Origin of the sequence: Desulfopila sp. IMCC35008, assembly GCF_010646885.2 — a bacterium.
Taxonomy (GTDB): domain Bacteria; phylum Desulfobacterota; class Desulfobulbia; order Desulfobulbales; family Desulfocapsaceae; genus Desulfopila.
The window spans coordinates 2108529-2166199 of sequence record NZ_CP050700.1 but is presented as its reverse complement, the minus strand read 5'-3'; the positions used below and the strand labels follow the sequence as shown (position 1 = coordinate 2166199).

The 57671-nt window shown below is 42.7% G+C and carries 41 protein-coding genes (1 of these 41 only partly in view); 19 read left to right on the top strand and 22 right to left on the bottom strand.

The window, feature by feature from the left end:
• From GA520_RS09525 to GA520_RS09465, 13 genes are all read right to left on the bottom strand, one after another.
• Nucleotides 1-4939: the 5' portion of a pilus assembly protein gene (locus tag GA520_RS09525; protein WP_163336830.1), read on the bottom strand. The gene continues 887 nt to the left of window position 1, outside the view; only the first 4939 of its 5826 coding nucleotides appear in the window; the start codon lies at nt 4937-4939; its stop codon lies beyond the left edge, outside the window.
• A 125-nt stretch (nt 4940-5064) separates the two neighbouring features.
• A complete protein-coding gene (locus tag GA520_RS09520; RefSeq protein ID WP_163336831.1) occupies nt 5065-5721 on the bottom strand; it encodes a PilX N-terminal domain-containing pilus assembly protein in 657 nt (218 codons plus the stop codon).
• Between the two features lie 12 nt (nt 5722-5733).
• Nucleotides 5734-6303 carry a prepilin-type N-terminal cleavage/methylation domain-containing protein gene (locus tag GA520_RS09515; protein WP_163336832.1) on the bottom strand — a complete coding sequence of 190 codons (570 nt, stop codon included), beginning with the start codon at nt 6301-6303 and terminating at the stop codon, nt 5734-5736.
• Nucleotide 6304: 1 nt separating this feature from the next.
• Complete coding sequence (locus GA520_RS09510) at nt 6305-6985, bottom strand: prepilin-type N-terminal cleavage/methylation domain-containing protein (protein WP_163336833.1); 681 nt, start codon at nt 6983-6985, stop codon at nt 6305-6307.
• The gene (locus GA520_RS09505) at nt 6982-7527 is read right to left on the bottom strand and encodes a GspH/FimT family protein (protein ID WP_163336834.1); all 546 of its coding nucleotides are present in this window, start codon (nt 7525-7527) and stop codon (nt 6982-6984) included. Before GA520_RS09505 ends, GA520_RS09510 begins: the two co-directional genes overlap by 4 nt.
• An 878-nt stretch (nt 7528-8405) precedes the next feature.
• Complete coding sequence (locus tag GA520_RS09500; RefSeq protein WP_163336835.1) at nt 8406-8837, bottom strand: hypothetical protein; 432 nt, start codon at nt 8835-8837, stop codon at nt 8406-8408.
• A 102-nt stretch (nt 8838-8939) separates the two neighbouring features.
• Nucleotides 8940-17156 (bottom strand): PilC/PilY family type IV pilus protein, encoded by an 8217-nt coding sequence (locus tag GA520_RS09495; RefSeq protein WP_163336836.1) that lies wholly within the window; start codon nt 17154-17156, stop codon nt 8940-8942.
• Between the two features lie 53 nt (nt 17157-17209).
• The gene (locus GA520_RS09490) at nt 17210-17740 is read right to left on the bottom strand and encodes a PilX N-terminal domain-containing pilus assembly protein (protein WP_163336837.1); all 531 of its coding nucleotides are present in this window, start codon (nt 17738-17740) and stop codon (nt 17210-17212) included.
• Nucleotides 17741-17781: 41 nt separating this feature from the next.
• Nucleotides 17782-18246: a prepilin-type N-terminal cleavage/methylation domain-containing protein gene (locus GA520_RS09485; protein ID WP_163336838.1), complete on the bottom strand. Its 465-nt coding sequence runs from the start codon at nt 18244-18246 to the stop codon at nt 17782-17784.
• Nucleotides 18246-18926 (bottom strand): PilW family protein, encoded by a 681-nt coding sequence (locus tag GA520_RS09480; RefSeq protein ID WP_163336839.1) that lies wholly within the window; start codon nt 18924-18926, stop codon nt 18246-18248. The genes GA520_RS09485 and GA520_RS09480 overlap by 1 nt, the downstream gene beginning before the upstream one ends.
• Entirely contained in the window at nt 18917-19468 is a 552-nt protein-coding gene (locus tag GA520_RS09475) for a GspH/FimT family pseudopilin (protein ID WP_163336840.1), read from the bottom strand. Before GA520_RS09475 ends, GA520_RS09480 begins: the two co-directional genes overlap by 10 nt.
• A 452-nt stretch (nt 19469-19920) precedes the next feature.
• Complete coding sequence (locus tag GA520_RS09470) at nt 19921-21294, bottom strand: sigma-54 dependent transcriptional regulator (RefSeq protein ID WP_163336841.1); 1374 nt, start codon at nt 21292-21294, stop codon at nt 19921-19923.
• Nucleotides 21295-21317: 23 nt separating this feature from the next.
• Nucleotides 21318-22832 (bottom strand): sensor histidine kinase, encoded by a 1515-nt coding sequence (locus tag GA520_RS09465; RefSeq protein ID WP_163336842.1) that lies wholly within the window; start codon nt 22830-22832, stop codon nt 21318-21320.
• A 293-nt stretch (nt 22833-23125) separates the two neighbouring features.
• Between GA520_RS09465 and GA520_RS09460 the strand changes: the two genes are divergently transcribed.
• From GA520_RS09460 to GA520_RS09395, 14 genes are all read left to right on the top strand, one after another.
• On the top strand, nt 23126-23578 hold the full coding sequence (locus tag GA520_RS09460; protein ID WP_304511319.1) for a type II secretion system protein: 453 nt from the start codon (nt 23126-23128) through the stop codon (nt 23576-23578).
• 298 nt (nt 23579-23876) lie between these two features.
• Nucleotides 23877-25382: a glycosyltransferase family 39 protein gene (locus GA520_RS09455; RefSeq protein ID WP_163336843.1), complete on the top strand. Its 1506-nt coding sequence runs from the start codon at nt 23877-23879 to the stop codon at nt 25380-25382.
• Between the two features lie 492 nt (nt 25383-25874).
• Nucleotides 25875-28487 (top strand): sulfatase-like hydrolase/transferase, encoded by a 2613-nt coding sequence (locus tag GA520_RS09450; RefSeq protein WP_163336844.1) that lies wholly within the window; start codon nt 25875-25877, stop codon nt 28485-28487.
• A gap of 224 nt (nt 28488-28711) precedes the next feature.
• On the top strand, nt 28712-29263 hold the full coding sequence (locus GA520_RS09445) for a winged helix-turn-helix domain-containing protein (RefSeq protein WP_163336845.1): 552 nt from the start codon (nt 28712-28714) through the stop codon (nt 29261-29263).
• Nucleotides 29253-30119: an ABC transporter permease gene (locus GA520_RS09440; RefSeq protein WP_163336846.1), complete on the top strand. Its 867-nt coding sequence runs from the start codon at nt 29253-29255 to the stop codon at nt 30117-30119. Before GA520_RS09445 ends, GA520_RS09440 begins: the two co-directional genes overlap by 11 nt.
• Nucleotides 30120-30124: 5 nt before the next feature.
• A complete protein-coding gene (locus GA520_RS09435) occupies nt 30125-31387 on the top strand; it encodes an ABC transporter ATP-binding protein (RefSeq protein WP_163336847.1) in 1263 nt (420 codons plus the stop codon).
• A 17-nt stretch (nt 31388-31404) separates the two neighbouring features.
• On the top strand, nt 31405-32574 hold the full coding sequence (locus tag GA520_RS09430) for a DegT/DnrJ/EryC1/StrS aminotransferase family protein (protein ID WP_304511318.1): 1170 nt from the start codon (nt 31405-31407) through the stop codon (nt 32572-32574).
• A 41-nt stretch (nt 32575-32615) separates the two neighbouring features.
• The gene (locus GA520_RS09425; protein ID WP_163336849.1) at nt 32616-33656 is read left to right on the top strand and encodes a hypothetical protein; all 1041 of its coding nucleotides are present in this window, start codon (nt 32616-32618) and stop codon (nt 33654-33656) included.
• Between the two features lie 7 nt (nt 33657-33663).
• Complete coding sequence (locus GA520_RS09420) at nt 33664-34479, top strand: bifunctional 2-polyprenyl-6-hydroxyphenol methylase/3-demethylubiquinol 3-O-methyltransferase UbiG (protein ID WP_163336850.1); 816 nt, start codon at nt 33664-33666, stop codon at nt 34477-34479.
• A gap of 109 nt (nt 34480-34588) precedes the next feature.
• Complete coding sequence (locus tag GA520_RS09415; protein WP_163336851.1) at nt 34589-35557, top strand: glycosyltransferase; 969 nt, start codon at nt 34589-34591, stop codon at nt 35555-35557.
• Between the two features lie 214 nt (nt 35558-35771).
• Complete coding sequence (locus tag GA520_RS09410; RefSeq protein ID WP_163336852.1) at nt 35772-36674, top strand: glycosyltransferase; 903 nt, start codon at nt 35772-35774, stop codon at nt 36672-36674.
• 2 nt (nt 36675-36676) lie between these two features.
• Nucleotides 36677-37693, top strand: a complete 1017-nt coding sequence (locus GA520_RS09405) for a glycosyltransferase (protein ID WP_163336853.1) — start codon at nt 36677-36679, stop codon at nt 37691-37693.
• A 304-nt stretch (nt 37694-37997) separates the two neighbouring features.
• Nucleotides 37998-38906 (top strand): glycosyltransferase family 2 protein, encoded by a 909-nt coding sequence (locus GA520_RS09400; RefSeq protein ID WP_163336854.1) that lies wholly within the window; start codon nt 37998-38000, stop codon nt 38904-38906.
• 85 nt (nt 38907-38991) lie between these two features.
• Entirely contained in the window at nt 38992-39756 is a 765-nt protein-coding gene (locus GA520_RS09395; RefSeq protein ID WP_163336855.1) for a class I SAM-dependent methyltransferase, read from the top strand.
• On the opposite strand, the gene GA520_RS09390 is transcribed toward GA520_RS09395, so the two are convergent.
• From GA520_RS09390 to cdaA, 7 genes are all read right to left on the bottom strand, one after another.
• Nucleotides 39743-40603 carry a glycosyltransferase family 2 protein gene (locus tag GA520_RS09390; RefSeq protein WP_163336856.1) on the bottom strand — a complete coding sequence of 287 codons (861 nt, stop codon included), beginning with the start codon at nt 40601-40603 and terminating at the stop codon, nt 39743-39745. The genes GA520_RS09395 and GA520_RS09390 overlap by 14 nt on opposite strands.
• A 22-nt stretch (nt 40604-40625) precedes the next feature.
• Nucleotides 40626-41675, bottom strand: a complete 1050-nt coding sequence (locus GA520_RS09385; protein ID WP_163336857.1) for a glycosyltransferase family 2 protein — start codon at nt 41673-41675, stop codon at nt 40626-40628.
• Nucleotides 41676-41694: 19 nt separating this feature from the next.
• Nucleotides 41695-42792 (bottom strand): glycosyltransferase family 4 protein, encoded by a 1098-nt coding sequence (locus tag GA520_RS09380; protein ID WP_163336858.1) that lies wholly within the window; start codon nt 42790-42792, stop codon nt 41695-41697.
• 104 nt (nt 42793-42896) lie between these two features.
• Nucleotides 42897-43763 carry a glycosyltransferase family 2 protein gene (locus GA520_RS09375; protein WP_163336859.1) on the bottom strand — a complete coding sequence of 289 codons (867 nt, stop codon included), beginning with the start codon at nt 43761-43763 and terminating at the stop codon, nt 42897-42899.
• A gap of 29 nt (nt 43764-43792) precedes the next feature.
• On the bottom strand, nt 43793-45145 hold the full coding sequence (gene glmM, locus GA520_RS09370) for a phosphoglucosamine mutase (RefSeq protein ID WP_163336860.1): 1353 nt from the start codon (nt 45143-45145) through the stop codon (nt 43793-43795).
• Between the two features lie 8 nt (nt 45146-45153).
• Nucleotides 45154-46341 carry a YbbR-like domain-containing protein gene (locus tag GA520_RS09365; protein ID WP_163336861.1) on the bottom strand — a complete coding sequence of 396 codons (1188 nt, stop codon included), beginning with the start codon at nt 46339-46341 and terminating at the stop codon, nt 45154-45156.
• Nucleotides 46314-47105, bottom strand: a complete 792-nt coding sequence (gene cdaA / locus GA520_RS09360) for a diadenylate cyclase CdaA (protein ID WP_163336862.1) — start codon at nt 47103-47105, stop codon at nt 46314-46316. Before cdaA ends, GA520_RS09365 begins: the two co-directional genes overlap by 28 nt.
• A gap of 449 nt (nt 47106-47554) precedes the next feature.
• Between cdaA and GA520_RS09355 the strand changes: the two genes are divergently transcribed.
• The 3 genes from GA520_RS09355 to GA520_RS27130 are packed head-to-tail and all read left to right on the top strand — an operon-like array spanning nt 47555 to nt 52195.
• The gene (locus GA520_RS09355) at nt 47555-51157 is read left to right on the top strand and encodes a DUF748 domain-containing protein (protein WP_163336863.1); all 3603 of its coding nucleotides are present in this window, start codon (nt 47555-47557) and stop codon (nt 51155-51157) included.
• A gap of 8 nt (nt 51158-51165) precedes the next feature.
• Nucleotides 51166-51756: a nitroreductase family protein gene (locus tag GA520_RS09350; protein ID WP_163336864.1), complete on the top strand. Its 591-nt coding sequence runs from the start codon at nt 51166-51168 to the stop codon at nt 51754-51756.
• 25 nt (nt 51757-51781) lie between these two features.
• On the top strand, nt 51782-52195 hold the full coding sequence (locus tag GA520_RS27130) for a PGPGW domain-containing protein (RefSeq protein ID WP_163336865.1): 414 nt from the start codon (nt 51782-51784) through the stop codon (nt 52193-52195).
• 3 nt (nt 52196-52198) lie between these two features.
• On the opposite strand, the gene GA520_RS09345 is transcribed toward GA520_RS27130, so the two are convergent.
• Complete coding sequence (locus tag GA520_RS09345) at nt 52199-53419, bottom strand: TIGR03790 family protein (RefSeq protein ID WP_163336866.1); 1221 nt, start codon at nt 53417-53419, stop codon at nt 52199-52201.
• The gene (locus tag GA520_RS09340; RefSeq protein WP_163336867.1) at nt 53419-54975 is read right to left on the bottom strand and encodes an MFS transporter; all 1557 of its coding nucleotides are present in this window, start codon (nt 54973-54975) and stop codon (nt 53419-53421) included. The genes GA520_RS09345 and GA520_RS09340 overlap by 1 nt, the downstream gene beginning before the upstream one ends.
• 294 nt (nt 54976-55269) lie before the next feature.
• Between GA520_RS09340 and cysS the strand changes: the two genes are divergently transcribed.
• Entirely contained in the window at nt 55270-56736 is a 1467-nt protein-coding gene (gene cysS / locus GA520_RS09335; RefSeq protein WP_163336868.1) for a cysteine--tRNA ligase, read from the top strand.
• A 48-nt stretch (nt 56737-56784) separates the two neighbouring features.
• Nucleotides 56785-57591, top strand: a complete 807-nt coding sequence (gene amrB / locus GA520_RS09330; RefSeq protein WP_163336869.1) for an AmmeMemoRadiSam system protein B — start codon at nt 56785-56787, stop codon at nt 57589-57591.
• Nucleotides 57592-57671: the final 80 nt, after the last annotated feature.

Here is a 57671-nt window from a genome sequence, read left to right as displayed (position 1 = left end):
CTAAAAGCAGACGCATCTCCCACTGATCAGGTGTAGTTATTGGCTGAACAATACTCTGGCCATACTTTGATATACCACCCAAACTATTAGTATATCTGGTCACAAGGCGATACAGTTTACCGCCACCTGCCCAAACATCATCCCCGAGAGTTGCATCAAACGTAAACCCGCCATCGACGGTACCAAAATAAACTGAATCAGAAAGATAATCTTCTGTGCTTGGATCAATATCGATATCTATCGTAATCAGATCTGAGATGAAATTGTTATCAGAATCGTTGGTGAATTCCAACGTCCCTGAAGCGTTGACCTGGTACTTTCCAAGCATAAAGACCCCGGTAGCATCGGTAGCTCCGATGCTGTAGCTCGCACTAGGCTCAGGTATCCTGAGTGGACTGGCATCTTTTTCGTGGACCAGTTTATTCAAATTGATAAACGCTAACTTGGCCGCCTGATCGCTGACACCTTTCATGGCGTCCGGTCCATGAGGCCCGGACCCAAGCATCAGGTACCACTGATTATCACTGCTGTTCACAGTCGCTTCAGCTTTCTTCATAACAACCATGGTTGATATAGTAGCGGAGTGTCCCATATCTGCAACAGTACCATCTTCTACTCTTGTCATTTCTCCGAGCAGATCCGGCTCATCTTCTGGATTTGTTATATCAAAGATGAAGTAGGAAGAGATAAATTCCCGGGAATCAGCAGCAATTCCTCCTTCCAAATCATTTGCAGCTACCGGCACACCGCCAAGTCGCATGCCTCCGACAAGTATGGTGCCCCAGCCATTGGGATGTATGCATTCGTCATCATCATCCGTCGAAATATTCGTGCACTGAGGCTCCTCATCAAAAATCTGAACATCGAATATCCTGGGGCGGAGATCCACATAGTATTTATGCCTGAATTTACCAACCTCTACCGGTGTTTTAGTCAGACTCTGAAGATGTGGAGTAATGTTGTAGGGAACGTAGGCCCATAGCTCAGCACCTAGTTCAGGATGTGCCGCGCTGCCTGCTTCACCTTTACCTATACAGGTATCTCCTTTTCCGGATACACAGAATTTCTTATATTCGGAATCGTAGAACCCCCCATTCACCGCATGCAACATACCATCGTTTGCACCAAAATAAATCATATGCCGACGATACTTCCATCTGTCGACAAACTCTGCATAATTGAAATCATTATAAAGCAGGTGATAGCCTTCAGATGGGGCTGTAACTGTCATAGGGGTTGAATGAATCACATCACCCAGTCGCCAGGTTTCGATACCGCTGGTACCTGGAATCTGACGACTTCGTAATGCTGGCTCCAAAGGTGCTGTTGTGCCATCATTGACAACTATATTCCAGTCATTGAGGCGATCATTACCTCTTATCCAACCAATAATATCCTTTACTTTAGCTAACTCCTCAGCTTCCGTTGTCCGGTCAACATTGAAATCCGTATAAATTGAAGAGCGGAAACCGGTATTAAGTGGATCTGTTTCAATTGTAGCGTTGGCATCACTCCAACTTACACCAGCGGTTTCCACTACAACGTCATCACTCTGGAAATTAAGCCACTCCCTGCTCTTGTCGAAAACGCCATCATTATCTAAGTCGTTCCAGGTATATATCCTTCGTTTACGCTCACCGGTTAATGGATAGCTGCCATTTGTACCAGTGTCAAGATCGTTCCTGGCAAGCCAGCGTCCCGTTGACCATATAAATGCCACATCCTCTAGATCTGCCTCATCTGTACAACTTCCACTATAAAGTGAAGTGTTATAACAAACCTTCGTTCTCAAAGCGACGTCATCATAAAAGACTACGACCCTTCGATCTCCATCTAGACTACCGTTACAGTTCTCATCCTCACCATCTTCAATAACTCCATCTCCATCAAGATCAGTATTAACTGACAAGGAGGGATTACAAGCCCCAACTTCACTTGGAGTGAGAACACCATCACCATTGAGGTCCTCTGTTTCCAGTTGACCAAATGGTGCAGCACTATCGTCAAATAGAAAACCATTACTGTCGATAAACAGACCCCTTACATCTCCAGCCCATTCAACCGTATATTGAACGCCACCATCTGTTTTCGTAAGTTCAGGCCAGAAGATAGCCTGGTAGACAGCACCTTCACCACCGCGTGATGAAGACACGACGGAAGCTGCAGAGCCAGCAGATGCCCGTTCGCGTAGTGTGCTGAACAGTGCCTCAAGATTTGCTTGAAGATCTTCAGGGTTTGACCCTTCAATTAATGAACTGCCCCCATTTGCAGCAGCGTCAGTCATAAATTCTTTTGGATTACACTCCCTGATCCCTGTGTTACTATCATCGTCACGCAAGGTACCTGTACTTACGATAAACGTCGTGATATTTCTCTTATCGTAATATTTTCCATCTTCCTCAAGCTGTTGGTAATCCGTATATATGTTCTGGACATTTTCATGCTGTCCGTAATATGTGAGGTCATCAAGATAGGTCGATCCATACAGAATAGCTGACCCGTCTGTGGCTTTGCACTCCGCATCAATATCTGAGGCTCCATCATTGTTGGCATCGCCGGTTAAAGCTCCAGTCACAAATTCGGCCACATCATCATGTACATCAGCAGTTGAAGATCCTTCAGTGATGATCAGCACGAAGTTATTCTGGCACCAATTTATTACCGGATCCTTACCAGTGGCAACCTGAAGTTCACTATCAACAGTAAAATCTTCAGTGTCACCATTAACGCATCGGTCGATTTTCTGTCCATAATATCCTAATGCCGTATAAAACGCTTCAGCCAGAGGTGTCCATGATATAGCCTGAATATCATTTATTGCCGCTACCATACTCTCGGCATGTGTTCCAGAACCACTCACAGATGTACCAAGTTCTATCGGTGCCAGTAACTGCGCCCCGTCCCGATTCCCGACATCCGGGCAGGCTTCATCAACCATATTATCAAAGGCTGTGCCTTCCAGACATTCCTGGGCTGCTCCGTTCTCATTAAAAGCCATAGCACCAATGCGCATTTCATCAGCATTGTTCTGCAATACTCCCTCACGACTATCGGTAACTAAAGGTCTTATATGCCCTTTCATCACGATAAGAGCATGATCCGTTGCAAACATCGACATTACACCGCTGTCTATCAACGATCCGACCATACCCAGAGTGTTTCCTGTGGAAACCGTCTCATCCGACGGATCTACTACCTGAGGTACAGTCAACCCTCCACAATAATCCCAGAGGGCTTCCTGCAGGCAGGGGTCTGCGTTCATATCACCATTAGCCCAATCTCCCGGGGCAATAACAGCACTGGTATCGCATGTGTAATCAATAACATCCAGGATGCCGTTGCAATTATCATCCTCATTTTGTTCAATAACTCCGTTCCCATCAATATCGGTATCGACAGCTATATCCGGATTACACGAAGCAAATTCACTGGGTTGAAGAATGCCGTCATTGTTTAGGTCCTCGTTTTCATCTATACCGTCATCCTGAAGTACCGCGACCCATTCCTTATTGCACATCCCAAGACTGTTGAGATTTCCGGTACACTCATATACCTCTCCATTAAAACAATCCTGTCCATCAGGTAAAACCGTTGCCTCAGTGCAGGTTGCAAATTCACAATAATCCGGCGCTACTCCCCCCTCCCAGCACCGTCCAGAATAATTGGGGAGGTCATAGTTGCCATCGCTGTCTGGGGTATCCGGGTATCCATAACAGACATAGCCGCTATCTTCCGGGTCTATTGTAGCAGGCGGCACCCCGCCGTCATAAATACCTTCACACGAGTTTGCTAACTCAATTGTATTACCAAAGTCCGTGGGATCATCATACTCCTTGGTAACCATCTCCCAGCATGAATGGACAGAATGGTTATAGGCTGCATTTGATTCAGCTAGAACATTGTTGGTCCCGTCATAATCAAGACAAATCCCAATGTTTTTCTTGGTTGTTCCCAACCCGTCATCATAGCCATTCATGACCGATTCAATTGCGTCCTGACATGCTTGTTCACGCTCTGAGCCTATAAAACCAGCATCGGAAATCCCGTTTATGACAATTCTCGTTGTGTCATCATCAATGCTTGTCTGATTCTCCTCTTTCGAGCCCTGTATACTGAAGGTAACAGTTTTCGTATCGCTTCCTGTTACAACCGGAAGCTCCTTGATAAAACTCCGTGAAGAACATCCACGATGCTCACCCACGAGAAAATCGTTGTCTACATCATATTTCCCGCCGGTAAGGACCTGTTTCTGAATATCAAATTTAGAAGCTGAAGCCCAGTTCAACAAGTTACCCTTGGCAACAAACGCAGTTACTCCAGATTCAACGGATACACCATCACCATTATCAGCGTTCACTATCTTGAAAAATAAGTCATCGTGACTGTATGCCACTCCAGATTCACCGGAGAAAGTTGTTGCTGCATCAGAAGAAGAAAGAATTGTCTCATTTTCGATAAAATATCCTTCTGAAACACCAGTCAGTATGTTGTAGTCTGTGATCTGCTCCCAGGTCACTGTATCATCCGCGATGCGATACCCACTAGAAGCGCTGCCATCTGTATCAGTAGCCTTATAATATACCCCCTCACTATATACAGTATCACCAATAGAATACGTATTCCCACTGCGCCATTGCTGCACACCATCTGTCCACACGTACCAGGCATCATCTTTAAACAGCCCTGCATAGATTTCTGTAGACGAATAACTATTGTCTACGCATTCCCCTGGAGTCTCGATATACGCCATATCAAGCATACTGGCAGAGTTATCTAACAATAGGAGGAGGTTGGATTTGGCTCCCATTGCCAGAAAAGGAGGTTCTGATACTCCTAGTGCATCTACATCAACAGCTGCATTTGATTGCAGAACCGCGTGCAACAGAAATGCTATTGAGAGGGCACTAATTTTAAGACAACTCGTTATCTTTCTATGCATATCTTACTCCCTTTTCATCTTGCAAAATCAATCCAACTCTATGCCAGTACAATATTGTACCTTTAGGTATTATAGTAATACTCCATTTAGACGTTGGTTTTGACATGGTTTTTCCCATATCCGTATCAAAGTTCATATCGACACTCATATGTTTCTGATCCGATAATGTGTCGCCAACCCAAAATCACAGTACTCTCGGCGTTATTCAACCCTTGCTGCCTGGCGACTATTTCATAATCCCTCTGTGTACCACCACCGGCTGCACCTTTTCCTTTTCCTTCATAACCGGCCGCCATCTGCAGTGAACCGCCCGGAAGCATTTTTGAGCCACCTCCTACCCAGATTGATGTTTCCTGAGAACCAGTGCCTATATTGGCAATGGGATAGTCGATATCCGGGTCACCGGATGTTACCTGACAGCTTGTATCCATTACAGGATAGTCTTTGTAATATAATGCCAGCCCCTTAGTGCCTCTAGGATAGACCCGTATGACCCCTTCCAGGTCCGCTACGGCAAGTGAATTTCCAGTATATGTATCAACCACATTCCCTGTCGAATCAAACCCGACAGGACAGTTTATATTTTCCTCAATTATGTTCGTCCCCAGGGTTGTTCCAGCCTCAGCCTGATATAGGGCTTTTCTCTGTACTCTATCGTTTTCCGCAATCGTATTTTCAAGAAACGATGTATTTGTTGCTGAAATTCCAATTATACTCAGGACGACAAGAACGAGCAGTGTCACAACCAGTACAAAACCATCATTATTTCCCATGGTTTTCATATTTTCCTCCAACTATTCTGCAGCAGGTTTCATTCCTTGCATATCTCGTCCGACTATATATTCATAATCGACGCCTTTGAGCCCACCAGGTCCACTCCTGACAACATACACAGCAACCTTCTTGGTATTTATCATTGGTTCATCGACTGCGACATTCCAATAGACTTGATACGTCCCGTCAACCACCATGCACCCGTCTGCCTTGTTCACACAACCTGCCACAGCATTGCCTAGTGGATCATTACCATCCTGGCAGCATTGATAATCACCTAAACCAAAATTTCCGCCATTATCATCAACCCCATTCCCCTCAGGCAGCGTACCATTATTCTCACTATCCTGACCAGTGCCGTCCCCATCAACATCTTCAAGCATGTCATCGTTAAATCTTGTAGCAAAAAAGTTTTCAACCTGATTGGCCCCGTTTATCGAAGCACTGCTCTTCACGTTAGCTATAGTGTTAACCTTCGCACCCGTAAATTGCATGGTGTAGAGAGAAATCACTCCAATAGTAAGAATCGCCATAGCAGTAAGCGCTTCTATCAGAGTGAAGCCTTGTTGGCTTTCAATTACTTTTCGCATATCATATCCCAACATTTCTGAGTTGAATATTGGCCATAACAAAGCGCCTCCTATATCTATCGTTATATGGACCCCATGTTGCTCCTGATGGTGTTGTATACGTCGATGTGTGTTGAAACTTCCTGTCCTGATCACCAGCCCGAGCAAGCATCGACACTTTTACAGATCGCGCGTTTTCAGGAACAAGGGTTGGATCCCCGTCCTTATCGAGATAAAGGAATTCAACAGCCTGAATATTTTCAGCAATAACCTGTGATGTAAGTGCACCTCCATCCCGAACCTCAACTGCAAAGTCGGTCGCTAAACCTGTAGAAAAATGAAAACGAAAGTGCTCCCCATCATCAGCGGTGTCTTCATCCTCATTGGCATCCAGAGTAAAACTCATTTGATCAAGAGAAAGATCATCATCTGATGTCGCAAGTAAACCTGCACCAGACTCACCTGTCGGGTCGTATCCAGCCATCCGGATCTCTCTTGCCATATAGTCCACTGCGGCTCTAAGGTTTTGCTGCATTTCTGCAATCTGGTCTTGACTCACATAAAGCCTCTGTTGTGTTGTATAAGCAGCAAACACTGCTGTAATAATAACCGAGGTTATAGCCAGACCAACCATCAATTCAACTAAAGTAAACCCATTTCTAGTGGTGAGGATGGTGTTATTTTGTCTATTCGAAATGATCATTTCCAATCCCCCCCTACCCTTCTTTTCAACTGAACAAGCCCGCTTGGCTGAGTGCTTACCATAAACTCTGTATTCAATTTATTTTTAAGCTCAACTGAACCTTTATTTCCAACGCCTCGTGAGTTGAAAATAACTGTATTGTTAGCGTATTGGTCATATGGGGCAATCCCGGGTTTATGGCTAATATCACCATTATATTCTGTGAGATTAACTGTTTTTTCTGTAAAATAATCCGCTGATGACACCCACGATGAGCAAACAGTATAACTCTTGCCATCGGAATCAAACTTGATCGCCCATTTGGTATTCTCCTTAATAGCCCCCATTCTCGCTTTCTGCATATTTGAGTACAGGTCCCGTGCGGCACTTTTAAGTCGTATATTTGGTAGGTTAGACAGGAGTGAAGGCACAGCGATTGCTGCTATAACACCAATAATTGCTATGATCACCACCAACTCAATAAGTGAAAAGCCCCCACTTCTTTTGTGAGTGTTCTTATCTGCAATAATCTGTACTTTTTTTTTGATTTCAGGTTCTATCATAAATTAGTGTCCATTATGTCTGGTAATTATTGCCTTGAATCCTGCTAGCATTTGCATCTCAAGAGTTAAATAAAGAATTTTTTCCATCCTTTCCATTATCTTCATAGATTTCTTAGAACGTCAAGCTCACCCACCACTATCTATTGACCCTTTTTCCCACATTTCCAAATTGACACTGATACTCGGGTTACAAAAAAAATTATGCCAAATACCTCATTTTCGGTTTCATCAGAGATGAAAAAACGTCATTAAAACGCTCTCAACTTCATAAAGAATGGAACCCTCTAAAATAATTAACGATCGCAGAACCGTTTCGTCACAAAATAAATGACCACCATGCATAATTCCTGTAGGACCTTATTTCACTACACTTTTCTTTGCAACATGCGGGCCTCTTTATCATTGTCGAAGTACTACACGTGATATTCAAGAGTTAACTTTCAGGATACAACGATGTAAGCGTGACATTTTTTGTCACTAGTCAATATTTGTATTAAATATTTTTACAAAACAGGATTGGAATGAAAAAACTCGAAATAAATTCGTCTCAGGTGGCTTTATGGACTGCAGGAGGACTGCATTGATAATGAGATGATCCCAAGATTCACTCGAGATCTCATCAGGAAAGATACATTCTCAGAGCTGAAAACGTAAAATGAAAAAACCCTGATAAAAGAACGGTAGCATCTGGTCTTTCATCAGGGTGTCAATAACCTAACTAGTTCCCATCCTAAAACTCAGCATTCTGTTCAATATCGAGGCGTGGCTAAATTATTTACCGCACGCATATGTACGATATTCGGAGGATAAATAATTTAGCCGGAACACTGAAATTGGGCAGAAGGGTAGTTTTAGGACGGGAACTAACTATAATTTAATCAGTAAACCCATACACCATCTTTTAGAGTCGGGCCGGAGTCATCCTTTTCACCATCCCCAGTACTACTCTTTTTGACTGACGCAGCAGGTTTCATATACATATCCTCTTCAGTTGGTTCAGCAAGAGATATGGTTGCGATGTCATTCTCCTTGAGGAGTTCAAACGTGACAAAAGAACCGTTTAGCAATTGACTCTTATTAGTGAAAAATCGTGTCTGCGAAGTAAACACATAATACGTATCATCAATAATGACTGACGAATCCTCTATAGCGTTTATCCAACCGCGTGGGGCGGTATAATCAGATTGTGATTCTTCATTCTGAACCGGATCTTCAGGCTCTTCACCAGAAACATTTATTGGTAACAACGTAACAAAGAGCAGCATTTGTACCAATAAGCCGAATTTGAAAAAATTCTTCACTCCATTCATTATAGTAATCCTCACCAATATTTCGCTATCCGCACCACATCTCTGATTGCCAGCTTTCATCAGTCAATATATATGGCGCCACTGGTCTTGTAGTAAATTGCACTACTGAATCTGCTGCCAGTAATACACACCTCTCTTTTCAGCTTTTTCCCTTACCGTCGTGATTTTACCTGTAGACGTACTCATAAGTTTAATCTCTGTCCCTGGGTTCAAAGGATCTTCGAGGATTGCCGGATTGAAAATCCTCCCTTCTTCCCCAACATCAGAAGGCGGTCCTTCATCACCTTCACCATTCTCGTAAATCATGACCATATCATCTTCATCGACATCACCGTCTCCATCTATATCATAAACAGCGTAATCCAAACGACCCCCGTCTTCGTAATCCCGCTCGTTCAGAAATGAATAGAGCCCGACGTCGCAAACGGAGCCCGTCACTCCAAAGGATATGAGAATGGCACGACCATCACGGATAAGTGCATCTGTTGTGACTCGTTCACCCAGTGCACGCTCTCCAGCTTCATCAATAATTCCATCATTGTCATTATCGACATTATCATTGGCGGTAATTTTGCCTGGGAGATCAAAATACCAACCAACGTTATTCTGGGGAACTTTATCTTTTGGATCTTTGGTACCATCATAATTAACGTCAATGGTTGAACCGACGGTCCAATCAGCACTATACTGAGTGACTATACGATAATAGTCATAGGTATCCAAAACTCCATTCTGGTTGACGTCCTCATCGACCAGATCGAAATCTCCATCACCGTTTTCGTCAGTTTCGTCCGGGTCTTTAACCTGATTATTATTTTTATCCTCGTTTACGTCTAGATTACCATCTCCATCAGCGTCTTCAGAAATTTCCTGCTCAACAAGCGCTTCCTGTCTCAGTAGTGTATTCAAGGGATTATCTGTCGCATCTCGATTAGGGGAATTGCTCACTGTGGTAGCAGTGAGGGCATCAATCTTGCCATTCCCGTTGAGATCTTCATCGATATCTAGGTTGCCATCTCCATCAATATCTTCCCCAACATCAAGAACTCCATTATTGTTCGCATCCTCATCAACATCGAGTCGGCCGTCTCTGTCTATATCTTCAAGAGAATCTATGCGCTCACCTAGATATCCTGCATCGTACTGATCAGGTGCCCAATCCCACAAGCCGTAGAAGGATTGTGTGTATGTAGAGGTCAGGTCAGGCTGACCAAGAAATTTACCGGTACCGAAGACCACGATATACCCATTATAACTTGGATGGTTCGAGACATCCGGTGCAGCTGTAATCGCCTGATTCTTAGCTGTCTTAAAAAGAGGTTTGGGGACAGCACCAGCCTTATTGCAATGAGTGCTTTGGTCCCCTCCATCGCAAAATGCTACCTGCCAGTCCTCATAGCATTTAACAGAGTTTGTGCACTTATCTGGATTACTCGTCTCAGTTTGGTCACCTCTCCCTGCAGTAAGGTCAAATTTCCACATGTTGCCGAGTAGGTCACCAGCATATACATAATCAACAGTCAGGTCGTTATCGACATCAATGGCCTTCGGCGTGGACATGCCGTTCGCAGGCCCTACCCCGGTGTCAAATTTCTTCAAGACATCACCGCTGACCGGGTCAAGAATATACAGTTGTGCCGTACCATCTTCACTTGCATACCCATTACCAAAAATCACGACATATCCTTCCAGTTCATGACTTGGGTTAATTTTAGAGTCGTTGGTCTTAAGGAGAAGTGCACCGCTGAATGAATACCCAATCCCTTTGTCAGAAATCGATTCTGTGATGGTTACGGAATTTCCATCACCACATGTATCAATAAGACTGCCATCTTCAACTTCTATCTCACCATCTGAATTTCTGGCGAGAATTCTAAATGTACCGTTATTAGTGTAATTCGTACAATCAGCACCTATTACGGTAATATAGCTGCCTGGCGCAAACGATGGCCCGGTGAATCCGTCCCCGCCATCGCGGATATAATCATTCCCGCCTCCAGGATTGCTAAATGAAATAGAGGTCTGATCCTTTATCAGAATAGCTGGTGGTGCCGGGTATTCCCACATCACGTTAGCTGCACTGAACCCAGCTGGATTCGTAACGTCAAGCGCGAAGTATCCTTTACCACCTTTGCCTAACCCACCAACAAGCATGGAGAGGTTGTCACTCACCTCCGTCACATATGGAGTGTTGTCGACGTAGAATTTATGGGTATACCCAGGATTCGCGAGTTCACGTAAATTTTGATAAACTAACCCTGGAATATAGGCGAAAATTTCCTCGCCGCCATTAGCATCGGTCGCATCGAACGCGTGAAGCATCCCGTCATTACCTCCAACGTAAAGCACTTCATCAAGATATTGCGCTTGAGAGTTAACGAAATCCCCGAGAGGTTCGACCCTTGTCCGAAAACCACCACTAACCTCATAACTACTATCACCCCGCAAGTAATCCAGTACATTATCATTTGTCCTGGTACCGTACGCAAAATAGGGGGTCATGAGTTTAACCTGCTCATCTGAAAGATTCCCGGCAGTTGTTGAAAACTCTGCTCCGGCTTCTGTGTCGGTATTAAAGGTAAAAAGTTTTCGGCTGGTGTAACTCATGTTCTGCATCTCGGCAGATGCAGACCAGACACTTGTATCAAAAATACCATTGTCATCAGCATCATAGACCTCGTCTGCTACAGAAGATACAATTTTAAAACTACGAAGATCGCCATACCAACTGGAAGTATTATAAGATGTCTGATACGTCCTTATATCACTGCCTATGGTTTCAAAAAGATCGTCCCCATTAATTGATACAGAGGCTCCAGACCCAGTCCTTTTAGCGATATTTTCTATAATAGATAATAATGACTTCACAAGATCATCAGGGTTACTCGCGCTCAGAAATTTCCCTCGACCATTAACCGCTGCATGCCAGAGATCATCAATTGTTTCCGGCTCATTTGTATTCACTCCTGGCCAATCCGGATAATTTGGCGTAACAGCATCAACTCGGAGTTCGTAATCATCTGGATCAAGAGTTCCGTTTAAACCAAAAGATACTGTATAGGTGACCATATGCTGCCAATTGGCAGGGTCATCATGTGTTTCAGTTTCTTCGGGACTCGGTTGGACACTATTGGGTAACGTTGAGGAAATATCTGTCTCATAAAAATACATGGCAATATCTGCCAGTGTATTCGTTGCACCTCCGGAATAGAGATAATCACCATCCGAATCAACAAAGCTGGTATTGTCATTGTCGGCATTATAACTTCCGTACCCACCACCGTTGTAGTAACCATCGGTCATAAGTATTGCGAAATTCTGCTGACAAGCACCGCCATCTTCCTCACTCGCAAGCGGAGATGGCAAACTGCTTGACCAATCACCAGTATCGGTATTGGCGAAATATTGTCCGGTTTCCTCTAAGGCGTTCCTCAAAGGAGTACCGCCACTCGCTTTCCAGTCATACAGGATTTCGAGTAGTTCATCTGTGTAATCTTCACCATCCACTTTTATTTTCTTGACCGGTGTCGCATAGCTCCAATCGTTTAATGGGCTCAGTCCGACCTGCACTCCATCCATCGCTACCAGGGACCTGGCAACAGCAGATATTGCCGCACAACGCCTCTCGCGGTAATACGTCACCCAGTTTGCAAAATTCTGAAGTGCCGTTGCGTAATCATCAGTTTCAACCACGTCTGAAGGAATATCAGCCCCAGTCTTCTCTTCCAATTGAGTTACTTCATCGTCAAAATTGTCAGTGTTCTTATCAATATTTGTTCCACTAGCTCTATAGTAACGTAATGAGGAAGTAGCGGAGTCGAAAGTTACAAGATAAGGAGCATTATCAAGATCAGACCAGACATAGTAGTGAGCATTAGGAATAACCACACTATCCGCAACTATTTTTACCGCATCATAATCACTAGAATCTTCCCTTCCGAAAGTATCCGTGAGAGTAACGGTAACCTCTTTCCTTTGCTCGAAATCATACTTCCCAAGTGAATACGTTGGATCACCATTGTATGGGTGCTGATCAACTTTTTGGTTAACATAAACAGTATCATTAATCACAGGTATACATGTCGGACAACTAATAGTATACGGAACGTTATCTTCAAGTGGAGTATACCCATCCCAACTCGCAAGTACCTCATACTCTGCGTCTTTGGTTGGGATAAATGTATATGTCGCCCACTTATTTGCTGCTGTTCCGCGTGCTCTTCGGTTATCATTATTATAAGAATCACCGGCATTCCTCTCCTTCCAGTGGTTCCAGTTTGATACAGTAAACCCAGGGTCTTCATCATCAATTATCTGTTTCGTTTCCAGGGTTGCAAAGGTGTTCGGGAGTATTAAAACAGACGAATCATCCAGGGGGTGAAATCTTGGAGCATACGTATCCGCATCGGCAGCTGTTCTTTTATCTGCCCCGGTGATCCTCTCAGAGACCTCGACAACACGAGGCCAGGGAACATAGGTGACATCCGGGTTATAGTACGTCCTGTTATACTCCAGCCACTGCGATTTCCACAACATCCGACGACTTTCCGGAATCTGTCCACCGGGCTGTAAAACACTCGTGTAGCGTGTACCACCAGAACAGTATGCACCGGTACCACCAACGCAAAACTTACCCTGCTCAATACCAGGAACCATTGTTGACCAACTCATACTTCCGGAATCATCAATGATATACATGATATTAGCAGGAGCAGTAACGGAGCTGGCTACAAGTGGAACATCTGAAATAGGTGTAATATCATAATCTAACACCACAAGACGATGACTTGTTGTAACGTTGGTGAATTTCACCTCCAGGGTATCATCCGCCGTATTGTTCAGTTCATATACACCACCAGGGTCTGTGTATGTACTGTCAGTAGCAGGTAATGAGATTCGAACGTTATCTATGAAGATTGCTTCTATAGCATGTGCAGGATCATTGAGATCGACGTAGAAAGAAAGGTCATCCCCGTACGTCGGATACTTGGTTGTTGCGAGAGTATTCTCACCAGCATCATCGAATATAGTATCAAAGGTGGATGATGGCTCTATGCTATACCAATCGATGGAGAATTTGACCTCCATCACATGGTCAACAGGGCTTTCTTCATTAAAATTGTACTCTGAAACCCGGCCGACATCGGCACCATCAACTAGTACTTGCTCAATATGATAGCCCATACCCGGTTCTATAAGCACAATTTGATCTGTATCAGCCTCAAACTCAATGGAACCTGTACCGGTAACTTCCTGTAATCCCAAACTCACCTTACCCGGACCGTTAATTTCCACATCCACAAATCCAGTAAATTGAACTTCCACGGTGGAATCAGAGGTTATATTGTTTGGATAGGTATAGTTATAGGGACCTGTTTCGTCATCCCCCCTGATGCCAGACGAAACGTCATCTACGATGATGTCAGAGATATGGTGAATGTGGTTTACAGCCGGCATTGCAGCTGTTGCATGACTCAGTGCTTCGATAGTGAACACAGGTAAATAATCGTACGAAACCTCGAGAGGGTCATCACCTGGATCAGGAGAAATTGTCCCATAGTCTGAATCCTCTATAACTGTAATCATCTGGGTGAATGCTGCAGTAATGGTATGGTCAGCACTAATATCAGTATACTCATAATTAAAGGTTTCCGTTGTAAAAGGGGCAACGTTTGGCCCTTCAACAAACGTACCGTCCACATCTACAAAACTAATGTGATAATCACCATCTCGCTGCACCGTATAAATGGGACTAGTACAACCGTCATGGTAGTCACTTGAAGTTATCGCCCCATGTGACTCACCAACTATATTTGATGTTACCTGCCACCTGTCCACAGTAAATGTCGCTTCTATGGTTTCACTTTTTGTAATTGGTGAAAAGGTGTAATCGATTGAATGAGACCCGTTATCAAAACCCGTATTGGTGCTACCCTCTGCTGTTATAGATTCAATATGATCACAGAAAGTCGATTGGTCAGCAGTCGATATTTCGAAAATAGGCTGTGAATTCAGATTAACAACAACTCTTTCTGAATAACCAAGAGGGTCCGGCATTGTGTTGGCAACGGGTATTATCTCTCCGCCACTTCCAGGTATCATGGTGACATAAAATTCATCTGCCAGGATGGTACCATCCCCGGTATCTGTAACATCCGCGAGACCAAAATCCAGGGACGATGTTGCAACATCGGTTATGGCTCCATTAGATAACTCTACAGTATACTTCTCATCCGGTTCGACCACGTCAATATCACCGAAAATCAACACTGGGATAAATACGCTATCTCCTGCGGCTACACCAGTAAACTCAATGGTTCCAGAATAAGGTGCTACAAAATCTTCGGTCTCATTGGTCGTTCCATGAACCATATGCCAATCGACAACAACCTTTGTATCTGCATCTATCTCGAGGTCTGTTGTTGCTGTAAATTTAGGATCAGTTGGGGGAGCATCCCCAGAGTCACCTTCTAGAACAGAGGTGTCATTGAGAGTAATGGTTGGAAAATCATCATTTTGAATCACACCAGTTGCATCATTGCCACCAGGTGTTGTACTTATTTGCGCATTAACTGCGCTGTCTGAAAGGTTGGCATTTGATATAGTTACTGTGTAACTTTCATCGTTTTCGACAATAAGATCAGGAATAATACCAACGGAAATCTCGCGTTGGTTTCCGCTGTGGATGGAATAGTTAAACGTGCCTGTTTGGACGTCACCAGCCTCTGTAGTGCCATGTGTGATTGTAACATCGAAAGTCACAAGCACCATCGGAGCGATGACATGATCGCTTTCCACGGTAAAATCGGCGAAGGTCCCCGAGGCAGGCGGGTCACCTTCCGGTGTAAAATTGGTAGCAGTAATCAGGCTTAGAACTGGAACATCATCGTTAAGAATTACTCCGTTAGCAGTATCTGAAGCAACCGGTGTACCAGTTCCATCAACGATGCTGGCCCCTGTTAACTGTACGACATAATCTTCGTCATACTCAACAACTTCATCTGCGGAAATTGTCAGCGGCACACTCCTGCTGCTATTGGCAGCAAGACCAGTTGTAATTGCTATTGTACCAGAAGTTACGCCGACAAAGTCACTTGAGTCAGTTTCAGAAAATAGTACGTTATAATCAAATTGCAGCTCAGCATCAGCTGCGATCTCCAAACTTGATTGATAGGTTATTCCAGAAGCGTTATAGACAGTACCATTTCCTTCTGAAACGGACGAATCATTTACAGTTATGGTAGGAATGTCATCATTAACGATTGTTCCTTCCCCAAGTGAATCAACAATCGTCGCATTTGGGGATGGGTTGAGTATTTGCAAATAGAAGATCTCATCCTTTTCAACAACCGTATCCGCAAGCACTGGCACATTTATGTTTGTTGTATTTCCAGAAGAAATAGTTGCGGTACCGGATTGTGGAGTGTAATCATTCAGTGATGCTTTAGCTGTTCCTTCAGCTGTCGAATAGAGAACACTTACAGTGGTCCCCTCAATCGTCTTGTCAGAGGCAATACTGAATGATACTTGCCCATCACTCTCATTGATACTGACATCATTAACTGAGATGGCAGCTACATCTGCATCAATAATTGTTGCCACTCCGGTATCATCATCTATCAAGGCATTAGAGCTTGCTGAAGTTAACTTCAACTCAAACGTCTCATCCGCCTCAACAATATCATCACTCTGCAGGCTCACCACTACGTCTGCTGAGGTACCATTCAATATCGTTGCCACACCACTATTTGATACAAAGTCTAAGCCAGCATCAGCACTAACTGGATTTGTTGCAAAATTGACTTCAACGGGTACACCAACAACAATTTTATCAGAGGTAATAGTGAAAGAGAGAGTGGACGAATCTTCCCCTCTACTTACATCAGAGATTGTCAACCTGGCAATGTCATCACTTTCTATGGTTACGGTTGCCGGTGTGGTAGATATTGCTCCAGCACTCGGACTGGCCCCTGTTAATCTGACAGTGACTGTTTGATCACCCTCAACCCTTGTATCATCCAGTACATTTACATCAATAGTTGCAGACGAACTACCGTCAGGTATTAAGACACTGCCGCTCAACCATTGATAATCTGTACCCTCAATTGCGTGACCACTCCCCGTATCTACTGAATATGTAACAGTTGTATCACCGACAACTGGAGATGTAGTGGTCACAGTAAACTGACCATCTGCTGATGGCTCACTGGCAACTGGATCATTGGCAACAACATTAACGTCCGCTAATGACACTTCTGCTACTACAAGCACCAACGTTAACAACAGACCAATTAATTTTATTATTGTTTTTTTGTTCATCTGCAATCCTGATCGTTATAGTCTAGAGAGAACCGACCAAATACCATATTTACCTAGAATCTTTTCCGATATCCTATTTTAATCATAGAATCACCGCCATTTGCTTCGGTCATCCCATACGACATGTATTCGTATAATCGGCTTGAACCGAGTCCTAAAGAACTTCCTGGCGGGATCGGCATCTGCACAACAACTCTCTTTGTTTCCGGGTTTGTATCTGAGACCTGTGCCAATGCGACATCATCTTTATCGAAATCCCCGTCTGCATCTTTATCCAGATTGATTTCGTCGTCTTTTGGTTCTTCCTCGTTTGCTGCAACCAATAACCCTTCGTTATTCGAGGTGGCCTCAATTAAAGGTGCCAGCAATTCTTCTGGCTTTGTTTCATTCTCAAGTTTTTGCACACCTTCAAGGGCACCGGCTTCTGCAAAGAAAAAGCTCTGCTCAAAAACAGCCTCACTGCGAACTATTCTTTTCTCGTTAATAACTGTTTTGGTGGCAGTCACCCCGACAAGTATTAGCAACATCAAAAGCAGCAGAACTGTAACTATCGCTACCCCTTCCTGATTCGCAATGCTCTTCATCTTATATCTCTTTACGGTTTCACTTATCATTTTTTCCCTCTTCAAAATGAGGCTGCATTGCGTAGAAAATTAACATTTGCAACGTCACTCCCGTTCCATCTCAACGTTACAAATACCTGGCTGCTATTTGGGATACCACCGGGAACAACATCCCATTCCATGGTATAGGGAGAAATCATTGCAGCATCGGCAGCGTTCAGAGAATGCCCATCTCCCTTAATTGCAGGATCACCTAATAATGCCAGATCTCCGGTACCGTCATAGGGTTCGGTATAAAGGCGCTCAATCTTGTCCATCGCCCAGGTGTATCCCTCGCTTTGTCTTTTAGAAGTCATATTCCGAGACATATTGCTCGTTTGCAGGTTGACAATCGTCAGCAATCCAAAACCGAGAATCACCATGGCAATCATCACCTCAATGAGGGTGATTCCTTTCTGATTATTTATGTCAGGTCTATTCACCACCATACTCACCAGGTTCAATTTAAAATGTTTTCTTTCCTTCATTACAGATTCCGCACCTTGACCCGAAACTGCTGTGTCCAGTCCCTGTTTGCAGCACTCGTGATATTGGGGTTCTGAACCTGCCCAACGATTGTCACCTCAACAGTTCGTATGGTGCTCAGAACCGAATTTCTTGTCATAGTTGCTGGATCAATGATCGTATTTGATTCATCATAATAAACAAACTGAAGTTCAGTAACATTATCGGCGACAGTTTGTCCTCCGCCGCCTGTGTTCCTCACTAGCCTCCCAGGGGTGTTTACTCCAGCATCGAGAATATTTCCTGCAGCATCAACCCGATAGTACATGACATCTTCATTCGGATCATCAGCATCGCCATCGGGTTCATACAAGTGATCACCATCTCCGTTATCTATATCTCTGGTGAAATGAATCGAATTTTGATCGGTATTGAACCTGTCATCGTCGTTATCAAACTCAAACCCTATACGGGTTTTGTTCTCAGGATTTGTGCCTGCTGAACGTATTTCATCCACCATCAGACTTTTAGCACTACGTATGTTCTGAGTAACTTCAACCATCATCTCCTGAGCAGTATTACGCCTGCTTGTCGTGGTGAAAAGCAAAGTGACCCCGGCGAGCACAACACCTGTTATTGCAATAACGACTAAAAGTTCGATGAGGGTAAACCCCTCTTGCGTGTTTTCTCTTCTCATGGCCATGTTATATTAATGTTTCCTGTTATATTTACAGCGATCAGGGCAGTACCTGCTGTTTGATGCACAATACTGACAGAATCATTAGCGGCTGTTCCACGTGGAGAAAATGTTATCACAGGCTCTGTTACTGTTCCTGCAACAATTGCCTGCCCATCTCCATCAAGAAGGGAGACTTGACCGAAATTGTCCGCGAATTGAGACGTTTTGAAAGGGGTACCGGCGGTATGGTTCCCGTTTCTGTCAATAACACCCCATAAACTTGAGTTCATCCCTCTGTTCCCATCTTCAATCTGGTAACCATTAGTGCTGAATGTGACCCGACACTGTTTCCGGGTCTCGACAGACCTCATTTTTGCACGTTCGAGTTCACCTCGAACTTGGGAGACAGCATCGCGGAAAACATATCCTGGCTTCCATGTCAAATATCCTGCTATCGCAATTGTTGAGAGAACCCCGGCAATTGCTATGACAATACATAATTCAATCAGTGAAAAACCTTTTTCGCCTTTTAGATTATATGGTTTCCAATCTTGTAATTTAAACATCACACTCCAATCTCACATCGTTAATTATTTGTTGTATAAGCATAATCAAATACCTCACACAGCCACGTTTGCAATACACAAACCACTATAGGAATATAAGTTTCAAACACCTGTTATTACGACACTTACACAAGATCAGTAGTTTTTTTCCACTGAACCCTGAGTTATAGTTCAGCGTAGATTTATTAAATGTTTTTACAGCAATTAGGTAAGGAATAGAATTTTGAAGACTGGAATGGATGGTGTGGTATATTTAGAGAGACCTACCTGCAAAAATCGCTTGGGGACCTTAGTGCGGAAGAAAAGTAACATTTTAAACGCGGTATTTCCGGAACACCTAGCCGCACCACATATAAGATAGGCTTTTTTATCAACGAAACACCCATAATGAAGGAGGTAGATGAGCGAAGCAACACTCAGGTGAGTTTGTTGTAGCCATTCTTCCGGTTACCTTACAATTCATACTGCTTTATCTTACTTAACAAGGATGGGTAGCTAATTTCCAACTGCGATGCTGCACGACTCTTATTGCCACCTGTTTGTGTCAAAACCATTGATATGAGCTTCTTTTCAAGCTGTTTTTGAGCTACTTTTAACGAAAGTCCACCTCCTGCTTGATCAAGAAAAATACCCTTCAAGTCAACTAATTCCGGATGAGCGATATTTTTAGGAAAATGTTCTTTTTCAAGTACGCCCTCCCCGGCCATCACCATCCCTCGCTGAATAGAGTTTTCAAGCTCTCTGACATTTCCAGGCCAACCATATGACATCAAACAGGATATTGCCTCAGAAGATAATCCTGAAATTGATGTGCCAAGAGTATTGTTAAATATTTTAATAAAATGGTGACAAATATCGACAATATCTTCTTCCCTCTCCCGTAAAGGTGGAACCTTAAGTCGAACAACATTCAACCTGTAGAATAAATCTTCACGGAAAAGGCCTTCTTCAATCAGCCTTTCGAGATCCTGAGCAGTAGCCGCCAGGATCCTGACATCTATTGCATGGGTTTTTTGTGCGCCTATCGGCCGGATTTCGTTTTCCTGTAGCACCCTGAGCAATTTAACTTGTAACGTGACTGGCAACTCACCTATTTCATCTAAGAAAAGCGTCCCGCCATAAGCAGAATCAAATAATCCTGGTTTATCTCTGTCGGCCCCAGTGAACGCACCTTTTACGTAACCAAACAACTCACTCTCCATAAGGTTTTCTGGAATACTCCCACAGTTAATGGCAACGAATGGATTTTGGTTCCTTGCAGACTCAAGATGAATACCTCGAGCTACGAGTTCCTTTCCGGTACCGGATTCACCTGTAATGAGAATCGTTGTATTGTATTGACTTACTCTTCTCGCGAGACTGTACATCTCCTGCATTCGGACACTCGAGCCAATCATTGATCCAAAACCATTATTACTTCTTAACGCATCTAGCTCGCGTTTTAGTGCAGTATTTTCTTTACGTAATCGTTCTCTTTCTTCAGCTTTTCTCAAAGCCAGCAAAACCTCATCCGTTTTAAAAGGCTTCGAGATAAAATCGTAAGCTCCCAGCTTCATAGCGTTAATGGCAAGATCAATTGTCCCGTAAGCGGACATCATAATAACGGTTGACTGGTCTAAGTGAGCAAAACCTTTCTCAAGAAATGCAAGCCCATCAACATGAGGCATTTTCACATCGCAGAGAATAAAATCAAATCGGGATTGCTCTATCATCTCCAGTCCCTTCAATCCATCCTCAGCTGTTGTTACATCGTAACCACTTCTCTCTAATAATTTTTGAAGCATGTGCAGCATGTTGACTTCATCATCTATAATCAAGAGTTTCATGTCATAATTCAGGAGATAGAAGGTTATGCCATTGGCAGTTGTATGAAAACAGTCGTACCTTTTAAGGGTTCTGAATCAAACCATATTTTTCCTTTATGCGCCTCAATAATTGAATGAGACACATACAAGCCGAGCCCTGTACCGTCACCAACATCTTTAGTTGTGTAGAAAGGATCAAATGCTTTGTTTTTTGTATCATCAATCATGCCGACTCCATTATCTTCTATGGAAACAATTACAAAACTCTTCTTCAAGTCCTCATTATCGACTCTTTTTGCTGCTATATAGATCACACCTGTATCTGCACCATTCTTATCGTTGATTGCATCTATACTGTTCAAAATACAATTGAGAAGTACCTGCCGTAGACCATCACTGTTGCCTTTTACCATTAGACCAGGCTCAACATCATGCCCAACCTGTACACTCTTGGCTCCTTTGCTCACATGTACAACTTCTAAAACTTCACCTATAATTGATCCGACATCAACATTACAAATCTCATGTTCTACGACCCTGGTAAATGATAGCAGGTTCGATATCAAGCGGTTTATGCGGTCTAATTCATCGAGTGAGCGTTTCATGAAATCGGCTCTCTCAGCCTCTTCCAGGTCCTCTTGCCCTAAAAGCCCAACATATCCCTGAACAATACCTATCGGATTCCCTATTTCATGCGCAAGTCCAGCTGAAAGTTTACCTACAGACGCCATCTTTTCCGTTTGAATCATTTCTCTTTGTGTTGCAACGAGTTCATTGTTCGCTTGCTCGAGAGAAACAATCATTTCTAAAAGCTTTTTTCTATCCTCCTCAATCCTGGCAACCATATTGTTGATGGATACTGACAATTTCTTGAATTCATTATTTGAGTGATCAGAAGTAAAAGGCAGAAGACCTGATACTTGATAGGATTCCGAGATGTTAATCATTCTTTCAAGTGGGTTTAAAAAAAGCTTATTTAACCGGAAGAAGCCTATAGTGCTAAGACAAAGAATGTTTATCACAAGATATGCAAGGATATTTTTTTGTCTTACCCTAAAAGCTTGAAACTGTGTCCCCAGATTTACCTTAACAACAATCCTTTTCTTCCTATTTACACTCTGTGAAGTATCATCCTGAAATGGTGCAACAACATAAAATTCACTTTCCTTTCCCCTAAGTACAGAGAACCAACCAGCAACAGGCCAAATGATACCGTTACGATTAACTATAGGGATTGCCATTATTTTACGGATTATCGCAGCGTCACGATCATTATTATTATTTTGATAAAAAAGCCCATTGTAGTATATCAAATGCTTATCATAAGAATCTTTTAATCGTTTCGTCACGATTTCCATGAGTTCTACTTTGCTATCTGACTCCACAGCCATCTCTTGATTCACCACCTCTTCTAAAACATGAATCGTTTCCTTCTTTTCATTTGTGATAACCCCGCCCACCCAAAAAAGGTCAATCACAAGGTAGGTGATCAGCATGCTCAGTGCGAGCAACCCCAAGAGGTTGAGCGTCAACTGCATTTTAACACTTTTAAATTTCATAATTATTTCTATACATTTTCAGGTCTTCTATTAGCTCTTGCCTTGTGTAGTTGACATTATTTGTCACCAGGGAACAAAAAGTTGCACTTTGCGTGTCGTTATTTATCAGTCTCTCGTATTTATACAGAAGGAACCAGCGAACATTAGTACTCTTATATATCTATATTTACATTCCTTTAACAACTCAACCAGTCGCAAATATATCTTTTGGCACGCTGTTTGCAAAGATAAGTATCAAATCTAACTTGTGATGAATATGACGCAAGTAATTTAAAACTTTACAGGAGAAAAACATGAAAAAAATGAGAATTGACACAAATGAAAAAGGCTTCACTCTGATCGAACTCATGATCGTTATTGCGATCATCGGTATTCTTGCAGCTATTGCCATTCCAAACTTTATCGCATATCGCGATAAAGCCTTCTGCTCGGCTGCTGAGTCTGATGCAAACTCAATTGCCTCTGGACTGGCAGATTATTTTGCAATCCCGTCTAACGTTTCTTACGATACAACCTCAGCACAAGAAGTTAACCCCATACCGTTCCCCGGATCTCAACCAATCGGGGTTAGTGGCAATAACGTAGCATCTATTGATGAAGGTACCCTTGGAACTTACATCATTACAGTATATGACAGAAGTGATCGTTGTCCTGCAAACTACATGGCTTCGCAGGATATTAATAATGGCGAAGGTTGGCAAGATCAAGGTGGTGGTGGACAAAACTATTTCCAGAAAACCATGTAACCATCATTCGCTCACATAAATTAGAAAAAAGGGGGAGGCTGTCTGGTCCCCCTTTTTTTTTAGCAACAAACTGAAAATATATACTTTGAATCAGCCCAATTTAGAAGACATTTCCCCAAGGTTTATAAGACTAGTCCTTTATAGTAGCCTTATCATTCTCACGGCAATAATCAGTATACTTGCAGCAACACCTCCCATCAGTCGTGACGCTCTCACACACCATCTTTATGTGCCCAAGCTTTGGTTGTTAAACGGTTCCATATCACCAATACCTTATATCAAATTTTCATATTACCCAATGAATCTGGATCTGCTTTACTCGATCCCACTAGCCTTCGGTAATGATATTGTTCCTAAATATATCCATTTCGCCTTTGCCATTCTCACGACATGGCTTATTTTTGACTATATAAAAAAACGTCTCACTATAAATTATGCACTTTTCGGAGCTACGTTTTTCTTATCCCTTCCGATAATCGTAAAACTCTCCATAACCGTTTATGTTGATCTTGGTGTTGTCTATTTTTCTACTTCCTCGCTTCTTATGCTCTTCAAGTGGGCAGAGCATAACAAATTACGGCACTTAGTATTTGCTGGAATATTCTGTGGCCTTGCTGCAGGGACTAAATACAATGGTTTAGTTTCCATCTTCCTGCTAACCGCCCTCACACCTATTATATATATTCGTCTTGGCAAGTCTGGAAATGAGTCTAAACCTATGCAAGTAATATTGCTTGGATCTCTTTTTCTCATTATCACATTGTTGACTTTTTCACCTTGGATGGTCCGAAACTATAAGGCTACAGGCAATCCTATCTATCCGCTTTACAACTCACTTTTCAAACAAACAAGTATTACATATACTAATTCCACAACCGACACCACCAACAGACCTCATTTTTCCACAACACAGGATATCACCAAAACAGTTACAATACGTGGGAGCTCTGTTCTTGCAAATAGAAAGGTACTTTATCACGAGACATGGTGGCAAATGATACTACTTCCTGTCAGATTTTTTTTCGAAGGTCAAGACGATGACCCTCAATATTTTGATGGAAAGCTTAATCCTTTTCTTCTGATGCTGATGTTTCTAGCTTTATATAAGCCAGATTATCCCTCTCGCATAAAACGTGAACTATACATTCTCTTTGCTTTTGGCTGGTTATTTTTCTTTTTTACCTTTTTCCAAGGAACATTACGAATTCGGTATATTGCCAGCTCCGTTCCAGCATTTGTCATCCTGGCCACATTTGGGATACATAACTTTCAAACAAAGTTACAGTCTTCCCAGAAGGATAATTCAAAAATTTACCTTGCCATAGTACTCCTTGTCTCTGTAACACTTGCTTATAATGCAAATTACAGCATCAACTTATTCAAACAATTGAAGCCGCTGTCTTTCATCACCGGAAATGTCCCGCGCGAAGACTATATCTCAAAGCACTTACCAGAATACCCCATTATAAAATTCGCCAATGAAAACCTTGGTGAGGAAACTAAGATACTCGCATTATATGGCGGAAATAGAGGCTATTACTATGACCATACTGTGACATTTGAGCCAGATGGGAATACGTTTAGACTAGGGGCTATCACCAACAACTCTACGACCCCATCAGAGATATCAAATAAGCTTCAGGAGCTTGGATTCACCCACCTAGTTATTCGGCTGAAACTATTCACCGAAATGGCAAACAACAACCTCGATCCTGAAAAGATTGTACTCCTCAATGAATTTCTTATCAAAAATACAGACCAATTGGTCCGCAATGAAAAATATGGTCTTTTTCAGTTAAAATAATTACCCACATCGTTACCTGAAATCATCAAACCACAATTCTGCAAAGAAATTTTCAAATTCTAATTCCGTACTAGCTTGAATGAATTGACGTCGCCCTGACTAACTAATCTATTGAAAACTTAATGATTTCGGTATACAACGATTAAATAGGGAGTAACCCATGAAGAAATCAAGTTTTACCGAAGAGCAGATTGTCTGGACCCTAGAAAATTGCAGAGAGACTACCCTACAAAAGTAAAAGGCTCTCAAAGCCAATTTTTTTTGGCCATATGAGAATGCTACAAAGAAATCCTCCAAGGTTTGTTGAAAACTGTTTTCGGAATCCAGCAATACACTATTCGGCTTAGGTCTATTTTCCCGCTTAGTTAATATATTCAGAAGATGAGGGAGGTAAATCCCTACGTTGTGGAAAAAACTACGGTGAAGGAGACATACCGGCCCGCCTCCCTATAAGTCTCCAAGAACTCAACTTATATAATATATGAAGTTATTATGAACCTGAATTTACTTGCATACGCATCAATATTATTGCTGATTTCATCCCTGCTTATAGCTCTAAAGGGAAGGATAATTCATGATAGAAATCTTGGCATATTTTCATTTTTTATCTCATCTTTCATACTTTATATCATCCTATATTTTGTCTCTAATTTTTTCACTGGTAAAGGGATTGATGAATCAGTTATTTATCATATTGTATTTGGGCTAAATGGTGCGGGATTTACTGAATATATCTACCTAATATTCCTCACGGCATTAGCGGTTTCGACTGCAATATTCTTACCGTATGCTTTCTTAAAAAGAGTTGCATATAAAGAAAAAGCAGTTGGGAATTCAGGTTATGTATTCAGAGTTGTTGTTCCCTCTTGTATTCTCTTTGCATTTATTATTAGCCCTACTACTTCAAGTATATACAAACTATATTCACACAAATTTACCCTTCAAGAAGAGGTATCACTACCTTTTAACAAATACTACAGAGAACCTGAAATAGAAAAGACCCCTAAATCACCTCCCAATCTTGTTTTTATCTATGCTGAAGGATTGGAAAGAACCTACTTTGACCCCAATGTTTTTCCAGACCTAATGGTCAATCTCAAACAGCTTGAAAAAAAAGGGATTGTTTTTGAAAGTATCGGGTCAACATACGGGACAGGTTGGACGATTGCTGGTATCGTCTCATCACAATGTGGTATTCCGTTGGTAACAGCATCTTCAGGAAACTCTATGGGAGGAGTTAAGCACTTTCTTCCAAAAGCTATTAGCCTCAGTGACATGCTTTCAAAAGTTGGGTATCGGTTAGAATATTATCAAGGTTCTTCAATTAATTTTGCAGGTATCGGGAATTTTTTTAAAACTCACTCTTTTGACACGGTAAAAGGGAAGAACGAGTTGCTTCTGGAGTTGGGAAATGTGCCTCAGAATGGTTGGGGACTCTATGATTCTAGTGTTTTTAATTATTCGGCAAATAGACTTAAAGAGCTATTCTCGAGTTCAGAGCCTTTTGCATTATTCTTAAGTACAATGGATACGCACCACCCCAACGGTCATCCATCAAAAATCTGCAATGAACCTTATGGTAGTGGTAAAAACTCAATTCTCAATGCAGTAAAATGCTCGGATCAGTTGATTAGCTCTTTCATAGAAGAGGCTCTTGCTCTCCCTAATGCAGATAATACAATTTTTGTGATTGCATCCGACCACCTTGCCATGAACAATACCGCGACAGACCAACTCAATTCTACCTATCGCTCCAATCTTTTCATGATAATAGCCCCTGGATTTGAAGAAACAGTTAATGCCAAAATGGGTACTACGCTGGATATTGCCCCAACTCTTCTTAACATTATGGGCTTTGATGCAGTAGTGGGTTTGGGAAGAAATCTGCTTACCGAGGATTCTTTAGCTAAAGAGATACCAGATTTTGACAAACAGTTGAAAAAATGGAATCCACAAATCATAGATTTTTGGGATTTCCCAAAGCTAGAAGATAGTGACGTGATCCAGATTGATATCAAGAAGAAGAGCCTAAATTTCGATGGAATAGAAATTACCTTTCCTGTTTTGGTGAGATTTGATGATGACAGACGTAGTTCCGTACAATTTCCATATTTTAGAAGTAGCAGGCCCAAACCACTAAAACAGTACCTACAGGATATCAAATATGGTCAGCATTTTCTTTGGGTCGATCGGTGTGCCAACATCTCCCAAACGACTATAGGTGAAAGTACACCTTATTGCCTGATGTATGGAAAGTCTAGTATTGGAAAAACAACAACCAAACCTTTAACTGATAGTATAGAATTATCAGCTAAAGAAATATTTTTTGATAATCATACAAGTAAAAACAATAGTTCGATTGGTACAGTCGAGGACAAAATCTCAGAAAGGGCTAATCCTGATCGCATAATTGCACATGCCGGTGGTGCTGTTGATGGACACAAATACACTAACTCTCTTGAAGCATTAAATGTGAATTATGAGAAAGGTTTCAGGAAATTTGAGCTTGACATTATAAAAACATCAGACGGACACTTTGTAGCGGCTCATGATTGGCAATTTTGGAAAAAAATAACCGGGTATGAAGGAGACTTACCACCTAAACGTGATGATTTCCTCAAGACGAAATTATTAGGCAAATATACCTCGCTAGATATTACTGAAATTAATAACTGGTTTGATCAACACCCTGATGCTACATTGGTGACAGACAAAACAAACGAACCTCTTCAATTTTCGAGTAAGTTTGTAGATTCTTCCCGCTTGATTATGGAACTTTTTTCAGTAGATGCTTTATTTCAGGCTAAAGAAGTTGGTGTTGCGTCATATATGCCGAATTGGCGGATTATAGGGGACTTTTCAGAGCAAAAGGTTCAGATGCTTATTGACCTTGGAATTACTGACATTGCAGTTTCAAGGCGCAAGATAGCAACTCATTTAGAGCAAATGAAGTTGCTCAAGAATAAAGGCATTCGCCTTTTTGTCTATCATGTCAACGAAGATCCAGGAATTGATGAATCTTACGTATTATGCAATGATATGGATTTGGTTTACGGAATGTATGCGGATGATTTTGATTTCAACACTAGTAAAAACTGTAAATAAATCAAACTCCCCCTCTTGCTCAGCAAACATCAAAACTCGTTGAGTAAGAGGATTGGTAGCAGCTGCATGCTTAATTAGCTAATTGATCATATTGATCCGGCAGGCGCAAGTAGACTTTCTGAACGTCGCCCCGAATAACTAAACCATTGTACGCTTAGCAATTTTCAGTTGCCCCTTGTAGACCACCCATGTATATTGTTCTATAAAGGAGAACAATATACGAAATGGATACTTTATTCAGTGGCTTAATCACATCAAAGATCCGAATAAAAATTTTAATGCGCCTGTTCCTGAACCCTGGTGGCAACGTATATCTTCGTGAATTGGCTAATGAATTCAATGCTTCACCCAGTCACATTAAAAATGAACTTGATCAGCTTAAGGTAGCTAATTTACTGACAAGCAGAAAAAGTGGCCGCCAGGTACTCTTCTCGGCTAACAGAAACCACCCTGTTTTCAATGAACTTCATTCCATGGTCAAAAAAGCCTTGGGTATGGACCAAATCATCGATTCCATGCTAGAACGACTCGGAGATCTTGAAAAAGCAATTCTAATTGACGACTATGCTGAGGGTAAAGATTCTGGAATTATAGATCTTGTTTTGATCGGCAATATCGACAAAAATAGCCTACAGGACCTAACCACAAAAACTGAAAAATATATCGAAAGAAAAATAAGACCAGTCACAATGACTCAGAATGAATATGAAGAACATGGGGGTACTCTGAAACTCCACGCTCAGCTTATTCTTTGGGAAAAGAAGTATGACGAATGAAAAAGGTATACCTCTGAAAACAACTATCTATACACCTGCATCGTCACTTGCTAGCCCGCTAAAAATGATGCAGGCGATGTTCAGTGACTTGTGGGCGGGAAGAGAATTGGCATGGCGTCTGGCAGTGAGAGATATCTCTGCACAATACCGTCAGGCCATTTTAGGTCTCCTATGGGCCTTTATCCTCCCTCTGGCCAATACTCTTGTCTGGATTTTTCTGAGCAGTTCCGGTATCATCGCGGTGCAAGGAACAGCATTGCCATATGCAGTCTACGTCTTTTCTGGTAGTATGCTCTGGGCTATTCTAATGGATGCCGTCAATGCCCCACTACAGCAGACCACTGCTGCCAAGGGCATGCTGACAAAACTAAATTTCCCCCGCGAGTCCTTGATCATATCAGGTATCTACCAGACCCTGTTCAACGCAGGAATCAAAATCATCCTGCTGTTGGCTGTCCTGCCCTTTATGGGCGTAGTTCCTGGATGGCACTTGCTGCTATTTCCCTTAGGGCTTATCTCTCTAATACTAGTCGGCACCGCTATCGGCTTACTGCTGACCCCTGTTGGCGTCCTATATAGCGATATCGGCAAGGGATTGCCGCTCTTGATGCAATTTCTAATGTACCTAACCCCGGTAGTGTTCCCTATGCCCAAGGCCGGCATTGCAGCAACCATTTACATCATAAACCCCCTTACCCCGATCATCCTCACGGCCCGAGATTGGCTCACCGGCTTTCCGAGCGAATCGTTACCCGGCTTTCTTCTTGTCAATATTCTGGCCTTACTCCTGTTAGCCGGTGTCTGGGTTGTGTTCCGCTTGGCCATGCCGATTCTTATTGAACGGATGAGTTCCTGATTACCATGAGTGCTGAAACCTTGATCACAGTGGAAGGCGTTTCCAAAAAATTCTGTCGCAACCTGAAAAAATCGCTCAGGTACGGGATCCAGGATTTGAGAAGCGAAATACTCGGTCGCCCCCACGACGTCAAGGGCGAATTACGCCCCGATGAATTCTGGGCAGTAAAGGATGTCAGCTTTGAACTAAAACGTGGAGAATGTCTTGGACTGATCGGGCGGAATGGAGCCGGAAAGACCACCCTGTTGCGAATGCTTAATGGGCTAATCAAACCTGATACAGGACGGATTACGATGAACGGCCGGGTAGGAGCGTTAATTGCTTTAGGGGCTGGTTTCAATCCGATTCTGACCGGGCGAGAGAATATCTATGTTAATGCCTCCATCTTGGGTCTGACCAAGAATCATGTCGACAGCAAGTTGGAGGAGATCATCGATTTTGCCGAACTCCGCGAATTCATCGACATGCCGGTACAAAGCTATAGTTCTGGTATGAATGTGCGACTCGGCTTTTCGGTTGCAGCCATCCTCATCCAACCAGATATCCTTTTTCTTGATGAAGTACTGGCAGTTGGCGATATCGGTTTCACCATTAAATGCCTCAATGCCATTCGTAGCCTCACTCAGCATTCGGCGGTCGTCTTCGTCACACACAATATGCAGTATGTTTCATCCTTTTGTTCCCGGATCATGGTATTCAAGCGCGGCCAAATACATCTCGACACTCCAACCCCTGCTGATGGCATCGATTGCTATTACAACCAGATCGAGCATCATCTCAAGGTCAGCGGTACTCGTGAAGCCGAGATCATTGCTATCGATTTCCTGGCAAGTGACTTCGAAACTACCTACACAGAAATAGAACAGAACTCCGAGCTAATCATTTCACAGGGCACGGCAGCAACTGTCCGACTGGAAATAAACATAAGTCGGGTAGGATCTCAAATTACCGTCATCCTTTGTATCATGGATGAATCTATGACGCCCGTTCTTAGCGTGCCTATCTGTGCGGATGATGGAAATCTTGCGCAGTTCCTCGGCTCGACCATTCATCTCGACATACCACTCGGAATCATTGAGTTGAATAGTGGGAAATACAGTTTGATGCTTGCAGTCAGCGACGCGCGAACCAAAGAGCTTTTATTAAGAGTACAGGGACTGATTCCTTTCCGGGTTTTCGCAGATAAAAGCTACTGGGCAAAGTTCGTGCGACCGGTATTCCTTGGCGCTGATATGCAACCAAATCCGCATGTAATAAAGCATGTCTAAAAAATAAGCAGAACGTGGTGCAAAACGTGATATCTGATAAGCCAATCTACGTCACCCAACCCCATCTCCCCCCCCTTGAGGAATTCATTCCCTACCTGGAGAGTATCTGGCATAGCAAGTTGCTCACCAACAAAGGCCCGTTTCATCAAGAGTTTGAACATGCACTGTGCGACTATCTTGGCGTCGAACATCTCACCCTCTTCGCAAACGGTACCTTAGCGCTAGTAACGGCAATGCAAGCCCTACGAATTAGCGGAGAGGTAATTACCACACCTTATTCGTTCGTTGCGACCGCACACGCGCTGCTCTGGAATGGCATCAAGCCGGTCTTCGTCGACATCGATCCGAAAACTCTCAATTTAGATCCAGCAAAGATCGAAGCCGCTATCACGCCTGAAACTAAGGCCATACTTCCGGTGCACTGCTATGGGAATCCCTGCGATGTGGAGGATATTCAGACGATCGCGAATAACTATAACCTAAAGGTAATCTACGATGCTGCGCATGCCTTCGGCGTTCAGATTAGCAACCGCAGCATCCTTAAGCATGGCGATCTGTCAGTACTAAGTTTCCATGCCACCAAGGTTTTCAACACCTTCGAGGGTGGCGCTATTGTGTGCCCCGATGCCAAGACCAAGCAGCATATCGATAACCTCAAGAATTTCGGCTTTGTTGATGAAACCACCGTGGTGGCAACCGGCATCAACGGCAAGATGAGTGAGTTCGGGGCAGCATTGGGCTTGCTCCAGCTTAAACACATCGACCAGGCCCTCGCTCGTCGTCGCGAGATCGACCGTCTCTACCGTACACGTCTTGCGAACGTTCCGAGCATCAATTGCGTCGAGCGCGGCGGACAGACCCGCGACAACCATGCTTATTTCCCGATCCTGGTTCGTCCAGAGTATCCCCTCAGCAGGGACGCATTGTATTCTTGCCTTCGTGAGCACGGCATTTACGGGCGTCGCTATTTTTTTCCGCTGATCTCGGATTTTCCAATGTACCGTGGTCTGCAATCTGCAAACCGTGCTAATTTACCGGTGGCGGCGAGCATTGCTGAGCAGGTAATTTGCTTGCCCATTTATCCGAATTTAGTCGAATCGGACCAGAGCCAGATTTGTGATTTTATAGCGGCAGCCCACGAAGAGAACGTAGTGATCGATAACCGAAAGCAAAATCTCAAATGCTAACCCCTTGCCCCGTTATATTTACAGGTCACAATGATCGTGCCGTGGTTGCACTCTGCCGCTATTTTCGAGCAGTGGAGATACCTTTCCGTCTTGTCGCTCGTCATGGCACAGATGCCATCCTTAATACCCAATGGCGCGACCATGTTCTTTTTCAGCGGAAAGATGCCTCACTGAACGTGCAATTGATGAAGCAGGTCGCATTGAGTCTGCGAGCATTGGGGCTATCTCCGGTTCTATGCCCAACCAGCGAGTTCCTCAACTGCTTCGTATTGGGCAACCATGTGGCCGTAACAGCCTGCGGATGGAACAGCGCTCTGCCTGAACCAGCCCTTTACCAAATTCTTTCCAGCAAAGGGAGCAGCGGGAGCATCATCCATGACCTGACAGGACTGTCATATCCGACCGTCCAGCCCCCCGGTTGTTGGGTGCCACCTTGCGTCCTGAAGCCGAAATACAATATAATCAATAACCAGATGTTGTATCCTATTATTTGTAAGAGCCCGAATGAATTGGCAATGGCGATGGAAACGATTGAAATCAGGGATTGGTTCTCTCAGGAATGGGTGGAAGGTCAAAGCCTGTATCTATGTGCCTATTTGGCCAAAGATGGATATTTTGACTGCTACTGGCAGGAGAACTTGCTGCAGCAGCCGGGCGGTAAGTCCATCGTCTTGGCGCGCTCTACGGCCAACCCAGGTATTGATGTTTCGGCACTCATGTCCGGGCTTCATCGCAAAGGATACTTCGGGCCATTCATGATCGAAATCATGCGCGATAGTTCCGGACGATTGTCCTTCATTGAGGTCAATCCACGCTTCTGGGGACCGTTGAATTTGTCGCTAAAAGTTTGCCCCGGCCTGCTTAATCGCTTCGCAATTGACCAAGGGCTTAAACCATTGCATCTGCTTGCCGACCAAAAGAACACAGATGGATGGTATGCCTGGGCATTTGGTGCGCTCAATAGCCCTTGCCGACGATATCCAGCCGTGGATGCCTACACCGACAAGGATATAAGGATTTTGCTGCGAAAACATGACGTCTATGCAGCACACGACACACAACCGCTTGCCGGCATCTACTGAGAATTATATGATGAATAACCCAACGTTTTCCGAACCTACTGACGATATCGACTCAAATAAACGCCGACTGGCTGACCTCCTGTCTGCCCGAAGCAAGCACAGCATCTACCAAGAACTGCATCCATGGGCTCAAAGCATCTTAGGGCCCCAATATTCACCCACCGGAAAACGCGAAACTCTCCGGTGGAACTACATGACGTCGCATATTGAGTTAACCGGCAAGTCGTTGTTAGACATTGGCGCAAATACTGGATTTTTCTGCCTAGCCGCGCTGGAACAAGGGGCACAGGAAGTCCATGCCTTCGAAGGCAATCCTGCTCATGCAGAATTCATCCGTGAAATAGCCGCCCTCCTTGGACTCTCAGATTGTCTGACTGTTTACAACAGTTACTTCGATTTTGAACGCCAAACAGTCCCGGAAATCAATATCACTTTATGCCTGAATGTTCTCCACCACCTCGGCGATGATTTCGGTTCTCAGAGCACAACACTTGCCACGGCAAAACAACAAATGGGCGAGATACTACGTCAACTAGCCAAGCAAACACAATACTGTTGGTTCCAAATAGGATTCAATTGGAAGGGCGATCGTAATCAACCTTTATTCCCAAACGGCCGCAAAGCCGAAATCATTGAGTTTGTCCGCGATACCTGTCATAACACTTGGGTGATCGAGGACATAGCCATTTATGAACCAGCAGCAGCCTGCTACAAGCCGGTTTGTGATGCGCTATTACAACGTTTTGACGTGGTTGGCGAGTTTTTAAATCGACCACTGTTTTTCCTTAAAAGTTCAACGCAGCAGAGTTTTGATGCTGCCTGACACGACAGATATTTACGGCAATCAATTGTGAGTGAAAAGTGACTGACCTATGCACCAACAGGTGCCTGCATGAATTCGACCACTGCCATTACCCTGCGATGCAAAAATTATGAAAGATGACAATACTATTCGGCAATTGTCGGCACCTGCCCCTATAAGCGAACAGAAGTGGCCGGAAGAAGCATTACCGATCGTCAGTATATCTTGCATTACATACAATCATGAAAATTTTATTCAGGATTGTCTCGATGGTTTTTTGATGCAAGAGACGCAGTTCCCAGTAGAGATCTTAATTCATGATGATGCATCAACAGATCAAACAGCGACCATTATTCGAGAATATGAACGAAGATATCCAAATGTGATAAAGGCTATATGCCAAAAAGAGAACCAATGGTCAAAGGGGATTAGGCCTAACCCTGAATTCAATTTCCCGAGAGCACGAGGTAAATATATAGCGTTTTGTGAAGGTGATGATTTTTGGACAGACAAAAATAAACTCCAAAAGCAAGTTGCAATTGTCGCAAAGTCCCCCCATGTCAAGTTGTGTTTTCATAAAGTCTTTGTCAGGAAAGAGGGTGGTGGTGACAAAGGATTGACTTCTTTTCCTGGTGAGTTGGCTAAGGATCTCTATTCTTGTGAGGAACTCGTCACTCAAAATATTATCCCGACCTGCTCCGTACTCGCTGTCCGTGAAGCTGTAATCGACACCCCATCTTGGTACTACAGACTGCCGATGAATGATTGGCCAAGATGGATCATGGCCTGTAAAGATGGGTATGCACACGGAATAAATAAGGAGATGGGGGTTTATAGAAAACACGACGGAGGCGTATGGAGTCCTATTAGACGCAGTGCACAACTCACCGGAACCTATGATTTTTATTGTGAACTAGAAAAGAATGGACCACCATTGGCCAAAATTGCCGCAGCCAGGGCGCGTCGAGCGCTCTTTTTAATGGCACTTGATCTTGAGCAATCCAGCCTTAAACGAATTAATAATCATGTTGTTTTTGGTCCGTTATTGAAAGTTTGGAGGAAATTTATCAATAAGAATTTCCTTCATCCCAATTTTTAAGAATGTCCGTGTGCTTACCCTAGGGTGGAAATTCTTGGCCATAAGCTAAGAATTAAATTCATAGGCTTTGCAGTCTGAACGACTCACGACTACAACTTCAACAACATTGTGATACACTTTGTCTTTTTAGAGGTAAAATAGTTAATCTTCTTTTAGTATTTAACTAATACCTTCTCTGGGGTAGGTCGTTTTTTTTGTGAAGATGGAGCAACTAATGGATTCAGGTACCGAAACGCAACCTACTGTCAGTATCTGCATTCCGACGTTAAACGGGGGGAGGTTTTTAGAAGCCGCGCTCGAATCAGTCCTATCCCAGGATTTTCGTGACTTAGAAGTGATTTTTTCCGATGACGGTTCAACGGATGACACCTTGGACATAATAGCTTCCTTTATTGAAAAGAGGCAGGTCCCAGCCAGATTATACCACCATAATTGCTGTGGGATTGGCGCCAACTGGAATTTTTGTGTTTCAAAAGCTCAAGGGAAATTTATTAAATTTTTAATGCAAGATGATTTACTATCGGCTCGATGTATTTCCATGATGGTATCAGCTATTGAGCGTAACCCAAGTGTTGGACTAGTGTATTGCCGTAGGAAAATAATTAGCAGTGGCACCGTTGAAGGGCTCCACCAGTGGCTGCAAATTTTTGGAACACTACATGATAAATCTGAGGTGCCGATAAGTGAAGGATTGGTTCATGGTCTATCCATTTTGGGAGATTTGTTTTTTTTAGAGCCTCCAAGGAATAAAATCGGTGAACCGACGGCTGTGTTGTACCGTGCTAATGTAGTCAAAACCGTAGGAGAATTTCGTGAAGATCTGAAACAAACATTAGATTATGAATATTGGTACCGGATACTGCGTCACTTCGATGCATATTTCCTCGATGAGGAACTGGCTATATTCAGACGCCACGAATCACAGGAAACAACATTAAATAAACGTGATGCCATCCATTCTAATGAGGAATTTGCGAAACTGTTGATAATATATTTGCAGCATATTTTTTTCGTATTGGCGCCCAAAAATAAAATCGCTCTATTGAAATTGCTTATTTATGCTTGGCTGCCCATACTTTTAAGAAGGACAAAGTTCTTATTAGCGAGAGTCATTTAGTCATGAAGACTTTCAAAATTTCCATTGCCTTAGCTACATATAACGGTGCTTATTTCATCCGCGAACAACTCGAAAGTTTCGTTGCACAGACTCGCCTGCCTGACGAACTGGTCGTCTGCGATGACTGTTCTAGTGACTCAACACTGTTCATTGTTCAGCAATTTGCCTATATAGCCCCTTTTCAAGTCAAGATTATCGCCAACGAATACAATATCGGTTACGCAAATAATTTTTCCAAGGCATTGTCATATTGCACCGGTGATATAGTTTTACCAAGCGATCAGGATGACGTCTGGCTGCCAACCAAGTTGCTGCAGGTAGAAGAGTATTTCCAGGAGCATACTGAAATTCATTTGCTCATTCACGACATTTTATTCTGTAAAAGCAACCTCACTCCAATCGGCCAGACCAAAATCGAGCGTATGCGTCGTAATTTCGACTTACAAAAGGACTATGTGGTCGGTATGGCAAGTGCCATCAGGGGCGATTTCCTCAGATTATGCCTCCCCATTCCCGATATCAAGGGATTATCCCACGACAAATGGTTGCATATGTGTGCTCAGACACTTTTTGTTAAGACCATCATCAACGAGGTATTAGCCCTGCACCGTCGACACGGTGCCAACTCAACAACTGGCAGTCCATTGAATGTTGACTATGTAACCCTTCCCGATCATTTCCGAAAATTACGACCGGGATTGCTAAAAAGATTATCTCAAATGAAAGCTGATATGACCCTTCGCAAGGAGAGGTCTGCTTCACTGCTCAGTTGGCTAGAACAAGGTCGGGATTCATTTTTGAGCGCAGGATATATTGATGCGGTACAATTAGATATCATTACTTTTGAACTGCGTAAGCGTTATATGGCCGAGGTCTCACGCAATTGTATTCTCAACGAAAAAGGTGGCAAACGCTTAGGCGCTATCTTGAAATTATATCGAAGTGGTGGTTATGCGTATTTTCGTGGCTGGATGAGTTTTACTAGCGATCTCATTTTCCGATACTTGTTTAGACTGTGACTTTGCAACACACATCTCTCATATCTTTTTGCAATTTAAAATATTGAGCAAACCTATTAAGACGGAACCTGATTAGCCGACATTGGTATCAATCTCGTATGCCCTTAACAGGCTGCTTTTTTGATATTTGTAATCAAGCTAACTGTCGGTTATTCGACGTACGGCTTAATATATTTAAGTTACTTTTTGTATAACTAAGCAATGGTGTTTAATTTTTCATCCCATATTTGTTTAAACACTTTTCCTTATCGGCAATTACTACTTGATAATGTATAACAACGAAAAATTAGAAGGTAAGTCTATTGTGAATCCCAATATTAGTGTAATTGTACCCGTTTATAATAGTCCATATTTACTAGGTAAGTGTTTAGACGCACTTTCAAAACAAACATGTTGCACGCCTTTTGAAGCTATCGTGGTAGACAACTGTTCTGACGACTTTATGGAGCTACAGCAGTTATGTGCTCAATTTGATATTGTTAAGTTAGTCAGAGAATTTAATATAGGTTCTTATGCGGCTAGAAATAAAGGTTTAAGTATAGCAAAAGGAAGTGTAATCGTATTCACTGATGCTGATTGTATACCTACTCCTGGATGGCTAAAAGAAGGATGGTTATTTCTGGAAGAAAATCCCGATACTGACTTACTAGCCGGAAAAGTGGATATTTTCCCGAAAGCCCCAAACAAACCAACAATCGTTGAAATATTTGAGTCATTTTTTTCATTTCAGCAAGAAAACAACTGTAAAAATGGCATAGCCACAACAGCAAATCTTTTCATTCGAAGAGGTGTTTTTGAGGATCTTGGCAATTTTGATACAAGTTCTCCATCTGGCGGGGATATTGAATTTACTCAACGAGCTACAGTCCGTGGATATTCTTTAAATTATGCACACAATGCTGTGGTAAAACATCCCGCAAGACACAACTTAAAAGATTTGAGATTAAAAATAGAAAGAGTAAATTATGGTGTTTTTCTTTTACGTAAAAAATGCCCTTTTATGAAAAAGCAATTCGAATTGAAAACAATTATATTTAAAGGTGCTATGCCACCATTACTTGATATTAAAAAGGCATGGCGAGATAGCAAGGATGCCAATATTAGCATCGGTGAATTATTGGGCGTCTTCGCCATACTATTCTTCAATAAATACTATACATTTATATTGAGAATGGGTTACATTTTAGGCATAGGTAAGAATAATATTCGCTGAATAAACCATCTATATTTAATACCAACTATCCATTTCCTTAGTTTTACTAATGAACACCTAATAAAACAAACTAATACAAATACATATGACTATTTTTCTTAGAAAACTCCCTGAATCCTCTAAAAATTTTCTAAGGCCAATCAAAAATTTTATGATGAAGGTTTGTTACTACGGGCATAAACGATATTGTCCAGTATGTGGTAATTTTTCTCGTAAATTTCGTCATTTTGGTTTATTGCCTCGAGAAGATGCACAATGTGTTATTTGCGGGGCGCTAGAACGTCATCGTTTTTTATGGGTATATTTACAGAAAAGAACAAATCTCTTTGAGAAAAAACCAAAACATGTGCTTCATGTAGCAGCAGAACAATGTTATGAGCAAACATTCAGAGAATTATTTGGTCAAGGATACTTAACTGCTGATTTACATAATCCTGCTGCGATGGTTAAAATGGATATTACAAATATCCAGTATCCTGATCAGTCATTTGATGTGATATTTTGCAATCATGTACTGGAACATATACATAATGATATCCTAGCAATGAGCGAACTCTTGCGCGTCTTAAAGAATGATGGCTGGGCAATACTACTCGTACCTATTACCAGCGAAAAAACATTCGAAGATCCTACTATTACCAATCCCCTAGATCGACGTGATGCTTTTGGGCAAGAAGATCATGTTCGAAGGTATGGACCTGATTACGCAGATAGGCTTAGGAAAGCAGGATTTCTAGTAAAGATAACGAAGTCGGATGATTTATTTAAGGATAATGAAATAATAGAATTTGGTTTATCACAAGGAAAACAAAACATTTATCATTGCACCAAAAAATCTACCAACGTATAAAAAGAGCAGATGGTTTCATCATCATAAGACTTATTGTCTTCAAAAAGTATTTTCCAAATATTACGAATTCCATATCAATGATAGAAAAAATGCAGATGTTTAAGTATTGAATTAATAAAGATGAAGGATGAGCAAAAAAATCACCTTTATACTTCTCCACTATTTTCTCAACACCTTGCCACAAACTTTTTCTTCTTGTTATACTGTCGTCAGTAATATATGAAATGAGTAAAGGTTGATCGATAAATACAAATTTAGTATTATTTGACAATCTCAGCACCAAATCCCAATCCTGTAATCGATCTAGACTATCATCAAACATCCCCACTTTATTCAATATTTTTTTTTCTACGATCAAACTTGGTGTTGTAATAAAATTACCTTTAAGTAATTGATAATGAAAATCATGTAAACCGCTTTCAATTTGTCGTTTTTTCTTAGGAATATATTTTTCATTTTCTCCATCAATACGCACAAATCCACAAAAACAAACCTTTGCACTATCACCAAATCTCTTTAAAGATTCAATTTGAAGTTCAAGTTTATCTGGCAACCATTCATCATCACTATCATGAAAGGCTATATATTTTCCGCGTGCAGCACATATCCCACGATTTCGAGCAGCATTTGCGCCTTGTCTACTCCCGGACGATATATACCTGATACGATCATCTGATATAGATAGCACGAGGTTTTTAGTATCGTCAGTTGATCCGTCGTCTGTTATTATTATTTCAAAATCTTTATATGTCTGGTTAATGAGACTATTTATAGATTTAAGCAGGCAATATTCCCGATTATATGTAGGGAGGATTATACTTACATTCGGCTTACATTTTTTATGCATATTGCGAATAATATGTTAATAACTATCTTATAGCAGGGATTCCAAATCTAATTATCATATGTAACTTATACGGAAACATGCTAAATGGCCTGAAAAATTCCTTTGCGTTGATATTACTAATCCTATGAATTAATTTTCTCCGCTTAATCAACCTGCCTTTTTCACTCCATATACATTTCACACAATTCCAGTAAATCAACCAGAATATTTTTATATCTTTTTTAATTATTGATAGCAAAAGACCTTCAAACATAAGAAATAATATATGTATAGGCAAAATCACTATTAGTGCGATAGTAGGATAACTCAGCACCATTACATATGACTTATTCCGTTCGCTCAAACTTCGACGTTCTATAGACGTTACTAGTTTTTTCTCATCAACAAGTTTACCGCCTCCAAAATTAGCCCCGACCCAATGGTCATAACCCGATCCAGGTACCACTTTTACTGGAAATCCCCTCAGCCTGGCATAGCAACAAATAAAAGTATCTTCAGCTAAGGAACCGAACCAGTCAGGAAAACCTCCAAGATTCTCCCATAGCGATTTAGATAGCCACAAACATGCTCCGGTAACCATGCCAACATCATGTTTTGAACTATCCAAGTTAGGAACAGGATTAAGAAATAGGTCAAACGTACTCCCCATATCTATCAGTTTTCCTGACGTTGCATCATATTGCGGCAAGCCATATATTCCCTCTCCATATTCTAGCCAAGCAGCATATAGAGTTAAAATCGCATCATCATTTAACACTGCATCATTGTTCAGTAGCAGTATACATTTCCCTTTGGCTTCTGAAACCATACGGTTGTTACTTACACAAAATCCAACGTTACTAGCACTTTCAATTAGCCGTACAAAAGGATAATTAGTCCGAATATAATCTACTGAATTGTCTTCAGATGCATCATCATGAACTATGATTTCTATCTGACCTTCATCAAATTCCTGCATAAGAACAGATTCAATACAATCACTCAGATAGTTAACTCCATTATAATTCGCGATACATACAGAGCAAATCACTTCTCTACTTTCATATTTTATTGTGGATAGTTTTGAAGGCATTCTTTTAATCAGAAATATTCTATATTTGAATTTGCCGGATAAATTTCTGCATTTTTTTCCCGTAATTCATCCACGAAAACAACTTTGCAAATTGCCTACACCCATCTTCCTGAAACACATAGTCATTAGATTTAACGAGTATCTCAATAGCCTTGCTAGCAAAAGATATATAATCCCCTGGTGAAATAAGATATCCAGTGGTATTTTCTTTAATCGCATCACTGACCCCACCTTCATCAAATGCAATTGTTGGAAGTCCAAACGCAGCAGCCTCAATCGCCACCATTCCAAATCCCTCTACATCCGCATGAGTTTTAACAAGTGGAAATACGAATAGCTCTGCAGCTGAGAAGGCTAAATGCAAGGTGGCTTCATCTACCTCGCCCAGAAGCAGGACGTTGTCTTCCAACCCTCTCTTCTTTATCACTGCCTTTATTTTGGCCAACTCGCAATTGCTTTTCCTTATGGCGTTAACCGCTTCTCCACCGATTACAATAAATCGTATATTGGGAATTTTTTCACGGATCAAACCCATTCCATGATCTACAAAATCTGCAATTCCCTTTCGTTGCACTAGTCTCCCAACACTTAGCATTATTGGATGTCCGTCAATATGCAACTGTTTTTTCCATATCCTTAACCTGTCTGGGTTAACCGCCGATGGATTAGGAATTTCAACACCTGGATTTATCACGGTAATATTTTCACTTAACACGCCAATATCACGAGCAAGCCTGGCTGTATTATTACTGTTTGCCACAATAAAATCGACGTGAGGTATTGTGGGTACAAAAAACTTTTTAAAAATGAAGCTATCAGCGACAAGATCAAGACCATGTACGAACACTACAGACTTTGAGCCAAAAAGGGATGACAGCAAAACAACAATTGGCGAAACGAGGCCACTACCCCCAATAATGATATCGGGCCTAGTTCTTCGGCATGCACTAATTGATTTGATACACGCAGCAATATAAAAGATTGGGAGAAACTTTCCTGGAACCTCATGAACTAATTCACCCTTATTTACAGATGACTTCCCACCGAATGGACAAACGACTTCACACCTGAAGTGTCGATTCAGCTCAATGAAAGTATTAAACATGAGCTTTTCCATTCCACCAACCAATGGAGGGAAGTTCCGTGTGATAAGCAATATTCTTTTCACTAAGTGCCTATATAAAGGATCTTGGGGTGGGCTTAGTCTTCAAACTTTCATCTTCACGCAACCTTGTCGCTCCTCATCTGATTTATCTGTTCGGAGACAAGACCAATCATAAAAATTATGGCCGAAGTGCTTATCAAGAGCGCAGACATGTTTGTGAATCGATCTTCGGTAATAAAAGTGTAGAGATAATATCCAAGGCCAGTGAAAAACATCAGTAAACTAAGTGGGAGGAATATCCGTAAAGGGGAAAACAGTGTAGCTATCTTGAAGATTATCAGCAGAAAACGAACTCCATCATTTACCAGTTTAATCTTACTCTTTCCAAGTCTTTTCCTACTTTGAATAGGAACATACTTTAGACTTCTCCCACTTTTTATGTAAGACATAGTAAGAGTTGTTGGATACGAAAACGTATTTGGAAGCAAGTAAATGAATTGCTGAACCACATCTTTTTTCACTAACCGGAAACCGGATGTGAGATCTTCAATCTTGAAATGAGTCACATAGCTGGCTATCCAGTTGTAGAACTTATTTGCCATATTCCTGTGCAACGCCGTTTCAGATTTACTGGTTCTAGCACCAACAACCATATCAAAAGTGTTTTTATGCTCCAATAACTGATCAATATCCTCCGGGTTGTGCTGACCATCTGCATCCATCATCACAATCCACTCACCTTTGGCAACACGTAAACCAGTTTTAATGGCTGCGCCATTGCCAATATTATATGGATGCGGCCAAACATTTGCACCAGCATCCATGGCCACCTGCATAGTACTGTCGGTTGAACCATCGTCGACCACTAATACTTCAAATTCGGGGTAAAGTTCCTTTACACTACGAACAGTACTGCCGATTGACTGCTCCTCATTATATGCTGGGATAAGAACTGTAACCTCTATATTGTCTGTTTTGGGCATTGCGACTTCTCCTCTTCGGAGTAGAATTTTTAACTTCTGTCAGCCTTCCTGACCAAATCACAAAGCTCATCAGCCATAACATTTATTTCAGCTTTATCCTGGCCTTCAACCATCACCCTTATTACAGGTTCAGTACCTGAAGGTCGAACAAGTATTCTACCGGTCTTACCAAGATCCTGCTCCAATCGCTCCACAGTCTCGGGAAAGCCTGGTATGGAATCAATGGGAATTCTGGTAGAGGTTTCTACATTTTTTAGAACCTGGGGAAAGCTTTCCATCACTTTTGCAAGCTCGGATATTGATTTGTTATGTTTCCTCATTACTGCCAGAAGTTGCAAGCCGGCGAGTATGCCATCACCGGTAGTGTTGTGATCTAGAAAGACCAGATGCCCTGATTGCTCTCCGCCAAATGAGTAGCCCTCTTTCCGCATACATTCGACGACATATCTGTCGCCGACTGCTGTGCGGACCATCTGACCACCCATTCGTTCCATGGTAACTTCGAGACCCATATTGGACATAACTGTAGTAACCAATGTCTTCTTTTTAAGTTTCCTTCTCTTCATGAGATCCTGAGCGCAGATCGCCATGATATGGTCGCCGTCGACAATCTCCCCGTTTTCATCGCAAACGATGAGTCGATCTCCGTCACCATCGAAGGCGAGACCGATGTCGGCTCCAACCTCCCGAACCTTTAGAGCCATTTTTTGCGGATGGAGGGCTCCACAATCGAGGTTTATGTTTTCACCATTCGGCTCAGCTGCAAGTGTTGTCACTTCTGCACCCAGTTCTTCAAAAACATGGGGTGCAACGCTGTATGTTGCACCATTAGCGCAATCGAGCACGATTTTAAACCCGTCAAGAGTGTACTCTTTGGGAAAAGAATTTTTCTGGAATACAATATATCTCCCTTTGGCATCTTCTATTCTTGCAGCCTTGCCCACCTCTTCCGCAACAGGCCTCAAGGCGTCCATTTTCTGGGTGAATATAAGCTCTTCAATATCAAGTTCGACATCGTCAGGAAGCTTGAAGCCATCACTGGCAAAGAGTTTTATTCCATTATCCTGAAATGGATTGTGCGAGGCTGATATAACAACACCTGCATCTGCCCTCATGGATGTAGTAATAAAAGAAATGCCTGGTGTTGGCAGTGGCCCGACCAGAAGCACATCAACACCCATTGAGCAGATCCCAGCTGCCAGTGCATTTTCCAGCATGTAGCAAGACCTTCTGGTGTCTTTGCCTATAACAATACGATGCCGTTTGGTATCATTTTTAATGATAAATGCCATTGCCCTGCCAACCTGGGTGGCGATCTCTATGGTCATAGGGTGAATATTTGCCACCCCTCGTATACCGTCAGTGCCGAATAATTTGCGCATTTTTCTTACTATTTCTTAACTTTCGATTTTCCCGGGACAATAACAGGAATCTGTTGTATCCGGTTGGGAATATTCTGCAACTCATCTGTTTGCGGAAGTTCGTCCTTGCTCTCAACAACCGGCTGAACTGTTATTACTGTCTGTTCGTCTTGCTCAACTTCAATCTCTTCCGGCTTGGGATCTTTTTTCTCGATTTGAGATTCATCTTTCGTCTTACTGGGACCATTGACTATTTTCACTGTTTTTGGCGTTACAGAAAGGATCTCAATAGGATATTTAACCCCTTCTTTCAAAGCAACTTCAACTTTGGTTTCATCCTTGTTTTCTGCCAACCTGGCCGTTACTTTAAACAATGTATACAGGTCGACTTTCTCTCGTAGTAAAAGTACCGGGATATTAGCTATAATGTCTACGTGATCAGGGAGAAGTAAACTTTCCCCATCTCCATCAATCATTTTCACTGGTACACCCGGCAAACTCTTCATCTCTACCTGGGTCTGGATAATAATCTCGGCAGTTACTGAGGTCTCCCCTATCAACTCGACAATGGATGGTTCCAGATCCAGTGGAACCTGAATCTGTTTTGATTCCGTCATACCATTAATATCTATCACCCGTGTCAGCAGCTCATCGACCTGGCTTAATATTGTCTCCGGTCCGGTAATAGTGATGGCATCCGGGTCCATCCGCAGGTTTTTAAGGCTATAACCCAGAGCAGCGTCACCTGTTGTCACCGGTATTACTGGAAATTGTTTTTGAATCAGCTTATCTAAAGATAAAATAATAGATGCAGGTTGAATACGAAGGACGGTGATTCCCCGAGGTACCTGAATCGAATCATTATTATTTTCGATAACATTTGTCCCGGGCATGGCATCGGCCAGGTTGATCTGTCTCGTTACTGCCTTATTGGTCATCTCCTGTATGAGAGAGCGTGGTCCGCTGACCGTCACTTCGATCTCTTTCTTGAACTGGTTGGAAATAACCAGATCCCGGGGCAGGTTTATGATCTCAATTGGCATTGAGACATTTTTATCAACCGTTTCTTCCCCGCCCACATAATACCAGAGCACCGTCGCAAGAAGTAGGGAGATGACCTTCAATACCCAGTCCTTCGTCCAGAGGCGTTGCCATTTCTGGATTGAAAAGAGCTGTCGTAAGAATCGCACTATCCCTTGTAAAGCCAGCTTTTCCATGACTGAGATGTTCCTTCCTTAGGTAAAAATATTGCCCGCAAGCTATTACTGAGACTAATCTCATCACTCACCGTTGTAAGTGCACCATGGCGTACGATGGAAACCTCCTGCGTCTCTTCAGAGACAACAAGTACGACCGCATCAGTCTCTTCAGAGATGCCAATCGCGGCCCTGTGTCTTGTTCCGTATCGTTTATTTATGTATGGGTTTTGAGTGAGCGGCAATATACATCCTGCGGTTTGAATTCTTCCCTTATGGATAATAACACCGCCGTCGTGCAGTGGTGAAACTGGCATGAATATAGAAATAAGCAGTTCTTTCGACAATTGTGCATCAAGCTTAAATCCGGATTCAACAAACTCCTGCAATCCGGTCTCCCGCTCGATAATCATGAGCGCCCCTATACGACGCTTTGATAGATAAAAAACTGACCGAATAATTTCATCAAGATCCTTTTCGGCCACATCCATAGTCTTTTGGAACGGTGTTTTACCAACTTGCGTGAGCGCTCTTCGGACATCCTGCTGAAATACAATTATCACAATAAGCAGGATGGAGCTGAGAAAAGTCTGCATCAACCACATCAATGCAGACAAATCGAAAATTTTCGCCAGGAAATATACGACCGAAAGAACCCCCAGTCCGACAACCATCTGTACGGAACGAGTGCCCCTGATAATGGAAATCAACTGATGAATTATAAAGGCGACAACCAGGATATCGAGCAAATCCTGCCATCTTAAATAACTGAAAACTTCTATCATATAACTTTATATCTCACTTATTTTACATCAAATATAAGGTACAAATAGCGAGTTCGATTCTAATTTTTCTGCGAATTTATAATGCTAATCAAATAATCGACTATTTGACGGCTCGGTTTGTTAGTATAACTTTAGCCTAAAGAGATACCACTATATCATCAGAGCTAAATAAACAATAAATCTGTGTCGAGGCACCCATTCAGTAACATTCTACTGTCAATCTACAGGGTAACGGTGTATTTTGCCAAAGAAAATCTCTGCGGTTACAGCATTTTTCATATCCTGCTTCCCACTTTCTTCCCAATGCTTAAATTGTTGCTTGTAAAATTGATGCAGGCACGGCATATCTTTTGCCTGAACTCGCGAAAATTATTCAAAGAGATTTTATAAAATTTTTTATCGTAACCGGACAGGTTAATCCCTGCCCGTACAACATAAAGAAGTATACTATGTCAGACCACTACGGCACAATCAACATTTCCCAAGATAGAAATAAACCGAGTCCCCCTCCTCACAGAAAAAAGAAGGGGAAGCCTGGAAGTAAAAGAGGTCTATCCTCCCAACCCTCTACGTCTTCCACTTTGATAATAACTGCTATTATTTTTGCTGTAGTTGCAGCTCTCTATGCCGCAGTTGGCTTTATACTTGTCCCGAAATTCATATCAAAATGGCTCCCTGAAAACGTCAGGGCCAAGACCGGTGTCGAGCTAACTATACAAACTGTGGAGTTTAACCCATTTACCTTTGCTCTTCAATTTGGGCCCTCGGTTCTGGTTGATCCCAAATCCAAAAAACATGATCTTATAGCGCTCGACTCACTAAAAGCAAAACTCGCGCCCCTCTCACTGCTGCGCGGTGATGTAGTTACCAAAAGCCTTCTCCTGGAGAAGGTTCATACCAATGTGGTGCGCTATAAAGATTCAACCTATAATTTTACACCATTTATAAAATCACTTAAAAAGTCCGAGCAATCTGACTTTATGGACTTTTCTGAACTACCTTTTTTCTTTTCCCTCAACAATATAATACTCACCAATTCAAAACTTCAATTTGAGGACATCCCCAAAAAATCGACCCATGTAGTCGAGAATATTGAACTTGCCCTGCCAAACATATCAAATTTTCCTTACCAGACGAGTAGTTATATTCGGCCCAAATTCAGCGCCATCATCAACGGCAGCCCATTAGAACTCACCTCGCAAACAGACTACGATGGCCCTGGTGATAGTTCTGAAACCAGGAAGACTGAACTCTCATGCAATATCAATAAGCTTGATCTCTCTCTTTATTTCAGCTACCTGCCGACGCCTTACCCCTTTTCTATAAAACAGGGATACGCTGACGGCGAACTTAAGCTCACTTTTTCACCAGGCTCAAAAGAGAATAAGCTACTGACCGAACTCAACCTCCAGATAACCGATTTGAAAATAGCAGAAAAAAACAGCCTGTATACAATAGAGGTTCCCTCAACAAAACTTGAAGGCGCTATTCAACCTGTTACTGGTGATACATACATGAAACAGGTCGTGCTTCGTGAACCAGTCTTTCATATAAGAAAAGGCAACCTTCCCGAACTTCTCAACCTGCTTACACCAACCGGAGCCGGACAGGAAGCGCAACCATCAGCCATACCTGCCACCCCACCGGTCATGGCTATAGATCTTCTACTTATAGATAACGGCTCATACACGAGTTTTGTTAAAAATCAGAAAGAATCTGTCGACAGTTGGGAGTCCATCCAATTCAACCTTAAAAGTTTCACTTCTGATAAAGAAATTACCGATAAATCGAAACCTACATTTCGGATCAGTGCAGAAAAGGCGAACAGTCATGCTATTTTCAACTGGCAGGGTGAGATTTTGGGGAATAACATCCCTTCCGGGTCATTTCGCATTGACGACATAGAAACAAAACTCCTTTTTGAATGGCTAGAAATACCATCGCTCTTAAACAGCACGGGCACAGCTGATATTACCGGATCACTTACCTATCAGAAAAAAACGGACAAAACACATCCGGTCGATATAAAAATAAAAAAAGGTAATCTTATCCTCCATGACCTTTCTCTTAAAAATGATAACAACAAGGAGGTTTGGTATTCAGCTCCTATTACCAAAATCAGTGGCTTATCAAAGAGTGGTCTAGAGGTAAACCTGGGAAATATTTTTCTAAAAAACAGTTCTGTTTCACTCTCAACAGGCCACCTGCCACCACTTTTCTCTGAGTTCAGCAAAAATAAAACCAATACGACGTTCCAGGCTCTGGAGTTCAAAGGTGAACTTGAACTAAGGAATTCTGCAAATAAGCACACGAAGCCCCTGAAGTTCAACAGTGTGAACCTCCAGGCGGTCAACCTGGATAAAAATGCTGAAACCGGTGACCAGGACAACCTCACCTTTAAGGCGCAGACAGATAATGGAGAAGTTCAGGCAAAAGGTAAACTTACCCTCGAACCTTTCTCAACTGTCCTGCAAACTGCGTTTAAGGATATTTCTGCCCAGAAGCTTCTGCCATGGTTTGGGAAATCAGCTTTCCTGACTGAGACAACAGGCCTTATGCATGGCAAGGGTACTTTCCTTTTTCCCGAAGTTAGTTTCAGTGGCCAACTATCAATAAGCAATGGAGAGCTTGGCAGGAAGAATACTTCAGCTCTCAAGTGGAAAAGTATTGATTTCAAGGATATTCGTATCAACCAAACTCCTTTCTACCTTGGAGGTTCTGAAATAGCTTTTGTTTCACCATTGTTTCTTTTCGAGCGGGAGGCCACAAGCACGCATCCAGCCGGGGCACTTGTTACGTATCTTAATCAACAACTCCCCAAAATGAAGGGCAAGCCCCAAAAAAGTGTCAACCTTTCCTCAATAGAATTGCAGAAAATTTCTGTTTCAGATGGTACAATTAAGTATAAAGAAAACAGGGTTGAACCACCATGGTCTGCGGACATCACTTACTTCCGGGGATTGCTCAACGGTATCAATCGTAAAAATGGTAGCGGTGCCTCTTCCCCGTTTTCCTTTTCCGGCAATATCGATACTATCCCCTTCACTCTTGACGGGACAATAAACCTGTTCGACCTTACTGCTCAGGGCAACAGTCTGTTCAATATGAAAGGATACCCCTTCCCGTCTTTTCATGAACAACTAACCGGACAGACCGATATCGATACAAGCCAGGGTGAGCTCTCTGTAACGACTCGTTCGGACTGGAATAACGGCATCGTAAATGAGCAAAACCAACTCTTGTTTACACGTGTACAACCCGACAGTATCTCTTCTGATACTGCCTTTACCATTGCCCTTTTAACTGATGCAGAACGTCGATTCGAGTTACTGGTCACCAAAAAACACAAAATTACCGAAGGTTCCGAACCTCTTCTTGATGCAACGCTTACAACATTCGGCAAATTTATGGTAAAAGCTGCTGTTTCACCGTTTTTAATTGCATCCGGCGATTACGCAGATATGGCGGATAACGAGTACGCCGAATTCCTGCCCGGTCAAATTGCCCTCTCTGGCCATGGTCGTGAATCGTTGACTCGTTATTCAAGTCTTCTTTCCACGCACCCGCAAATTGGCATAATCGTAACAGGTGGGGCTGATAAAAAAATTGACACAGCTGCCCTGCAGGAACAACTCGAACAAGCTGAAATGGAGCGCGTCGGCATCGAAAACGACAAGAGAAGAAAGAAATACGAAGCAGCGAGACAAGAGTATTTCCAAAAGCTTCAACAGGCAGAACAAGCAAACGGGTCAACAAGTCAAATAGTTGAGCAGAACCTTCCCGCAGAGCTGCTCCAGCCATTTACACCAATCGAACCGGAACCGGTATTAATAGATCATAAAATGTTGCAAAACCTGGCCCAACAACGCGCCAGGGTAATTGTTGATTTTTTTACGGATAAACTTGCACTTGAGCCTGAGCGGATTACAATATCTGAACGACCACGTATAACAGACAGTGATACAAGCGGCGCAAATAAGGTTTTTTTCAGGCTACAGGCCTTTACCGGAAAACAAAAAAACGGGACGGCAGACTCCCAGCCCCAAGGGTAATTAAGGATATGGATCTCGAAACAACGATAGCAGCAACCAGGACATATCGCAGGTTTAATGAAAAGCAGAATCTCACGAAAGAAGCCCTGCACCAACTTATTGACCTGGCTCGGCTTGCCGGTTCTTCAAGAAACTGCCAAGCCTGGCAATATATGATTATCACAGAAAATGATCTCTGCGAGGATATCTTCCCATACCTTGGCTGGGCCGGGTATCTTCAGGACTGGAAAGGCCCAGCCAGTGGTGAAAGACCTGCAGCCTATGTACTGTGTCTGCTTAACCATGACTGGTTGAATGTGCCTGAAAAATTAGCCTACTTCGATCTCGGCATCTCGTCCCAGAACCTGTTACTCGGTGCCATCGAAAAAAATATCGGAGGGTGTCGTATAGGCGCATTTTCTCCTAAACTGGCTGATCTGTTCAACATCCCGCCTCATCTCACACTTGAACTCGTAATAGCCTTGGGTGTACCAGCGGAAAAGGTTGTTATCGAGAAGGTCGACAACAACAACACACACTATTGGCGTGATGAGAATGATATTCACCGGGTACCAAAACGCACCTTAGAAGACATCATTATTTCACTCGATCGAAAATAGGCGCTATTGCAAACCAAGGTAACCCATGATGTCTACACCTTTCACCCAAACACTTCAGTCTGTTCTCCCCTTTTTCGCAGGACTTTCTCTTATTACGTTTTGTATAAGTCTTTTGTGCATTCCCTGGCTGGTTTCACAACTTCCGCAAAACTATTTTCAGAATCCCAAGAATAAAAAAGAAACTGTAGTCTCAAAATCACACATTTCCTACCCCATAATTTTCCTTTTGCGAAACCTCATAGGGTTTGTCTTATTCACAGCTGGTATCGCCATGCTTTTCCTGCCGGGCCAGGGGATCATTACCATGATTATTGGCATCGGTGTTATGAGTTTCCCGTATAAGCAATATCTGATCTACCGAGCAACCAGACCAGCAACCATTCAGTCTACAATGGATTGGATACGCAAAAAAACAGGGAAGGAATCCTTCTGTTGGTAACAGCTACTTTCCACTAATCGGCTTAAAAGGCTGATACAAGGGGTCACCAATCAATACCATCTGCCAGGAGATATAAGGTATAGAGACGAGGAAGCTCTCGCCCAGGTTCATATATCCTTCTGTAAAGGCCGAAAAAAACATCTCAGGTAATGGGAACGCCGAAACATAAGGTTCATGTACCGGGCCGATTGTTGCCGCCGCACCGTCTTTCAGGATATTGGGACACCAGACCTTTGTGTTTTTTTTTCTCAAAGTGGAACATTCACTGCTCGCGATGTGATACCCCACAGCGCCCCTTTCCCAGTCAAAGGCATCAACATAGTTTGCCAACGAATACCAACCGCAGTAAAGAGCACTCCTGTCAGCTTCCCCCGGCTGAAACAAACGCTCGCTTTGATCAGTTACGACCTTTAGGCGTTTGCCGACCACTTCTGCAGCCTTATGTAGTGAGTTATCATATAATTCGTAGCCACTCAGTTTTTCACCTTTATTCGGTGCCCATCTTGCATCAAAATATCCGACTCCATCAAGTCCCTTTTTTTCTGCATGGAGTGAATCGTCTATCATACGGTATACAGTTTGCAAGTCCGGTCCATCCAGGCGACTGACCAACAGCACATCATCTTTTCTTATCGCAAGTTTTTTTCTCTGGAATCCAAGAAAATATGGGTTAGGTATCCAACCATCCAGTTCATAATTCCCTACTTTTGCAAGGGATAGTTCTGAATCGACTGAAGCCTTTTTATTACTCCCTGCCAAACGTGAAATTTTCTCTACAAGCTCCTTTACTCCCTCCTGATTGAAACCGGATTCTTTATTGTTTTTTTCATAGCGTCCCTTTTCTTCTCTGAGTCGTTGTAATAACTCTTCGTCATCCCAACTTAATTGAGGCGGACGAACCTTTAAGGGAACACCGTACGTGAGAACGACACCGTAAATATCCGTTCCTTTTTTCTTTAAGATCCTTATCTTTTGAAGCAAAGGGCGAACCAAATCCTCCTCATACTCCTCCCTGGACATACTTTCCTCCAGGATAAGCGAAGTTAAAAGTACATTCTCTTTTGGGATCCTCCGCTGTTGCATATAATAGTGGGCAAGCTTCTCGGCCCCTGCCATTCTGCTGTTTACGACAACCACCAGTTCATCCGCCGTCGCAGAAAAAGAGACTTCAGCCAGAAGTATCAATTGAACGACACCCAAAAGTATTGAAAGTAAATTCCTCATCACCCTTCAACCATTTTTTTTGCCAACCAGACGAGTATGAGAACGGGAATTCCCATAACAGCAGTTATCAGAAAAAATTGCTGGTAACCAATTGCGGTGACCATTGTTCCCGAGTATCCACCGAGTAGTTTTGGGAACAACGTCATCAAGGATGAAAAAATTGCATATTGGGTTGCAGTAAAAGATATGTTTGTCAGCGAGGACAAAAATGCCACAAAGGCTGTTGCTGCAATACCTGCACTCAAATTATCTGCGGCAATAACCACGGTCAGCAGGAGAGTATCAGCACCTGCTTCAGCCAAGGTCATAAAGAGGAGGTTGGTCCCGGCAGTCAGTAAAGCACCCAGGAATAAAATAACATATACGCCGTAACGATATGTCATAAACCCGCCGAGAAATCCGCCTAAAATCGTCATGCCCAGCCCAAACGTCTTGGTAATGGTGGCTATTTCATTTTTCGAGTACCCCATATCCGCATAGAATACGTTTGAGATAACTCCTAGAACAATATCAGAAATCCGGTAGCACCCAATAAGAAGGAGGAGCAGCAGGGCCGTCTTCAAGCCGTAGCGCTTAAAAAAGTCTAATATCGGTGCAACATATGTCTCAACAACAATACCCTTTTCAATCATACTGCTGCTGATGAGTGCCGCTGCAACAATAACTGCAACCACAACCGAACAGGCAAACCGTGTAACCTCAAGGAGAAAACCAATAACTTTGCCGGATAACGGATACAAGCCGACAATATCGGTTTTCAGTTCGGCTACAAAATCTCCGCTATAAAAGAAAGTCATGGCAAAACTGAATACTGCACATGCAAAAAGGATCAATATTCTTGAATATTGTTGTGGTGTGTAATCCTTCTTGGCAATGGCTGACTGCGTTTTTGGCTCCTTGATAATAATGGTTGTAACAACTCCAACCGACATAACAGCCGCCATTGCAAGGTAGGTCATCCTCCATGAGTTATATACATACTGCTCAGAACTTGTGCCAAACCATGAGGCAAGATATAAGGCACCGGCACCGGCAACGAGCATCCCGATTCGATAACCGGCAATGTACATGGATGCCAACATGGCCTGCATCGACTCATCTACACTTTCGATACGGTAAGCATCTATCACGATATCCTGGGTAGCAGAGGAAAAACCTAGCATCACCGCGCCAATCGCCATAAAGATCAGACTGTTTCCCTGATTTGCCGGGTCAACCGTCCCCATAAGACATATGGAAACAATGATCCCAAGCTGTGCTACAAGGAGCCAGCTTCGTCTCCTGCCTACTAAGCGTGTCAACCAGGGCACAGGCAAACAGTCTATAAGAGGGGCCCAAAGGAATTTGAATGAATAGCCAAGGGCAGCCCAACTAAAAAAAGTTACGGCTGAGCGGCTGACGCCAGCTTCCCGCAGCCACAGGGAAAGGGTACTGAAAATCAGCAATATAGGCAAACCCGCAGAAAAACCAAGAAACAACATGGCCACAGCGCGTGGATGAGTCCACGACAATAATGTTTCTTTCCAGCCTCGATTTACAGCTGTGTTACCGCTCATTCTTGTCTTTTCTCCCTATTAGGATTATGGTGTCTCACTCTTAAGAGTGATATCTCATGAGCAACGCATCGCCTCAATGCAATAGGGTCAGGCTTAAGCCTGACCCCGGCCACGTTTTTTATAAATACTCCGGTTGATGGTGCTCTTATTGCCCAATCCAACCAATAAAAATATGCTCTGATTCCGCAAGATGGGTTGCATATAGATATCACTGCAATATAATTAAATCTATTCTCTTTGAAGATACTTACTAAACGTTGATCGAACTGTCTATATCCGGTTCAGCTTAAAAACATGACTATACGAATTTACAATACACTTACCGGCAAGAAAGAAGTCTTTGAACCAATAGAACCTAACCACGTCAAACTTTATGTCTGCGGTATCACATCCTATGACTACTGCCACATAGGGCACGCTCGCTCGTCCCTGGCTTTTGACATGATTGTCAAATATTTTAAATACCGTGGCTACAAGGTTACCTATGTTCGGAATTTTACCGACATCGACGATAAAATTATCAAACGAGCAGCCGAGCAGAATACCAGCTCGGCAGAGCTGGCGAACCGTTTTATAGAGGAATTCTATACAGATATGGATGGCCTTGGAATCGATCGTCCAGACATTGAACCAAAAGCCACCGAACATATCCCCGAGATGGTAGAGATCATCTCAGAATTGGTGGACAAGGGCATGGCCTATCAATCCGGCAACGATGTTTATTTCGCTGTGGATTCGTTCTCAGAATATGGCAAGCTCTCCCGCCGAAATCTTGATGACATGGTGGCCGGAGCCCGAATCTCAGTTAATGAATTGAAGAAGAACCCCATGGATTTCGTACTTTGGAAGGGCTCCAAGCCGGGCGAACCAAAATGGAAAAGTCCATGGAGTGAGGGCCGGCCCGGTTGGCATATAGAATGCTCTGCTATGAGCCGTAAATATCTCGGAGAAACATTCGACATCCATGGCGGCGGTAAAGATCTGATTTTCCCGCATCATGAGAACGAAATTGCCCAGAGTGAGGCGGCCAACTGCTGCCGATTCGTCAACACCTGGATTCATCATGGTTTTGTAACTATCAGTGATGAAAAGATGTCGAAATCCCTCAATAACTTTTTAACTATCAGAGATATTCTCGACAAGTATCATCCTGAAATTCTCCGTTTCTTTGTCTTCTCGGCTCAGTATCGCACCCCTCTGGACTTTTCAGAAAAAGCAATGCAGGATGCGGCAACCGGCCTGGAACGACTCTATTCCTGTATCGCAATACTTGATAAGCTCCCAATAGGATCTGCTGAAACGGAATCAGTAATCAGTACGAAAGATAGAGGAAAGCTGGAATCCATTGAACAAAGATTCCAGCAGGCAATGGATAATGATTTTAATACGGCTCAGGGCCAATCCATATTATTCGATGCGGTTAAAATCCTGAATCGTCTTTGTAAAAATCTCCCGACACTACCTGCAACATCAGATATCGAGCTCCTGTCCGCAAGCAAAGAAATATTGTTACGACTCGGCTCGATAATGGGAATTTTGAAAGAAGATGCAGAACGATTTCTTAATCAGCAAAAACAAAAGCTTCTTGCAGATACTGATATAGATGAACAACAAATTGAAAACTTGATTATCGAACGCATCAAGAGTCGCGAAGATAAGAACTGGGCCAGGAGTGACGAGATTCGGGACGAACTGCTTGCCCACAATATCGAACTCAAGGATGGACCGGAAGGAACAACCTGGACAGTGAAGCGCCACTGATCATGATGCTGTCCTTCCTGCCGGTACAAACACCAGGCGGAGGAAACTATGACACGTCAACCGGCAGTGGCCGGGCGTTTTTATCCCGGCAACAGTAAAGCTTTACAGCAGGAAATCACGAATTTCATCCAGCCATACTCTTCTGTTCAAAAGAAAAAGGGAATGGCTGTGGTGAGCCCTCATGCCGGGTACATCTACTCAGGCGCTGTAACAGCCGAGACGCTCAGCCATATTGAGATACCTGAAACAGTTGTCATTCTCGGGCTCAATCATCATGGCCGAGGTGCACCAGTTGCTCTTTCAAGAGACACCTGGCATATGGTGGTGGCTGATACCAAGGTTGATGAGACGTTCTGCGACGCACTTCTCCAAAACAGCAAAACTATTGTTGTAGATGAAGCGGCACATCAGTATGAACACTCGGTAGAAGTGCAGATCCCTTTCCTATTGGAATTACAGCCAAAACTTCAAATTGTACCAATAGTTCTCTCTCATCTCTCCTACGCAGATTGCAAACAGTTCGCCAGTGAACTAGCAACAACTATCCAGGGCTTTCCTCATGAGGTACTGATTGTCGCATCCAGTGATATGAGCCATTATGAATCTCGTACCGTGGCGACCAGAAAAGACCGGTTGGCTCTTGAGATGATAGAACAACTTAACCCTGAAGGCCTCTATACAACGGTACATTCCAACCGGATATCCATGTGCGGTGTGATTCCTGTAACCATTGCTCTATTAACGGTGTCAGAGCTTGGAGCGACCCGGGCTGAACTCATTCGCTATACAGACTCCGGTGATGTCTCTGGCGATACAGGGCAAGTCGTAGGTTATGCAGGAATGGTTCTATCATAAAAAGTACGGTATAAATTGCTGATTTTTTCTTGACACTCATTTATAATTCATCTATATATCTCGACACTTGAAAACAGAGA

What these genes read in the sequence shown, in the direction of transcription:
- amrB (WP_163336869.1), top strand. Translation starts at nt 56,785, where the DNA reads ATGACACGTCAACCGGCAGTGGCCGGGCGTTTTTATCCCGGCAACAGT.
- GA520_RS09465 (WP_163336842.1), bottom strand. Translation starts at nt 22,832, where the DNA reads ATGAAATTTAAAAGTGTTAAAATGCAGTTGACGCTCAACCTCTTGGGG.
- GA520_RS09490 (WP_163336837.1), bottom strand. Translation starts at nt 17,740, where the DNA reads ATGAAGAGCATTGCGAATCAGGAAGGGGTAGCGATAGTTACAGTTCTG.
- GA520_RS09340 (WP_163336867.1), bottom strand. Translation starts at nt 54,975, where the DNA reads ATGAGCGGTAACACAGCTGTAAATCGAGGCTGGAAAGAAACATTATTG.
- GA520_RS09380 (WP_163336858.1), bottom strand. Translation starts at nt 42,792, where the DNA reads ATGGAAAAGCTCATGTTTAATACTTTCATTGAGCTGAATCGACACTTC.
- GA520_RS09365 (WP_163336861.1), bottom strand. Translation starts at nt 46,341, where the DNA reads ATGGAAAAGCTGGCTTTACAAGGGATAGTGCGATTCTTACGACAGCTC.
- GA520_RS09505 (WP_163336834.1), bottom strand. Translation starts at nt 7,527, where the DNA reads ATGATAGAACCTGAAATCAAAAAAAAAGTACAGATTATTGCAGATAAG.
- glmM (WP_163336860.1), bottom strand. Translation starts at nt 45,145, where the DNA reads ATGCGCAAATTATTCGGCACTGACGGTATACGAGGGGTGGCAAATATT.
- GA520_RS09420 (WP_163336850.1), top strand. Translation starts at nt 33,664, where the DNA reads ATGATGAATAACCCAACGTTTTCCGAACCTACTGACGATATCGACTCA.
- GA520_RS09390 (WP_163336856.1), bottom strand. Translation starts at nt 40,603, where the DNA reads ATGCATAAAAAATGTAAGCCGAATGTAAGTATAATCCTCCCTACATAT.
- GA520_RS09460 (WP_304511319.1), top strand. Translation starts at nt 23,126, where the DNA reads ATGAAAAAAATGAGAATTGACACAAATGAAAAAGGCTTCACTCTGATC.
- GA520_RS09515 (WP_163336832.1), bottom strand. Translation starts at nt 6,303, where the DNA reads ATGCGAAAAGTAATTGAAAGCCAACAAGGCTTCACTCTGATAGAAGCG.
- GA520_RS09355 (WP_163336863.1), top strand. Translation starts at nt 47,555, where the DNA reads ATGTCAGACCACTACGGCACAATCAACATTTCCCAAGATAGAAATAAA.
- GA520_RS09345 (WP_163336866.1), bottom strand. Translation starts at nt 53,419, where the DNA reads ATGAGGAATTTACTTTCAATACTTTTGGGTGTCGTTCAATTGATACTT.
- GA520_RS09500 (WP_163336835.1), bottom strand. Translation starts at nt 8,837, where the DNA reads ATGAATGGAGTGAAGAATTTTTTCAAATTCGGCTTATTGGTACAAATG.
- GA520_RS09395 (WP_163336855.1), top strand. Translation starts at nt 38,992, where the DNA reads ATGACTATTTTTCTTAGAAAACTCCCTGAATCCTCTAAAAATTTTCTA.
- GA520_RS09475 (WP_163336840.1), bottom strand. Translation starts at nt 19,468, where the DNA reads ATGTTTAAATTACAAGATTGGAAACCATATAATCTAAAAGGCGAAAAA.
- GA520_RS09510 (WP_163336833.1), bottom strand. Translation starts at nt 6,985, where the DNA reads ATGATCATTTCGAATAGACAAAATAACACCATCCTCACCACTAGAAAT.
- GA520_RS09440 (WP_163336846.1), top strand. Translation starts at nt 29,253, where the DNA reads ATGACGAATGAAAAAGGTATACCTCTGAAAACAACTATCTATACACCT.
- cysS (WP_163336868.1), top strand. Translation starts at nt 55,270, where the DNA reads ATGACTATACGAATTTACAATACACTTACCGGCAAGAAAGAAGTCTTT.
- GA520_RS27130 (WP_163336865.1), top strand. Translation starts at nt 51,782, where the DNA reads ATGATGTCTACACCTTTCACCCAAACACTTCAGTCTGTTCTCCCCTTT.
- GA520_RS09450 (WP_163336844.1), top strand. Translation starts at nt 25,875, where the DNA reads ATGAACCTGAATTTACTTGCATACGCATCAATATTATTGCTGATTTCA.
- GA520_RS09385 (WP_163336857.1), bottom strand. Translation starts at nt 41,675, where the DNA reads ATGCCTTCAAAACTATCCACAATAAAATATGAAAGTAGAGAAGTGATT.
- GA520_RS09435 (WP_163336847.1), top strand. Translation starts at nt 30,125, where the DNA reads ATGAGTGCTGAAACCTTGATCACAGTGGAAGGCGTTTCCAAAAAATTC.
- GA520_RS09405 (WP_163336853.1), top strand. Translation starts at nt 36,677, where the DNA reads ATGAAGACTTTCAAAATTTCCATTGCCTTAGCTACATATAACGGTGCT.
- GA520_RS09350 (WP_163336864.1), top strand. Translation starts at nt 51,166, where the DNA reads ATGGATCTCGAAACAACGATAGCAGCAACCAGGACATATCGCAGGTTT.
- GA520_RS09455 (WP_163336843.1), top strand. Translation starts at nt 23,877, where the DNA reads ATGAATCTGGATCTGCTTTACTCGATCCCACTAGCCTTCGGTAATGAT.
- GA520_RS09410 (WP_163336852.1), top strand. Translation starts at nt 35,772, where the DNA reads ATGGATTCAGGTACCGAAACGCAACCTACTGTCAGTATCTGCATTCCG.
- GA520_RS09415 (WP_163336851.1), top strand. Translation starts at nt 34,589, where the DNA reads ATGAAAGATGACAATACTATTCGGCAATTGTCGGCACCTGCCCCTATA.
- GA520_RS09495 (WP_163336836.1), bottom strand. Translation starts at nt 17,156, where the DNA reads ATGAACAAAAAAACAATAATAAAATTAATTGGTCTGTTGTTAACGTTG.
- GA520_RS09470 (WP_163336841.1), bottom strand. Translation starts at nt 21,294, where the DNA reads ATGAAACTCTTGATTATAGATGATGAAGTCAACATGCTGCACATGCTT.
- GA520_RS09375 (WP_163336859.1), bottom strand. Translation starts at nt 43,763, where the DNA reads ATGCCCAAAACAGACAATATAGAGGTTACAGTTCTTATCCCAGCATAT.
- cdaA (WP_163336862.1), bottom strand. Translation starts at nt 47,105, where the DNA reads ATGATAGAAGTTTTCAGTTATTTAAGATGGCAGGATTTGCTCGATATC.
- GA520_RS09445 (WP_163336845.1), top strand. Translation starts at nt 28,712, where the DNA reads ATGGATACTTTATTCAGTGGCTTAATCACATCAAAGATCCGAATAAAA.
- GA520_RS09520 (WP_163336831.1), bottom strand. Translation starts at nt 5,721, where the DNA reads ATGAAAACCATGGGAAATAATGATGGTTTTGTACTGGTTGTGACACTG.
- GA520_RS09485 (WP_163336838.1), bottom strand. Translation starts at nt 18,246, where the DNA reads ATGAAGGAAAGAAAACATTTTAAATTGAACCTGGTGAGTATGGTGGTG.
- GA520_RS09480 (WP_163336839.1), bottom strand. Translation starts at nt 18,926, where the DNA reads ATGGCCATGAGAAGAGAAAACACGCAAGAGGGGTTTACCCTCATCGAA.